Origin of the sequence: Amycolatopsis sp. NPDC059027 (assembly GCF_042739735.1) — a bacterium.
GTDB lineage: Bacteria > Actinomycetota > Actinomycetes > Mycobacteriales > Pseudonocardiaceae > Amycolatopsis.
On record NZ_JBHYIK010000050.1, the window covers coordinates 25,983 to 69,040 of the forward strand.

General features: G+C 68.5%; 41 protein-coding genes and 1 pseudogene. 24 read left to right on the plus strand and 18 right to left on the minus strand.

Annotated features, from left to right (window positions below):
* Positions 1 to 93 precede the first annotated feature (93 nt).
* Both ACFWY9_RS30080 and ACFWY9_RS30085 read right to left on the minus strand, forming a co-directional pair.
* On the minus strand, positions 94 to 825 hold the full coding sequence (locus ACFWY9_RS30080; RefSeq protein WP_378340458.1) for a chitinase: 732 nt from the start codon (positions 823 to 825) through the stop codon (positions 94 to 96).
* Positions 826 to 949: 124 nt separating this feature from the next.
* On the minus strand, positions 950 to 1,468 hold the full coding sequence (locus tag ACFWY9_RS30085; RefSeq protein WP_378328210.1) for a lytic polysaccharide monooxygenase auxiliary activity family 9 protein: 519 nt from the start codon (positions 1,466 to 1,468) through the stop codon (positions 950 to 952).
* A gap of 324 nt (positions 1,469 to 1,792) precedes the next feature.
* Here ACFWY9_RS30085 and ACFWY9_RS30090 point away from each other — a divergent pair, with 324 nt between their 5' ends.
* From ACFWY9_RS30090 to ACFWY9_RS30125, 8 genes are all read left to right on the plus strand, one after another.
* The gene (locus ACFWY9_RS30090; protein ID WP_378340459.1) at positions 1,793 to 2,218 is read left to right on the plus strand and encodes a hypothetical protein; all 426 of its coding nucleotides are present in this window, start codon (positions 1,793 to 1,795) and stop codon (positions 2,216 to 2,218) included.
* 202 nt (positions 2,219 to 2,420) lie between these two features.
* The gene (locus ACFWY9_RS30095) at positions 2,421 to 2,912 is read left to right on the plus strand and encodes a hypothetical protein (RefSeq protein WP_378328208.1); all 492 of its coding nucleotides are present in this window, start codon (positions 2,421 to 2,423) and stop codon (positions 2,910 to 2,912) included.
* Positions 2,913 to 2,915: 3 nt separating this feature from the next.
* The gene (locus tag ACFWY9_RS30100; RefSeq protein WP_378340460.1) at positions 2,916 to 4,046 is read left to right on the plus strand and encodes a PPE domain-containing protein; all 1,131 of its coding nucleotides are present in this window, start codon (positions 2,916 to 2,918) and stop codon (positions 4,044 to 4,046) included.
* 21 nt (positions 4,047 to 4,067) lie between these two features.
* Positions 4,068 to 4,922 carry an ESX secretion-associated protein EspG gene (locus tag ACFWY9_RS30105; RefSeq protein WP_378328206.1) on the plus strand — a complete coding sequence of 285 codons (855 nt, stop codon included), beginning with the start codon at positions 4,068 to 4,070 and terminating at the stop codon, positions 4,920 to 4,922.
* Positions 4,919 to 5,671, plus strand: coding sequence for a transglycosylase SLT domain-containing protein (locus ACFWY9_RS30110; RefSeq protein ID WP_378328205.1), 753 nt, complete (start codon positions 4,919 to 4,921; stop codon positions 5,669 to 5,671). Before ACFWY9_RS30105 ends, ACFWY9_RS30110 begins: the two co-directional genes overlap by 4 nt.
* A 13-nt stretch (positions 5,672 to 5,684) precedes the next feature.
* Positions 5,685 to 6,776, plus strand: coding sequence for a CHAP domain-containing protein (locus ACFWY9_RS30115; protein WP_378340461.1), 1,092 nt, complete (start codon positions 5,685 to 5,687; stop codon positions 6,774 to 6,776).
* Positions 6,773 to 7,066: a YbaB/EbfC family nucleoid-associated protein gene (locus tag ACFWY9_RS30120; protein ID WP_378328203.1), complete on the plus strand. Its 294-nt coding sequence runs from the start codon at positions 6,773 to 6,775 to the stop codon at positions 7,064 to 7,066. Before ACFWY9_RS30115 ends, ACFWY9_RS30120 begins: the two co-directional genes overlap by 4 nt.
* On the plus strand, positions 7,066 to 7,509 hold the full coding sequence (locus ACFWY9_RS30125; RefSeq protein ID WP_378340462.1) for a hypothetical protein: 444 nt from the start codon (positions 7,066 to 7,068) through the stop codon (positions 7,507 to 7,509). The genes ACFWY9_RS30120 and ACFWY9_RS30125 overlap by 1 nt, the downstream gene beginning before the upstream one ends.
* Before the next feature lie 82 nt (positions 7,510 to 7,591).
* On the opposite strand, the gene ACFWY9_RS30130 is transcribed toward ACFWY9_RS30125, so the two are convergent.
* The 3 genes from ACFWY9_RS30130 to ACFWY9_RS30140 form a co-directional block, all read right to left on the minus strand.
* Positions 7,592 to 8,200: a TetR/AcrR family transcriptional regulator gene (locus ACFWY9_RS30130; protein WP_378328201.1), complete on the minus strand. Its 609-nt coding sequence runs from the start codon at positions 8,198 to 8,200 to the stop codon at positions 7,592 to 7,594.
* Positions 8,201 to 8,223: 23 nt separating this feature from the next.
* Positions 8,224 to 9,165, minus strand: a complete 942-nt coding sequence (locus tag ACFWY9_RS30135; protein WP_378328200.1) for a zinc-binding alcohol dehydrogenase family protein — start codon at positions 9,163 to 9,165, stop codon at positions 8,224 to 8,226.
* Positions 9,166 to 9,370: 205 nt separating this feature from the next.
* Positions 9,371 to 10,978, minus strand: coding sequence for a carboxylesterase/lipase family protein (locus tag ACFWY9_RS30140; protein ID WP_378328199.1), 1,608 nt, complete (start codon positions 10,976 to 10,978; stop codon positions 9,371 to 9,373).
* Between the two features lie 324 nt (positions 10,979 to 11,302).
* On the opposite strand from ACFWY9_RS30140, the gene ACFWY9_RS30145 reads away from it, so the two are divergent.
* The 7 genes and pseudogenes from ACFWY9_RS30145 to ACFWY9_RS30175 form a co-directional block, all read left to right on the plus strand.
* Positions 11,303 to 11,980, plus strand: coding sequence for a TetR/AcrR family transcriptional regulator (locus ACFWY9_RS30145; protein WP_378328198.1), 678 nt, complete (start codon positions 11,303 to 11,305; stop codon positions 11,978 to 11,980).
* Between the two features lie 70 nt (positions 11,981 to 12,050).
* Positions 12,051 to 13,223 carry an FAD-dependent oxidoreductase gene (locus ACFWY9_RS30150; RefSeq protein WP_378340463.1) on the plus strand — a complete coding sequence of 391 codons (1,173 nt, stop codon included), beginning with the start codon at positions 12,051 to 12,053 and terminating at the stop codon, positions 13,221 to 13,223.
* 303 nt (positions 13,224 to 13,526) lie between these two features.
* Entirely contained in the window at positions 13,527 to 14,054 is a 528-nt protein-coding gene (locus ACFWY9_RS30155) for a DUF6069 family protein (RefSeq protein ID WP_378328196.1), read from the plus strand.
* Positions 14,055 to 14,174: 120 nt separating this feature from the next.
* A complete protein-coding gene (locus ACFWY9_RS30160) occupies positions 14,175 to 14,384 on the plus strand; it encodes a hypothetical protein (RefSeq protein ID WP_378328195.1) in 210 nt (69 codons plus the stop codon).
* Positions 14,385 to 14,403: 19 nt separating this feature from the next.
* The gene (locus ACFWY9_RS30165; protein WP_378328194.1) at positions 14,404 to 15,150 is read left to right on the plus strand and encodes an ANTAR domain-containing protein; all 747 of its coding nucleotides are present in this window, start codon (positions 14,404 to 14,406) and stop codon (positions 15,148 to 15,150) included.
* Positions 15,151 to 15,204: 54 nt separating this feature from the next.
* Complete coding sequence (locus ACFWY9_RS30170; RefSeq protein ID WP_378328193.1) at positions 15,205 to 15,876, plus strand: DNA alkylation repair protein; 672 nt, start codon at positions 15,205 to 15,207, stop codon at positions 15,874 to 15,876.
* Between the two features lie 160 nt (positions 15,877 to 16,036).
* Positions 16,037 to 16,231, plus strand: a pseudogene (locus ACFWY9_RS30175) (glutathione-dependent formaldehyde dehydrogenase); the annotation flags it as partial.
* 72 nt (positions 16,232 to 16,303) lie between these two features.
* On the opposite strand, the gene ACFWY9_RS30180 reads toward ACFWY9_RS30175, so the two are convergent.
* The 7 genes from ACFWY9_RS30180 to ACFWY9_RS30210 all read right to left on the minus strand — a co-directional run bounded on the left by ACFWY9_RS30180 (position 16,304) and on the right by ACFWY9_RS30210 (position 25,237).
* Entirely contained in the window at positions 16,304 to 17,023 is a 720-nt protein-coding gene (locus ACFWY9_RS30180) for a LuxR C-terminal-related transcriptional regulator (protein WP_378340464.1), read from the minus strand.
* 56 nt (positions 17,024 to 17,079) lie between these two features.
* Positions 17,080 to 18,876, minus strand: a complete 1,797-nt coding sequence (locus ACFWY9_RS30185; RefSeq protein ID WP_378328191.1) for an ABC transporter ATP-binding protein — start codon at positions 18,874 to 18,876, stop codon at positions 17,080 to 17,082.
* Positions 18,873 to 19,295: a lasso peptide biosynthesis B2 protein gene (locus tag ACFWY9_RS30190; protein WP_378340465.1), complete on the minus strand. Its 423-nt coding sequence runs from the start codon at positions 19,293 to 19,295 to the stop codon at positions 18,873 to 18,875. The genes ACFWY9_RS30185 and ACFWY9_RS30190 overlap by 4 nt, the downstream gene beginning before the upstream one ends.
* Positions 19,292 to 19,549, minus strand: coding sequence for a lasso peptide biosynthesis PqqD family chaperone (locus tag ACFWY9_RS30195; protein ID WP_378328189.1), 258 nt, complete (start codon positions 19,547 to 19,549; stop codon positions 19,292 to 19,294). Before ACFWY9_RS30195 ends, ACFWY9_RS30190 begins: the two co-directional genes overlap by 4 nt.
* 22 nt (positions 19,550 to 19,571) lie before the next feature.
* Positions 19,572 to 21,389, minus strand: a complete 1,818-nt coding sequence (locus ACFWY9_RS30200) for a lasso peptide isopeptide bond-forming cyclase (protein WP_378340466.1) — start codon at positions 21,387 to 21,389, stop codon at positions 19,572 to 19,574.
* A gap of 15 nt (positions 21,390 to 21,404) precedes the next feature.
* Positions 21,405 to 21,512, minus strand: a complete 108-nt coding sequence (locus tag ACFWY9_RS30205; RefSeq protein ID WP_378328187.1) for a keywimysin-related RiPP — start codon at positions 21,510 to 21,512, stop codon at positions 21,405 to 21,407.
* Positions 21,513 to 21,727: 215 nt separating this feature from the next.
* A complete protein-coding gene (locus tag ACFWY9_RS30210; RefSeq protein ID WP_378340467.1) occupies positions 21,728 to 25,237 on the minus strand; it encodes an NB-ARC domain-containing protein in 3,510 nt (1,169 codons plus the stop codon).
* 81 nt (positions 25,238 to 25,318) lie between these two features.
* Here ACFWY9_RS30210 and ACFWY9_RS30215 point away from each other — a divergent pair, with 81 nt between their 5' ends.
* The 8 genes from ACFWY9_RS30215 (at position 25,319) to thiL (ending at position 33,950) form a co-directional block, all read left to right on the plus strand.
* The gene (locus tag ACFWY9_RS30215) at positions 25,319 to 26,671 is read left to right on the plus strand and encodes a TrpB-like pyridoxal phosphate-dependent enzyme (RefSeq protein WP_378340468.1); all 1,353 of its coding nucleotides are present in this window, start codon (positions 25,319 to 25,321) and stop codon (positions 26,669 to 26,671) included.
* A gap of 39 nt (positions 26,672 to 26,710) precedes the next feature.
* Complete coding sequence (locus ACFWY9_RS30220; RefSeq protein WP_378340469.1) at positions 26,711 to 27,496, plus strand: helix-turn-helix domain-containing protein; 786 nt, start codon at positions 26,711 to 26,713, stop codon at positions 27,494 to 27,496.
* A 144-nt stretch (positions 27,497 to 27,640) separates the two neighbouring features.
* The gene (locus ACFWY9_RS30225; RefSeq protein ID WP_378340470.1) at positions 27,641 to 28,822 is read left to right on the plus strand and encodes a 4-hydroxybenzoate 3-monooxygenase; all 1,182 of its coding nucleotides are present in this window, start codon (positions 27,641 to 27,643) and stop codon (positions 28,820 to 28,822) included.
* A 173-nt stretch (positions 28,823 to 28,995) separates the two neighbouring features.
* Positions 28,996 to 30,198, plus strand: a complete 1,203-nt coding sequence (locus ACFWY9_RS30230) for a transporter (protein WP_378340471.1) — start codon at positions 28,996 to 28,998, stop codon at positions 30,196 to 30,198.
* A 374-nt stretch (positions 30,199 to 30,572) separates the two neighbouring features.
* Complete coding sequence (locus ACFWY9_RS30235) at positions 30,573 to 30,953, plus strand: phosphoribosyl-ATP pyrophosphohydrolase (protein ID WP_378340472.1); 381 nt, start codon at positions 30,573 to 30,575, stop codon at positions 30,951 to 30,953.
* A 1-nt stretch (position 30,954) separates the two neighbouring features.
* The gene (locus ACFWY9_RS30240; protein WP_378328180.1) at positions 30,955 to 32,148 is read left to right on the plus strand and encodes a hypothetical protein; all 1,194 of its coding nucleotides are present in this window, start codon (positions 30,955 to 30,957) and stop codon (positions 32,146 to 32,148) included.
* The gene (locus ACFWY9_RS30245) at positions 32,145 to 32,825 is read left to right on the plus strand and encodes an HIT domain-containing protein (RefSeq protein ID WP_378328179.1); all 681 of its coding nucleotides are present in this window, start codon (positions 32,145 to 32,147) and stop codon (positions 32,823 to 32,825) included. Before ACFWY9_RS30240 ends, ACFWY9_RS30245 begins: the two co-directional genes overlap by 4 nt.
* A gap of 12 nt (positions 32,826 to 32,837) precedes the next feature.
* Positions 32,838 to 33,950, plus strand: coding sequence for a thiamine-phosphate kinase (gene thiL, locus ACFWY9_RS30250; protein WP_378340478.1), 1,113 nt, complete (start codon positions 32,838 to 32,840; stop codon positions 33,948 to 33,950).
* A gap of 57 nt (positions 33,951 to 34,007) precedes the next feature.
* Here thiL and ACFWY9_RS30255 read toward each other — a convergent pair whose 3' ends face one another.
* Both ACFWY9_RS30255 and ACFWY9_RS30260 read right to left on the minus strand, forming a co-directional pair.
* A complete protein-coding gene (locus ACFWY9_RS30255) occupies positions 34,008 to 34,889 on the minus strand; it encodes an S-4TM family putative pore-forming effector (RefSeq protein ID WP_378328178.1) in 882 nt (293 codons plus the stop codon).
* A 709-nt stretch (positions 34,890 to 35,598) separates the two neighbouring features.
* The gene (locus ACFWY9_RS30260; RefSeq protein WP_378340473.1) at positions 35,599 to 36,639 is read right to left on the minus strand and encodes a DUF2891 domain-containing protein; all 1,041 of its coding nucleotides are present in this window, start codon (positions 36,637 to 36,639) and stop codon (positions 35,599 to 35,601) included.
* A gap of 528 nt (positions 36,640 to 37,167) precedes the next feature.
* Between ACFWY9_RS30260 and ACFWY9_RS30265 the strand changes: the two genes are divergently transcribed.
* Positions 37,168 to 37,596 (plus strand): TIGR03668 family PPOX class F420-dependent oxidoreductase, encoded by a 429-nt coding sequence (locus ACFWY9_RS30265; RefSeq protein ID WP_378340474.1) that lies wholly within the window; start codon positions 37,168 to 37,170, stop codon positions 37,594 to 37,596.
* Between the two features lie 234 nt (positions 37,597 to 37,830).
* On the opposite strand, the gene mptB is transcribed toward ACFWY9_RS30265, so the two are convergent.
* The 4 genes from mptB to ACFWY9_RS30285 form a co-directional block, all read right to left on the minus strand.
* Positions 37,831 to 39,420 carry a polyprenol phosphomannose-dependent alpha 1,6 mannosyltransferase MptB gene (mptB, locus tag ACFWY9_RS30270; protein ID WP_378340475.1) on the minus strand — a complete coding sequence of 530 codons (1,590 nt, stop codon included), beginning with the start codon at positions 39,418 to 39,420 and terminating at the stop codon, positions 37,831 to 37,833.
* Positions 39,421 to 39,502: 82 nt separating this feature from the next.
* The gene (gene nikE, locus ACFWY9_RS30275; protein ID WP_378340476.1) at positions 39,503 to 41,155 is read right to left on the minus strand and encodes a nickel ABC transporter ATP-binding protein NikE; all 1,653 of its coding nucleotides are present in this window, start codon (positions 41,153 to 41,155) and stop codon (positions 39,503 to 39,505) included.
* Positions 41,152 to 42,066, minus strand: a complete 915-nt coding sequence (locus tag ACFWY9_RS30280) for an ABC transporter permease (RefSeq protein WP_378323341.1) — start codon at positions 42,064 to 42,066, stop codon at positions 41,152 to 41,154. The genes nikE and ACFWY9_RS30280 overlap by 4 nt, the downstream gene beginning before the upstream one ends.
* On the minus strand, positions 42,063 to 43,058 hold a 996-nt coding region (locus ACFWY9_RS30285; RefSeq protein ID WP_378340477.1), incomplete at its 5' end, for an ABC transporter permease. The genes ACFWY9_RS30280 and ACFWY9_RS30285, both read right to left, overlap by 4 nt.

Here is a 43,058-nt window from a genome sequence, read left to right on the forward strand (position 1 = left end):
CTACACACCGTCCCCGCAAGGCGGTCGGGGGGCCGGGCGCGCCGGCGGCCCCGGCCCCCCCCGCCCCCCCCCTCCACTGTGGACAACGAGCGGTCAGCAGCTCAGGTTGCCGCCGGGACTGACGCCGAGGATCCCGGTGAACCGCTGGTAGTTGTCGATCCGGCTCTGCACCTGGGCGGGATTCTTCCCGTCGCATTCCAGGGAACCGTTGATACTGCGGATGGTCTCACCGAAGCCGCGGCCGTTGACCATCGCGTCGTGCGGGGTCATCGTGCCGGGGCCCCGCTGAGTGTTCCAGTACCACAGGCCGGTCTTCCAGGAGACGGCCGCGTCCTTTTCCACTTTGTACGGATCGTGCAGCAGGTCGATGTTCAGCGCGTCGCCCGCGGCCTTGTAGTTGAAGTTCCAGCTGAGCTGGATCGGCCCGCGACCGTAGTAGGCCGCTTGCCCGGCCGGGCAGCCGTAGGGCTGGGTCGCGTCGCAGTAATGCGGGTAGTTGTCCCTGTTCTGCTCGACGAGGTAGACGAGGCCACCGGTCTCGTGACTCACGTTGGCCAGGAAGGCGGCGGCTTCCTGTTTCTTGACCGTGTCGCTGCCGGTGTTGGCGAAGGCGGGGTACGCGCTCAGCGCCGCGGTGAGCCCTTGGTAGGTGTAAAAGGCGTTCCGGCTCGGGAACATCTGGCTGAACTGTGTTTCGCTGACCGGGAACGCGGCCGCGGTGGAATCGTCGGAAGTGGTGGCGGCGGAGGTCGCGGGAATGGCCACGGCCAGTCCGAGGACGGCCGCCGCGGCGGCCAGAAAAGAAAGTGTACGCCTTTTCGGCATGGGTTCACTCCTCGTTGAGTGAAAGGGATGAAGGCGGGGCTGAAGCACGCTTTCAGTGTTGGGGGAGTTGAAGGACGCCTTCGGTGCGGCGAGCGCACCGAAGGCGCCCTTCAGCACATCCGATTCAGCCGACCTGGAGGTCGATGCACGCGTAGAAAGCGTTTCCCGTATCGGCGATGTTCCAGATGGCCAGCACGGTCTGGCGCCCGGTGTGGTTGCCCAGGTTGACCGAGTGCGTGACGGTGGCGGGCGGCTGCTGGTTGTTGCCGCTGACGTCGGCGACCTTGTCGCCGCCGATGTAGTACTCGTAGTTGGTGGTGCGGTGCCGGGCGGTGAAGGTCCAGGTGAAGTTCACCGTGCGGCCCACCGAGGTCGCGCGCCAGCCCTTGTTGTTGTCGTTGAGCTCGGCGAACGCCGCGTTGCCGCCGTTGCAGCTGCGCAGCCCCTTGGGGCCTTCGACGCTCTGCGGCTCGTACTTGATGGAACCACAGGGAACCACGTTCTGCGCGCACTGCGCCTGCCTGCTGGCGGGCGCGTTCACATAACCGTGCGCGCTCGCGACACCGGCTGGTCCGGCGACGACGAGCACAGGGGCGACCGCCGCACCGGCGAGTGCGGCGACCAGTTTCCGATTCGTTTTCATGCCGGCTCCTTCGGGGAAGATTCGTTCCCCTGTGGGTATGCCGAAATGGCGGCATGGGCCGCCGGGCGGTGGGGACGGGGAACGAGGTGAGCGGGACTGTGGTCTAGACCATATTCCGGACCTCTTGCGCAGTCAAGAGATTTCCGTCGTGCTGTCCTGTTGGTGACCTGCTTACCGGGACAACAAGCGGCTCGTCGCGCCGTCCGGTCTCGTTCCGGAGGAGATCGACTACTCCATTGGTGGTATCTGACGTTGCTCCTCATGCTCTTCTAGGACGGGAGTGTGTCCGGCCGCGTGGGAGCCGGACGGGGGAGGGTGATGGGAATGCGGGTGTCCGAGGATCCGTTCGTGGACGGTCAGGCGAGGGAGCTGATCCGCGCGGTGCGGTCCGCCGCGGCCGGCGGTGAGGTGCGGCGCAGCCTCCGGCTGGCCGAGCATCTCGCGGCCGAAGGCCTGTTCCATCGGGAGGACGTGGTGACCGCGACGTGGTTCCTCTTGGCGTGGCGTGCCAGGGAGACGGGCAACCGTGAGCTGGCGGGGCAGTGCGTCGCGCGGCTGGCGGTGTGTGCTCCCGACTCGGTCGAACTGGTCCTGCACCTCGCCGACCTCGAACGTGCCCGCCGCCGGGGCAAGCTCAGCAAGGGCAAGGGAACCGAGATTCTCGACTTCGCCCACCGGACGGGGAACCCGGAACTCGCCGCGCGCGTACGGCGGCTGTGGGCGGTATCGACGCGAAGACCGCCGCGCTGAAAGCGTCCGTCCGGAGCAAAAAATCAGTCACTGGCCACAAAAACCGGCAAACCGGATGACCGTCGCCGGACTGGGAACCGAGTGCGGAAGCGGGACGTCGTAGTGCGGCGCGAGTGTGATTTCGGCGATATATGCTGTCGCGCGACCCGGCGGCGCCGTGCCCGCCGGGCGACCCGGATTGGGGAACGGGGAGGTGGGCGGTGTGGATCCGCACCGGTTGCAGGACAAGGACGATGCCCGTCGGCTCTTGAAGCAGCTGGGCAGGCAACCACGGACGCCGCACCACGTCGCGTCCGCCGAGGGCGTCCACGACCCGAGCGGCGCCGGGAACGCGGCGCTGGTCGCCGACGACGCCGGCCGGATCGAGCTGGACCCCGCGCAGATCGCGGCGGCGGAAGCCGCTCTGGCCAGGCACTACGACGAGCTGTCCGAGCTGCTGAGCCAGGCGAAGGAGCTCGAAGCCCCGTTGCGGGACGGCGGCAGTCCGGTCGCGACGCACCTGCGCAGGGCGTTCGGCCTGCGCGGTGGGGCGGACACCGGCGTGCAGGCCACCCTGCGCGACTACCTCGACGAACTCGACACGCTGCGCGACGCGATCCGGCAGGCGGGCGCCAGTCACGCGCGCGCCGACGAGCAGGCGGGGGAAAGCCTTGCCAAGCTCCACCCGGGTTCCGACGCCGCTTCGGGGGTCTGAGCGATGACCGACAACCCGCGCTACAACCCGCATCGCAAACACCGCTACTGGTCACAGGACCACAAGCCGACCGCGTCGCAGCGCCGCCTCGTCCGCCGTCTCGACCGCGCCAGGAGGGCGAACCAGCAGGACAGGAGCTTCGGCAAGATCAACTGGGCGGCCTACGACCACCAGCAGCTGTGGGACATGGTGCAGTCCTCCGACCCGGCCACGATGGGAACGGCCGCGTACCGCTGGGCGCAGCTCGCGGTCGGCGTCGACACGGTGACCACGAACGTGCACCAGACGGTGCAGAAGCTCTTGATGTCGTGGCGGGGCGGCTCCGCCGTGACGGCAGCCGAGTCGGCGTCGAAGCTGACGAAGTGGGGAGCGGGCGCGTGCGACACGATGCGGCACGTCGGCGACGGCCTCGACCAGTACACCTCGGCCCTGCTCGACGCGCGCAACCACATGCCCGAGCCGGTGTACTACTCGGAGGTCCGCCACTTCCGTGAGGGCTACGACATCAAGGCGGGCAACGGGCCGAGCGCGGCGATCCTCGCGGACCAGCTGCTCGACGATCACCTCCCGACCCAGCGCCAGGCGTCGAACGCCAAGGCCGAGGCCGTGCGGGTGATGGAACGGTACGAGGCAGGCAGCAAGCACGTGCACGACAAGCTGCCGCACTTCACCGACGCGCCGGAGCCGGTGGCCGGGCGGCCCGGCGGGCCCGCCCAGGGCGCGGAGCAGGGCACGGACCGCGGCAGTGGCACCGCACCCGACGGCACGGTGGCCGCCTCGGCGGTCTCGGTGCCCGGCGGCGAGGTCGGGATGACGGGGTCCGGGAGCACCATCGGTTCGGTTCCCGGCGGCGGCATCGGTACCGGGAGTGGCGTCGGCAGTGGCTCGGCCCTCGGCGCGGGGAGCACCTCCGGAAGCGGGTTCGGGACGGCCGCGGCGAGCGCCGCGCAAGGGGGCGCGGCGGCCGCGCGCGGTGCGGGTCCCGGCGGGATGGGCATGTATCCGGGCGGGATGGGTGCCGGACGGCCCGGCGGCTCGGACGACGATGAGCACACCAACCGTTACGCCGAACAACGGGGCCTTGACCTGCTCGACGATCTGCCGCCCGCGTACCCACCGGTGCTCGGCGAGTGAACCGGCACTGGGGGAACTGACGTGGCGAGAACCTTGCCGTCGGTGAACGGCATCGTGCTGTCCCACCTCGAATACGACCTGTTGTGGGCCGATCTCGGGCTGGGACCGCAGCCTTACCCGCTCGAGGTGCGGTCGCACGGCTACACCATGGACGAACGCGACGCGCTGGGCGGGCAGGTGTTCGACGGCCTGGCCGAAGCCGGGCTGGTCGACGAGGACGACCGGGTGGATCCCCGCGTCGACGAGTTGCTCGACTCGCTCGCCCGGCCGGTCGTCTCGGTGGACGCGCTCGTCGTCGGGGAAATACCGCTGCGGATGTTGGCGGCGGCAGGGAAGCGCCGGGGTGTGCTCGCGACGCTCGACGACGACGAGCTGGCGTTGCGGCCGATGTGGCCGGACGAGCTCGTCGACGTCGTCGCCGGGGTGGTCGGCGACTGCGATCCCGGGCCGGGCGAGCCCGTCCGGTTGCCCCGGGAGACGTACTCGGAAGCCATGCGAGCCTTCGCCGACAAGGGATATCCGGCCTTCGAGCGGACGCTGGCGCGAGCCGGGATCACCGGCCGCGCGACGCGGGCACTGTCCACAATGGTCGATTCGCCGCGGTACGTCTCCGGGCAGCTGGCCGCGAACGGCCCCGCGGGCCGTTCGCCGGTCGTGAGCTGGTTCGACACCGGCGCGGGCCGCTACGGCGCGACGGTCCAGGACGTCGCCGGGACCCGCTGGGTGACGGTGACTCCCGCGAACGGGCACTGGCTGGTGAACCGCGTCGAAGAACTGCTCCACCGGGTAGGGGAAACCGGAACGCCAGGCACCTCGGGCGCGTCGGAGGACTACGAGTCTTCGACCTGGTCCGTTTTCGAGAAAGGGGAGAGATGAGCACGCTGACAGCGACGCAGATCGCGGAACACGCCTACAAGGCGGGCTTCCGCGGTCACGCGCTGGAGACGGCGGTCGCGGTGGCGATGGCGGAGTCCGGGGGGAACCCGCACGCGCACAACGGCACACCGCCGGACAACTCCTACGGCCTGTGGCAGATCAACATGCTCGGCTCGATGGGCCCGGCCCGCCGCCACCAGTTCCATCTGCACTCCAACTCCGAGCTGTTCGACCCGGACGAGAACGCGAAGGCCGCGTACGCGATCGCGGGGCACGGCAAGAACTTCGGGCCGTGGTCGACCTACACCAACGGCGCGTACAAGAAACACCTCGCCGCCGCCCGCAAGGCCGCCGCAGAGGTCTCGAAGCACCACGGAAAACCACCGCACCACCCCAAGAAGCCGGTCCATCATCCTCCGAAGGGGAAGGGCCACGGCGGTTTCAAGACGGATCCGGAGCAGCTCATCGCCTACTCGAAGAAGGCGGATCACATCGCGGCGGAGCTGAAGTCGGTGGGCTCGCGCACGGTGCACGCGGTGACGTCCATCGCGAAGGACAGCTTCGGCCACGTCGGCGTCGAGACCGGGTTCTCCGGCGCGCTGGGACAGTTCAGCAAGTCGCTGGAAAAGCAGGTCGCCGCGACCGGGCGGAACGCGCAGGTGCTGGGCTCGGAAACGTCCCACGCCGCGAAGAGCTACCGCGCCAACGACAACGAGCTGGCGGCCGACATCACGGGCGTGCTGGGCTAGGGGGAAGTCACACATGGACACGGGACAGATCGCCACGCTTCTCGCGGGCGAAATGAAGACACACCAGGGAAAGCTGTCCGGCAAGGCGGGTGAGGCGCAGGCCGCGCAGCACGCGCTGGAGAAGGCGGCGCGCGACATCATGGCGCAGCACGACGCCCAGCGGAAGGACGCCCAGGCGCTGCTGACCCACTGGGACGGCAGGGCGGCGGCCGCGTTCGAGGGCAAGTCGGCGAAGTTCGGCGACGACCTCACCACCACCGCGGAAGCCAGCGTGCGCGGCGCCCGGATCGTCGCCGAGGTCACCGAGGCGCTCGCCGGACGGCACGGGGCGACCAGCGCCCTGATCGACGAGTTCGTCCGGAAGGCCGAGGCGTTCCTCAAGGCGGGGGCGGCACTCGCGGGCTTCGGGGCGTCCGGCGCGATGCTCCGGGCGCTGGCCGAGGTCACCGACCTCGCGGGCAAGTACCTCAAGGAGTCCGCGGGACACCTCAAGGGCGCGCGCGCCGAGATGGAGGAGGCGGCGCGCAAGCTCAAGGCGCTGGAACGGGACCTGAACTCCGACGGGGTCGCCGACCCTGGCAAGGAGCACCACAAACCGGTGCCGGGCAAGGGAAAGGAGCACCATCCCCACAAGCCGGGGCACGGGCACCACAAGGGCGGCACCAAGCCGAGCGAGTCCGGGAAGGCACACGAGATCCTGGAGCACGCCAGGAAGAACCTCGGCTACCACGAGGGCCCGAACAACCGGAACAAATGGGGACCGACCGGCCAGCCGTGGTGCGCCTACTTCGCCACCTCGATGTGGCGCGAGGCCGGGGTGAACATCCCGAAGTACGGCTTCACCGGCGACGTCTACAAGTGGGGCGAGCGGCACCACCTCGCGTACAACCGGCACGACCTGGCGAAGCAGGCGCGGCCGGGTGACGCGATCCTGTTCGGCACCGGGCCCAGCTGGGGCGGCAGCAGGCACATCGGCCTCATCGAAAAGGTCGACGGCAACAAGATCACCACGATCGAGGGCAACTCGAGCGACCAGGTGATGCGCCACACCTACACGCTGCCGCGCGACGCGCACCTCTTCTACGGTGGGGTGCACCCGAAGTGAACGTCACCGGAAGCGCCCGGCGGGACGGGGTCTCGGTGGAGGTCCTGCCCGGCGGCGCGTTGAAATCGCTGGATCTGACGCCGGAAGCGTTGCGCGCCAGGGGAACCGGCCTCGCCGAGACGATCCTCGCGCTCGTGCGCGAGGCCGCGGCCCAGGCCGACCGGCGGGCCGTCCAGTCCGGCGAGTTCGCGGGCCTGGACGACGACGAGCTCGCGCGGCTCGGGCTGACCCGCGACGAATCGCTGTCCGAGGCCGCGGAAGGCACCACGCCCGACAGCTGGAGGCTCTGATGGAGCACGACGAGCGGACCGTCGACGAGCTGATCGAACTCGCCGAGGAGATCCCCGAACGGCTCGGGCTGGCCGAGGGCATGGCCGGACTGCGCGGCCGGGCCTCGGGCGACGGCGTCTCGGTGACGGTGGACGTCCAGGGCAAGCTGGTCGGGCTGGAGATCGACGACCAGGGCATCGCCCTCGGCCCGGATCGGCTGGCCGCGCGGATCGCCGAGCTGAGCGCCGAAGCGGGCAACGACGTCCTGCAGGCAGGAATGCGGGCGGTCCAGGCGGGCAGTACCCCGGCGATCGCCGGGGCGATCGCGGATTTCCTCGGCGTCACCGACCGGCCGCGTCCACCGGTGGCTGAGGAAACCGAGCGTCCCGCCCGTCCCTCGCCGCGCCCGGCTCGCCGGGACGACGACGAAGAGGAGGGCTTCGTCCTCAAACCGGTCGGCTGAACACCGTGATCCGGCATGGCTTCTCGCGAGCCGTGCCGGTTTCGGTGCTCGCGGTGAGTCCGGGATTTCGCGCGTCGCGGGGTCAGCGGGATGGGTGTCCGGCGGCACGTGCGCAGCGGGGCGTCTTGGCGGTGCCCACCCCCGCGAGCACCGCGCGGGTGACGAGTTCGGCGAAGTCGGGCCCCATCCCGGCGTGGTGGAACAGCGCCCGGAAGACGATGGGCGCGGCGAACAGGTCCGTCAGGAGGTCGGCGTCGCCGAGTTGTTCCAGCTCGCCGCGTTCCCGCGCGCCGCGCAGGGAAGCCAGGCAGGCCTGCCTGCGGGGTTCCCAGAAAACGGTGAGGAACTCCTCGCGCAGCTCGGGATCGTCGGCCAGATCGGCCAGCAGGGCGGGGAGCACGCGGCTGAGCGCGGGGTCGGCCAGGCCGGTGCGCAGAGCCTCCAGATGCCCGACGATGTCGCAGTGCACGCAGCCGGTGTCGATCTCCACGACGCCGACGCGGTCGCGCGCCATGGCCGCGACGACCAGCTGCTGCTGGCTCTTCCAGCGCCGCCGGATGGCGGGCTTGGTGGTGCCCGCGCGGGCGGCGATGGCCTCCATGGTCAGCGCCGGGTAGCCGACCTCCCGGAGCAGCTCGGACACCGCCGCCAGCACGGCGTGGTCGATGCGCTCGTCACGTCGGCGTGCCATTCCACCTCCCTGCCGCGCTCACCCTACCGAGGCAGCATGACCACCTTGCCGAACGGTGCGCCGCTTTCGAGTAGTTTCAAGGTTTGTTCGGCGTCACTCAGTTCGAGGCGCTGGTGGACCACGGGCGAGAGCTGTCCCTGCTTCCACAACGCCATGACCTCCTGCCACGACTCGCGCAGTTCCTCGGGTTTCACCGAGTTCAGGCTGAGCCCCAGCAACGTCGGCGACTTGTGGAAATCGCGCACCAGCGTGGCGATGACGTCTTCCGCCGGAGGGCCACCGGCGGCGCCGCACAGCACGTGGCGTCCGTTGTCGCGCAGTAGTTCGAGGTGTTTGGCCGTATCCGGGCCCGCGACCGTGTCGACGACCACGTCGTACGTCTGATCCGGGGCAGCGCTGCTGGTCCGGTCCACGATCCGCGCGGCACCCAGCTCCCGAAGCCGCTTACCGCGCGCAGGGGAGGAGGTGACCGCGGTGACCTCGGCACCGCGAGCGTGGGCGATCTGCGTGGCCAGTACACCGATTCCGCCGCTCGCGCCGCGAACGAGCACGTGTTCTCCCGCTGTCATCCCCGCGCGGCGGAGCGCGATCCCGGCGACGAGCGCGTTCACACCCAGTGCAACCGTCTCGACGGCGTCGGCGTCTTGCGGCACCGGCAGGACGCGGCCGACATCGGCGACGACCCAATCCGCGTAGCCGCCGACGCCGAGGATGGCCAGCACTCGCTGCCCCACCAGGTCACCCGGTGCACCGGGTCCCGCGTCCTGGACACGGCCGACGACTTCGGCCCCGGGCACGGAACCCGGGCCGGTACTGCCCGGGTACTCACCCCGGCGGACCATGACGTCGACGTAGCCCGCGCCGATCGCTTCGACCTCGATGAGCACCTGTCCGGGGCCGGGCGTGGGCTCCGGCACGTCGACGAGACGGACCTCTCCGGACGTCTGCACAACCGCTGCTCGCACAGCGACTCCCTTCACAATAACGTTCCGATTCGGATCGGAACGTTATTGTGAAGGAGGTGTGCTCGTCAAGGGCTTCCAGGCTTGTGCGGCGTGACTTACGCCGGAACCGAGGGACGCCCTGGGTGCGTCCACCGCACCGAGGGACGCCCCCGGTGCGTTCAACGCACCCAGGGACGCCCTTGTCGCGATCGGGCCGGGCCGAACCTCAGCGGGGTGACGGGCTGACGGAATCCCAGAACCCGCACTGATGCTGGTCGCCGATTTCGCGGGTCAGCACGCTGTCCCCGGCGGGCTGAAGCGACATGACCGCTGGATCCGTTGGGGTGTAAGGAATCCAGCGTGGGGTCCCGGTGACGGTGGGGTTGCCGGTGCGGGCGAATCCGGTCCATTGGGCGACGATCTGCCTGCCGTAGGCCGCCTGGTTGGGTGTGAGGGTGACGTTGGCGGGCAGGTAGAGGAACGTGTTCTCCGAAACGTGGAAGGCGCCGTTGGGTTTGCTCTGGTCGAGGAACCACGCCGGTGGCGAGTCCGTGTCGTCCACCTGGTAGGCGTAGACCGTCAGCCGCCGTGCCAGGTGCCGGGCGGTACGCAGGGCGGGACAGACGGAGTTCGAGTCGGCCACGATCGTGCGGTAGGCGAGAAACGCCGACGGCTCGGGGAATCGTTCGAGCGGGTAGCGGGCGAACACGGCCGGAGCCAGCTCACCGTACTGCTGCCGGACCAGTTCTTCGTACTGCTGGGGCGTGTCGGGCAGCGGGAGCTGCACGTCGTCGCGGTCGACGCCGATCATCAGGCGCACTGGGTTGACCTCGCCCTCCTCGAAGGCTTCGGCGGGGGAGAGCGGGATCGTGACGCCGTCGACGACGGGGGCGATCGTGCCGCTGTCGGCTTTCATCCCGTCGCCGGCCTGCGCCAGCAACCGCTCGACGGGGACGGCTCGCAGACAGCGGGCGACGTCGGCGGCCTGTGCGCAGCCGACCGCGGCGGTGAACCGGGCGCCGGCCCGCTGGGCCTCGGATTCGGTGGGCCACCGTGCCTTGCAGTCCTGTGCCTGCCAGGTGGTGTCGTGGCCGAACAGGGAGTTGTACTGCCCGCTCTGGCTGATTCCCCGGTGGAACAGGCCGCGGGCGCCGGGGGAGACCGTCTGCGCGCAGACGCTCGATCCGCCCGCGGACCCGCCGTAGATGGTCACGTTGTGCGGGTCCCCGCCGAACCGGGCGATGTTGCGCTGTACCCAGCGCAACGCGGCCTGCTGGTCCTGGAAGGCATAGTTGCCGGAATGCGGGCCGAGGGCTTCCTCGGCGAAGAAGCCCATGATGCCCAGCCGGTAGTGGATCTCGACGCTGATCACCCGGCCGGTCGCGGCGAGATGGCCGGCGTCGTGCGGGCCGAAGAGCAGGAAACCGCCGCCGTGGATCTGCACCATGACCGGGAGCGGGCCCGGCCCGGCGTCGCGGGGGACGCGGACGTCGAGGTTCAGGCAGTCCTCGTTGGTCTGCCGCGGTCCTTGCCGGGCGGGTTGCGGACAGAGGTTGCCCGGTGTGGTGGCCGGGAAGGGTTCCGTCCACGGGGCGACCGGACGCGGGGCGCGCCAGCGCAGTTCGCCGGTCGGCGGCGCGGCGTAGCGGATGCCGAGCCACGAGGTCACGCCGTTGCCGCTCACCCCGCACACCGGGCCGTCGGCGGTGACCACGTCGGTCCCCACCGCGCAGGGCGGCGGCGTGCCGGGTGCCGTCGCGGTCGCGCCGGTGGGCAGGAACACGGTCGCCGCGCACACCGCCGCCGCGGCCGCCAACCGTGCCGTCGCTGTCACGGTGATCACCTCTTTCGCGCATCGGGAAACGACGAGAACACCGCTGTGGGTCGAACGGGCCGATTCTTCGGCGAGCGCCCGTGCCGAGGCGACAGTTCTTCCGCCCCAAGGGATTTCCGGCGCTTCATCCCAGTTTCCCGGTACGGGTTCGGCACCCGCAACCCGCCGGTCGCAGTATCCGCTACCGCCGCGCCGCCGAACGCTGTCCTCTGTGGACGGTGCGACGGGCGGCGACGGCGGTGTGGACAGCGACCGGCGGGCGGGGTAGTCTCGAGTTGAACGAACATGTTCGTGACGAACGTGTTCGCAAGGAAGGAGGCGGGGATGGAACCTCGAAGCAGGCGGGAGCGCCCCGCCAAACCGCCGCTGTCCCGGCAGTGGATCATCGACGTGACGATCGGCATCATGCGCCGCGAGGGGCTGCGGAAGGCGACGATGCGCCGTGTCGCGAAGGAACTCGACACGGGCCCGGCCTCGCTCTACGTCTACGTCCGGAACACGGCGGAGCTGCACGCCGCGGTCATCGACGAGCTACTGGGCGGCGTGCGGATGCCGGCCGGGGGGACCTGGCAGGAGCGGCTGGAACGCCTCGTCACGGACTATCGCGACATCCTGGCCGCGCAACCGGGGCTCGCCCGGTCGGCGTTGGTGATCCGGCCGTCCGGCCCCCATCTGCTGACGCTGTACGACCGCATGATGGGCCTGCTCGTCGAGGGCGGGGCCGAACCGGGCCAGGCCGGTATCGGGGTCGACCTGCTGCTGTTGACCGCGACCGCGAGCGCGGCCGAACACGCCGTCCCCGAGGACGGGGACGCCGACGCGGACACGGACGGTCCGGCCAAGCAACGTGCTCTCGCCGACGCGGTCCGTGCCGCGAGCGCGGACCGCGCGCCACTGCTCGCGCGGCATGCCGAAGCGGTACTCGGCGGCACGCCCGGCGAGCGGTGGAGCTGGTACCTCAAAGCGCAGATCGCCGGAATCGTCGCGCTCGCCACCGAATGAGGCGGCCTGTCCTTTGTGGACTCCGATGCCGTCCCGCCCAGCCGACACCGAAGAGAAAGCAGACGAACTCATGCACACCACATCCCACTATCCGATCGCAATCGTCGGAGGCGGCCTCGGCGGGCTGACCGCCGCGCGCGTGCTCCACGTCAACGGCGTCGAGCCGGTCGTCTTCGAACTCGAGGCCGGGCGGCACGGCCGTACCCAGGGCGGCATGCTCGACATCCACGAGGACAGTGGGCAGAAAGCCCTGCACGCGGCCGGGTTGTTCGACGAGTTCCTGCGGAAGTACCACCAGGGCGGCGAGGCCATGCGCGTGCTCGACAAGCAGGGCACCGTGTTGCGGAACGAAGCCGACGACGGCGAGCTCACACGGCCCGAAATCGACCGCGGCACCCTGCGGGACATGCTGCTGGACGCGCTGCCCGAAGGCACCGTGCGGTGGGGGAGCAAGGTCACCGGCGTCCATGCCGTCGACGGTCACCCCGGGCGGCACGAAGTCACGCTCGCCGACGGCGGCTCCTTCACGACCGATCTCATGATCGGTGCCGACGGCGCTTGGTCCCGCGTGCGCCCCCTCGTCTCCGAAGCGAGGCCGGCCTACACCGGCATCTCCTTCATCGAGACCGACCTCTTCGACGCCGTCGACAAGCACCCGGCCGAGGCTGCGGCGATGGGTGACGGCGCGCTCTTCGCGCTCGGCGGCGACGTCGGCGTCCTCGGCCACAAGGCGACCGACGGCAGCCTGCACGTCTACTTCGGCTACCGCTGCGACGAGTCGTGGATCGACACCATCGACTTCACCGACACGCCGGCCGCGAAAGCAGCCGTCCTGAATCTTCTCGACGGATGGGATGACGCGCTGCGCGGCCTCGTCGCGAACGCCGACACCGCCCTCATCCCCCGCCGTATCAACGCCTTGCCCGTCGGGCACTCCTGGGGCCGCGTCCCCGGCGTGACCCTGCTCGGCGACGCCGCACATCTCATGTCCCCGTTCGCGGGCGAGGGAGCGAACCTGGCCATGCTCGACGGGGCGGAACTCGCGCTCGCGATCGTCGCCCATCGCGACGACGTCGAAGCCGCCCTCACTGCTTACGAAGCCGAGCTGTTCCCTCGCTCCGCGGCTTCCGCGCGGGAGTCCGCCGAGGGACTTGAAATGATCTTCGCCCCGGACGCGCCCAAGGGGCTCGTGGAGCGATTCGCCGCCTTTGACGCGCGGAAAACCGGGGAACCGGCCTCATGAGTGTCGGAGGCATCGATACGGGTTCCGGAACCGGCGTGGGTGTGCCCGGCCAGGTGGAGCACGCCCACGCCGGTGGGCGACGGCACACCCGGCGCGCGCTCACGGGTGTGCCCCCTGGATCGCCACGGGATGCCGGGGGAGGGTGGCAGACATCAGCGTCCCGCTGTGTCCCGCTGACCTGATAGAGCCCTGAGTCCCACGGACGTGGTGCATTTGCGTCACCGCCGTCGCGGTATCGGGCGCGATACGGCCGATCGCGCGACAATCGGGACCGGAGACCCGCGAGCGACGGAAGGACCGCAGATGTCCGACTACCCGCGTAACACCCGCCAGGACCGGCCCGGCGTGGACGCGGCCCGGCTGTGGGCGGGAGGTGTCGCCACCGCTGTGGTGGCGGCGTTGATCGCCATCGTCGGGCTGCTGATCGCCAGGGGGATCTTCGCGGTGGAGGTGCTCGCGCCGAAGGGCGACGGCATCTGGGGCAACGCGAGCACGACCACCTACGCCGTGGTGGCCGCGATCGTCGCCCTGCTCGCCACCGGGCTGATGCACCTGCTGAGCGTGGCGACGCCGTCGCCGGGGCAGTTCTTCGGGTGGATCATGGTGCTGGTGACCGCGATCGCGGTGGTGCTGCCGCTGACGCTGACCGTGAACATCAGCGCGAAGGTGGCGACGGCGCTGATCAACCTGGTGCTCGGGCTGGCGATCGCGGTGATCGTGAGCAGCATGGCGGCGAGCGCGCGGACGCGCTACCGCGGCCCCGCGGCGGACCAGGCACCGACCCGCCGCTGGGACCAGCCGGGACCGCCTTCGTCGTACTACGACAGCTGAGCGGGCCCCGGCGTCCGCTGTGAGACACACCACGAACGTTTCCTTCGGCGCCGAAAAGGGAAACCCCTCTCTGTACGCCGTCGTGGTTCGGCACGTGCGAGTCAGAAGGGGTGAACGACGATGACCGCGACATACGGCCAGACGTGGCATCCCGACCGACCTGAAGACGCCGGGAGCGCCGAAGAGGACGACGACCGGCCGTTGGCCGCCCTCTTCGCGCACTTCGACGACCTGAAGCGGCGGGTCAACAGGCACCTGTATTCGAGCGGCGAGGAACCCGAGGACCCCGAGGTCCCGCCGGCGGAGGCCCGGCCGCGGAACGTCGGCTGAGGACAGCGGAGGTCGCGTCATGGACGCCGGGACGGACGCGCTGAACCATCTCGACGTCGCCAACGAGGCGCTCGCGGATCTGCGTGTCGTGCTGGCCGAGGAACGCCATCTGGAGGCGCTGCTGGAGCACAATGTCTCCTTCGCCGCGCAGCTGATCGTCGAGGCCGACGCCGTGTCCATCACCTCGCTCACCTCGGCGGGGCCCCGGACCTTGGCAGCCACCGATCCGTCCATCGCCGAGCTGGACGGCAAGCAGTACGCCGCCGATCGGGGACCCTGTCTGGACGCGGCCCGTGATCGCCAGCCGGTGCGCGCGGTGATCGCCGAACGGCGCCGCGAGTGGCCGGAATTCTCCGAAGCTGCCGATGCGGTGGGGATGTCCACGTCCGTGTCGATCCCGCTGTTGCTGGACGACTCCGGCAATCCTGGTGAGGGGCGGCTGGTGGGGGCGTTGAACGTCTACAGCCGCTCGACGAAGGCGTTCGACCCCCTGGACGAGACGCTGCTGCGGCTGTTCACCACCGCCGCCACCGCGGTCATCGACTGCGCCGGTCGCTGGTACGAGGCACGCCGGACCATCACGCAGCTCGAACAGGCCATGACCACCCGCGCCGGGATCGAGCAGGCCAAGGGCGCGCTCATGGCCATCCACGGCTGCACCGGCGACGAGGCCTTCGCGCGGCTGGTCGAGCAGTCGCAGCACCACAACGTCAAGCTCCACCAGCTCGCCCACGACTTCCTGACGACGCTGCGCACCTCCGGCTGATCACCGTGCCCGGCTCGTAGGCTGGGGCCCGCACGGGGATGGACAGGAGGCCGAGTGACCGACACGACGGTGGCCGAGGTGCTGGCCGAGCTGGCCGCGCTCGAGGACCCGAAGATCCGCGAGGTGAACGAGAAACACGGTGACGAGCACGGGGTGAACCTCGGCAAGCTGCGCGCCCTCGCGAAGCGGCTGAAAACGCGGCAGGAACTCGCCCGCGAGTTGTGGGGGACCGGTGACGCCGCGGCGCGCCTGCTGGCGACGCTGATCTGCCGCCCGAAGGCGTTCGAGCGTGCCGAGTTGGACGGCATGGTGCGCGAGGCATGCGTCCCCAAGGTGCACGACTGGCTCGTGAACTACGTGGTGAAGAAGAGCCCGCACGCCGAAGAGCTGCGCCTGGCCTGGTCCGCCGATCCGGATCCGGTCGTCGCGAGCGCGGGATGGGCGCTGACCACCGAACGCGTGGTGAAACAGCCCGAGGGGCTCGACCTCGCGGGACTGCTCGACGTCATCGAGGCGGAGCTGAAGGACGCCCCGGGTCGTCTGCAGTGGGCGATGAACAGCTGCCTGGCCCAGATCGGGATCGGGCACGCCGGGCACCGCGCCAGGGCGATCGACATCGGCGAGCGCCTGGAGGTGCTCAAGGACTATCCGACGCCGCCGAACTGCACGTCGCCGTTCGCGCCCGTCTGGATCGCCGAGATGGTGCGGCGGCAGCACGGCGTGTAGCCCGTCCCGGAAGCGTCAGCCCTCGACAGGCGGGCGCGCGACGACGAGTTCCCGTGCCGCCTCGGTGTGCGCGAAGGTCAGCTCCCTGGCCTGCACACCGTCCCGCGTTTCGATGACCGTGGTGATGTGGTCGAGTTCGTCGGCGCGGTGGGCGAGCGACCTGCGTAGGGGACAGGCGAACGTCCGACACTGGGCCGGCGAACTCCTGCCGCTGCTCACCGGTGACGACGATCCGCTGGGCGTGGAAGGGTTCGCGACGCACAAGCTCCCCCTCGAGGACGCGCCGAAGGCGTACGAAATCTTCCAGAAGAAGCAGGACGGTGCCCAGAAGATCCTGCTCGAAACCGCCGACTGAGCGTCGGCAGGTCCATAACGGACGTCCGAAAAGGACACTGAGTGGGAGGGGTTCCGGCGGCGCCGGCCCGGATCACCCCGGCGACCCGGGAAGCGATCGAGGCCCGCAACCGGCGGCGGCCCCCGACGCGGTGCCGCGCACGCCCTGTGCGCCGAGCCGGAACCCGAGCGCCATCCGTGACGTCGTGCCGAAGCGGTGCTGCAGCTCCGCGACCACGGTGCGTACCGTGCGGCTGCTCAGCCCGAGCCGGTTCGCCACCTGGTGATCCGTCGCGCCCTCGACCAGGAGCTCCGCGACGCCGAGCTGGCGCACGGACAGTCCGGCGCGTGCGGGCAAGCCGCTGTCGAGTGGCCGGGAATTCGCCCACAGCAGGTCGAACAGCTGGTTGCACAGGACGGCGATCGGGGTGTGGAGCACGAGGGCGCCGGCGTCCAGATCGCCTTCGTCGAGCGGCAGCACCGCGAACCGGGTGCCGAAGATCAGCATGTGCCGCAGCGTGCCGTCGTGGACCCTGACCTCCGTGCTCCGGCCGGACGCCTGGCCGCGCAGCCGGTCCAGGCCGACGAGTCTCGGGTCGACCAGCAGCCGGCGTCGCCCGCTGCCCGCCGCGGGGCATTCGAGGAGCGCGGGATCGCACTTGTCCGCCCACGCCCCGCACAAAACCCCGTGCACGAATTTCGCCATTTCGGCCAGTTGACAGATTCTTCTCAGCACCGCGGTCCGGTCGTGCAGGATCTCGACGAATTCCATTCGGCGGACCCATTGGCCATCGGTCAGCTGGTTGAACGACATTCGACTACCACCGGGCCCATCAGAACAGCGCAGCGAACGAGGAACGGAATCAATTCTTAGCAGTGCGCGGACGGTTCGCCAGGGCCATCCAGGGGATGGGATACCGACGATCGGGCCATCGTGGCGAAGCGATCTTCGACGAATTGACTGGTGATGAGCCGACGGTAAAGTTCGCTGGTTTCGACGAGTTCCGCATGGCTGCCGTGGCTGTCCACCCTGCCCTCGTCGAGCACGATGACGTGGTCGGCGCCGCGCACGGTGGACAGCCGGTGCGCGATGACGACCAGCGCGCATTCACCGGCGACCCGTGCGAGAGCCTCGGTCAGCGCCAGCTCGTTGATCGCGTCGAGGTGTGCCGTCGGCTCGTCGAGTAAGAGCAGGTCGGGCTGGGTGAGGAGGGCGCGTGCGATGGCGACGCGCTGTCGCTCGCCCCCCGAGAGCATGGTGCCGCGTTCACCCACCTGGCTGACAAGCCCGTCCGGCAACCGGTCGACCAGCTCCGTGAGGCAGACCAGTTCGAGAACCCGGGCGAGCGCCGCGTCGCCGGCCTCCGGTGCCGCGTAGGTCAGATTCTCACGCAACGTTCCGTGCAGGATCGGCGCGTTCTGATCCACCAGCGCGATACGCGAACGGCAGTGGTCGCGGTGCAGGCGTGTGACATCGACACCATTCAACAGGACGCTTCCGGAAAGTGGTTCGTGAAAACGCTCGACCAGTGAGAAAATTGTCGACTTGCCCGCGCCGGACTTACCCACCAGTGCGATATTCGCTCGTGCGCCGACGGTGAACGACACTCCGTTCAGCACCGGCCGCGTGGCGTAGGAGAACCGGACATCGCGGAATTCCAGGACGGGGGTGTGTGGTGCGCGAGGCGCGGGAGCACGGACTCCGGCGTCGTTTTCGACGGGAATCGCCGCCACCTCGTGCACGCGCTGCATCGCGCCCATTCCCCGCTGGATCAGCCCGATGCCCTGCAACAGCGAGACGAGGGGGACCACCAGATAAGTGGCGTACAGCAGGAACGCCACCAGGTTCCCGAGCGAGGTGGCGTCCGCCGCCACCCTCGTCCCGCCGATCAGCAGCACGAGCAGCAGCGAACCACGGATGGCCAGTTCGACGGCCGGGGTCATCACCGAGGTCAGCCTGGCCGCGCGCACGCCCGCGGCGTAAGCCGACTCGGCCCGCCCGGCGATCCGCCGTTCCTCCCGGGTTTCGGCCCTGCTCGCCCGGACCGTCCGGATCGCGCCCAGCGCGCGCTCGAGATCGGCGGTCATCTCGCCGACACCGCGCTGCGTCTGCTCGCCCGCGGTGCGGAGCCTGCTGAGCAACGACACCACGATGACGGCCGCCACCGCCACCGTCGCGGCGACGATCAGGAACAACACGGGGTCGAGCAGCAGCATGAGCACCACCGTGCCGATTCCCGTCAGCCCGCCGGAGACGAGGTGCACGGACGCCGTGGAAACGACGTCGCGCAGTACGGTGGTATCGACGCTGAGCCTCGCGATGAGGTCACCGAGGCGGTGGTCCTCGTATTCCCGCATCCGCAGCCGCAACAGCCGTGCGATCAGCCGGCGCCGGACCCCGAGCACGACTCCCTCGCCCGAGCGTTCCAGCAGGAACAAGCCGAGACCGTCCACTGTGGCCTGAGTCAGGAAGAGCGCGGTGATCCCGGCGATCAGCCACCACGGCAGCGGCCGCGTGCCGACCGTGTCGACGGCGTTCCTGACGAGCAACGGCTGCACCATGCCGAGACCGGAGGCGGCGACGGTGAGCGCGATGGCGAAGGCCAGTACCCGCCGGTGCCCCGCCGTCAGCCGCAGCAGATCGCGGAAACCGGCGCGAGCGGTCATTCGGGCGGCCCGACGGCGAGGAGCCGCCCGAAATACCCGGACGGCGCGCCTTCGTCGACGAGCCTGTCTTCGGCCTCGATCCAGGCGTGGGCGCCGAACGGCGGCTTCACCCGGACGCCGGCGCACCACGTCGGCCAGGTACCGCCGAACCGGCACAGGACGGCGGCGGCGAGCGACCTCGGCAGGCAGCCCTGCGGGCCCCGGCAGGTCAGGCTGACCGCGAGGACGGCGTCCCGCGCGGACTTCGCCTGCTCGTACGAGGCCGGGCGGGCGCCACGACGGAGCACGCGCAACAGGGCCTTGATCCGCCGGGGTGGCAGCTTCGCGATCAGCTTGGCCAGCACGACCGCGAGGCGGGCGGAAGACCGGCGCCCGAGCGGGACGGGCAGCGGGCGGCCGAGCGCGCTCGGCGTGGTCACGGTGTCACCAGCCCTGCCGAACGCAGGCCCGCCACCAGCGCCGTCACGTCCCGCTCCGCCTGCTCCTTCGACACGCGGTACTCGCCGGCGAGCGCCTCGGCGGCCTGCTCGGCGCTCCGGCCTTCGAGCAACGCGCCGACCACGAGCTTTCCGGTCGGGTTGAGCTGGAAATACCGGCCCGCGCGCTCGTCGAGCAGCACACTTCCGTAGTCGGTGTCCACAACGGACACTTCGGCGCGTAACGTGAGGCCCATCTCTCCTCCTGGAAAATCGGGACTACTTCGAAAGGGTGCGCAGCCAGACCTCGCAGCCGATGGTCGAGTAGAGGACGGCCTCGCGCAGTCCCGGCGTGTCCGGGCGGGAAGCCAAGGCGCGCAAGCGATCCCGGTCGACGAGACCGAGCCGCGCCAGCAGCGGGTCGTCCCAGAGCCGGGCCAGATCGCCCCGGTTCTCCCGGAGCCCGGCCGCCGCGTCCATCGAGGCCTGCGCCTTGCTGGTCCTGGTGAGACATTCGGCGGGCACCACGCCCCGCATCGCCTCGGTCAGCACCGGTTTGTAGGCCCACGGCGTCACCCGGTCCGCCGGCCTGATCGCCAGGCACGCCTCGATCACCCGGTCGTCGAGATACGGCGACTGGATCGGCAGCCCGGCCCGCGCGCTCATCTGCTCCCACTGCCGGATGATCCGCGAGCAGGCCCGGATCTGGTCGAGGTCGGTGTGTTCCCCTCGGGTGGCGCCGAGCGGTTCCGCCGACCTCGCCGCCTCGCGGATGGCCGCCGCGGCGAGCTGTCTCGCCTCCGGGGTCACCCAGTCGAACAGCCGCGGCGGGCAGCCCCAGCCCAGCGCCGCGGTCACCGGCGCGGTCTTCGGCGCGGACAGGTCGTCCGCGGTGTCGGCGAGCCACCTGCGGTACGACCGCGAATCGGCGAGCGCCCGCACCATGTCCCCGAACGGCCAGGTGAACAGGGCACGGAAACCCCGCAGCTGCCGGAGCGCGAACAGCGGCCGCCGCCGGAGCACCGTGTGGTAGTGCGCCTCGGAACACCAGGCGACGTGGTCCCCGCCGATGCCGGTGAGCCGGACCCGGCTTCCCTTGGCCGCCAGCGGTTCCAGATCGCTGAGCAGCCGCGCCCTGTCCATCATGCCGATGCTGGGCTCGTCGAGCGGGTCGTCGATTTCCAGCAGCTTCTCGTAGACCAGCGGCGATTTCCCCGCGTCCCACACCAGGTGCTCGACCTCGGGCAGATGAGCGGCCGCCCGCTTCGCCCAGCCGAGGTCGTCGTCCGCGGGGTCGATGCCCGGCCAGGTACTCGCGATCACGCGAGCGTCGCCGCGCGCGGCGAGGAAGGTCACCGACGTCGAATCCAGGCCACCGGACAGATCACACGCGACAGTCCCGCCGCCCCGGGTACGGGCGTCCACCGCGGCGGTGAGTGCTTCCCTGACCAGCGGTGCGCCCTCGGCGAGGCCGCGGACCGGGCGCGGTGGCCGCCACCAGGTCGCCGTCCTCGTGTGGCCGTCGGGTTCGAGCACCAGTGCGTCCCCGGGGCGCACGCCGTCGATGCCGTGCCACAAAGGCTTGTGCAGCAAGGGATGCGGCACGGGGAAGAGCAGCCGCACCGACACGGTCTGCTCGTCGAGGTCCGCCCCGGTGACCTCGGCGAGAATGTCGGCGCGGTCCGCGGCGACCGCGATTCCGCCGATTTTCGCGTGATGGACCAGCCGCAGACCGGACGCGGTGCCCTGGACCCGGCACCGGCCGCGCACGGCGGCGACCAGGTGGAAGCTGCCCGGGAGCTTACGGGCCAGGGCATCGAGCTGGGCGGGATCACGGACGCGCCCGGCCTCGGCTGTCAGTTCGTCTGCCGTGACCGGGCAGCAGCCGATCACCGCCAGCAGCGTTTCCCCTGCTCGGACGGCGACGATCCCGCCGTCGCGCCACCGGCCGGTCAGCCACGGCCGTCCCGAGACGTGGGGCAGCGTCCGGGACCCCTGCGCGCGAAACCGCGGGGCCACGGCAAGGCCCGCCTCGTGGTCGGGAAAGACCGCGAAGTACTCCTCGCCGTGACCCAGCATGCCCAATGCCTCAGGCATCGACGTTCGGCGTACTCAGTTCTTGCTGAGGATCAGCCGGTCGTTGCCGTGGAACTGCAGCAGTCCGGTGACCTCTTCGAACTCGCCGGCCTCCGTCAGCGTCGGGGTCTCGTACTCCTTCATTCCGCTCACCTCTCCCTGGGTCGCATGGGTTGGACAGCGCGCGCTGTGACCGAACGTAACAAGCCGTGGCGGGTGGCCAAACCCCAGCGGGCTTCCGGAAGCGGCAATTGCCACAAGCGGAAGTCCCTTCGCGTCCCGATGGCTCCGGCCCGGTACGCGGCCGAGTCGAGGCGCTATCGGAGTCCACAATGGACTCTTCGGGGCTGGTCGCCGGGCTACCCGGCAGGGCGGGATTCCGGTCGCACGTTCGCCAGGCGGAGTCGCGCGATGCCGCGTGCGGTGCCGACCACGAGGGTGCCGTCGTGATCGACGGCCAGTGCCGTCACCTCGGTGTCGAGATCGACGTCGCACAGGATTTCCCACTCGCAGGGGTGGGCGAGCCGCTCCGATCGTTTCGGTTCCGGGGTGGGAACGAGGCGGGCGAGCCGCAGGACGCGGCCGCCGAGGGCGGCGGCGGCCACGCCGCCGGAGAGCCGCAGAAGCGCGGTGTCGTTGGCGATGATGGCGCCGCCGTGGTTCGGCCGCCGCCGGAAGGTGGTGTCGTACACCTTGTCATGCAACGACTTCGCCGCCAGGTGCTTCTTCGCCCCCGGCGCCCAGGCGTGCAGGAAGGCGTCGTGGAACACCACGAGCGGCTCGTCCCCGGTCACGTCCGTGCCCGGCAGCACGCCGACCATGATCGACCTTCCCGGCCAGAAGGTGATCGACGGGCCCGGCTGCCCGGTCCTCGGGTCGTGGATGCTCAGGCGGCCGGTGGCGCCGTCGTTGACGACGAAGTGCCCGTCGGAAGTGCTCATGGCCGTCGGTTCCCGCGACGGCAGCTGCCAGAGCTGGGCGCCGTCGGCCAGGTCCCAGGCGCGGACGGTGCCCTCGTCGTCGGTGAGCAGCACCCGTTGCCCGTCCGTGCTGGTGCAGGCGAGTGCCCGGCCCGTGACGGCCGCCGGGCAGGCGGTGCGCTCCCCGGTGGCCGGATCGACCAGCGTTGGTGGTCCCTGGGCGGTGTCGCACACCACCCGCGGGCCGTCCCGGTCGTCCGGCGCCGCGATCAGTGCCGTCGGCCGCGCGTCCAGCACCACTTCGCGAACCGGCCGTCCCTCCGACCACACCCGCAGGACCGGGCCCGCGTGCCCGGTCACCAGGAGCCCGCCGGCGACCGCCAGGTGCCCGACGCCGGTAGGTGTGGCCGGCTCTCCGCCGACCAGCTCGCGCACGTCCCACAGCCGCACCGTGCGGTCGTCGAACCCGCCGGTCACGACCACGACGCGGCCGTCGGGCAGCGTGGTCGTCGCCACGGCCTGGATCGGGCCCGAATGCGCGTGCACGAGGGTGCCCACGCGGTCGTCCGGGGTGGCGGTGATCCACATGCTGCCACCGCCGTAGCAGCTGACCTCGCTCCCGTCCGGAAGCCAGGTGGCGACCGAGGATCGCGCGGAGCACCCGCGGTCGTCCTCCAGCACTTTCCCGCTGATCACGTCCCAGGAATGTGTCCAGCCCGCTCCCGACACCGTCGCCCGATGGTCTCCTCTGTCCGAAGTGGACTGTAGGTCGAGCGCGAACCGGTCCGCCGTTCCGGGCCACGGCGTGCGGATCCTGCGGCCCGTCGCGGTGTCGATCGCCCACACCGAGACGTCCTGATAGGACACCGTCGACGCGACCAGATGGACCAGCCGGTGCGCACGCACGATCGCGACCACCGGCCCGCCGGGCGCCGGGGTCCACAGGATCCGGTGCACCCCGGGCAGGATGTCCTCGCGGTAGTCGTTCCAGCAGGCGTACCAATCGATGTCCGGTCCGGCCGGTTCGAGCGCGAGCAGGTCTTCGACGTAGTCCTCCGTCCCCGGCTCGGGATCGTCGGGCTCGGACGGCTCCGGCGCCGCCGGGAGATCCTCGGAGCGTTCGTGTGCCGCCGACGCGTCCCATGGATCGACGGTTTCGACAGGATCGACGGGGAGCGGCGGCAGCTCCCAGCTCACGGGTTCTCCGCTGTCGACGTCCCAGGCCCGGATCTCCCCGGTCATGGTGCCGGCCAGGAAGACGTGACCGCCGCCGGTGAGCGGGACGCATGCCAGCGCCTCCACCAGTTCCGGCAGTGGCCACGGCGAGTCGGCACGCTGGTTGCTGTGCGCCTCGACGATCCGGACGTGGTGGCCGACGTCGAGGCTGAACACCAGCACCCGGCCGTCGGCGAACGGGACCGGCGCGACGTCGATGACCTTGGCGTTGTGCCGGGTCAGGATGTGGTGCGGCGGCTCGGTGTGCCAGTCGGTCCAGGTGCATCGCCACGGCGAGTTCACGGCGAGCCTGCCCGCCGCTTCGGTGAGGGTGGCCGCACCGGTCTGACGTGCCGTGAGTTCCAGGTAGGCGGGCCGTTCTCCCGGGGGCTGGTCGCGCAGGTGGTGCGCGGCCCGCTGATAGGCGAGGGCAGCCGTCCGGGCCTGCTCGCTCTTCGCCTGAGACAGGCAGGGCAGGAGCCCGGACTGCTCTGCGGCGAGCAGGAACCCCGCGTCGGTCAGCAGTGGGTCGAGCCTGCCCGCGTCGGCCGCGTGCCCCGCCAGGTGCCTGAGGGTGTACGGCCTGGCCGTGGCCCAGTCGGCCGGCGCCTCCGCGCGCAGTGCGTCGGCCAGTCTGCCGCTGACGTCGGCCAGCTCGTCCTGACCGAGCGTCTGGCGCAGGTAGGTGCGCAGCACGTCGTGCAGCCGCATCGTTTCGTCGCGGACCTCGGCCAGCGACAGGTCGACGAGCTGCCGGGTCAGCCGACGGCACGCCGCTGGTGCCAGCCCGGCCGCGCGCCACAGGAGATGCACCACCGCCACGGGAACGTCGACGTCCTCGGGGAACACTCCCAGCTCCAGGAACCGGGTGCGCCCCACCGGATCCAGGCGCCGGATACTCGCCTCGACGGTCGCGCGGACGGCGTGGTCCCTGCGGTCGGCGCTGTCGAGGTCGAGGCTGCCGGGACCGTCGAGCGAGAGCTGTCCGGCCACCAGGTCCGCTGCCGCGTCCGGGGCCGTGCCCTCGGCGACGGCCTGCCGGAGGGCGGCGTTGACCAGCGCGAGCAAAAGTGCCCACCGGCCGGTGAGCCGGAGCAGCCGCTCGGTCCTGGTCAGCCCGGGCAGGCCGAGGGCCAGCAGCGACCGGCTTTCGCCCGGGCTCAACGGTTCCACGGTCACGGCCCGCACGGTCGCGGGCAGGGTGCCACGGGATCGGGTCGTCGCCACGATCTGGACACCGGCCAGGAGGAACGGGGACAGCCCGCCGGCCGTCCACACGTCGTCGACCACCAGCAGCGTCCGCTCGCGGTCACCGAGCAGTCCGGCCAGCCGGTGTGCGGCGGCCGCCGGGTCGACGAGCGTGGGGCGGCTCCCGCTCAGCAGCTCGCTGAGGTCGTTGATCTTGTCCGCCAGCACGGGATCCGGCACCTGCTCGCCCAGCGTCACCCACAACACGCCGCCGGGGAACGCGTCCCGCACCCGGCGACAGACCTGCGCGACCAGGGTCGTCTTGCCGAAACCGCCTCCGGCGACGACGCCGATGGTGGCGTCACCGGCCAGTATGGACGCGGTCAGCCGCTCGGCGGCCTCGGCCCGCTCGACGAGTTCCCTGGCAGGCTCCGGCACCATCCACACCGGCCCCGCCGGATGCGCCTGACCGGCGAACGTGACGGTCCTGGCCTGCACGACGGTGCCGACCACCACCCCGCTCACCTCGTTGCGCGTGTCCGCCACCGGACAAGTATGCCCATGCGGCCACGGCTGGCATCGGTGGCGAGGCCGTCCTATGGTCGGTTCGCCGACCTAGGAGGCGTGATGTCCGGACGCACGAAGTACACCCTGGACGAGGCCGATCTCCCCACCCGGTGGTACAACGTCGTCCCCGATCTGCCCGAGCCGCCACCGCCGCCGCTGCATCCGGGCACCCGCGAGCCGATCGGGCCGGAGGATCTGGCGCCGCTGTTCCCGCAGGCGCTCATCGCCCAGGAGGTGTCCGGCGAGTCGTATGTCGAGATCCCGGAAGAAGTCCTGGACGTCTACCGGCTGTGGCGGCCTTCGCCGTTGTTCCGCGCGCGGCGGCTGGAGAAGGCGCTGGGCACTCCCGCGCGCATCTACTACAAGTACGAGGGTGTCAGCCCGGTCGGTTCGCACAAGCCGAACACCGCCGTGCCGCAGGCGTTCTACAACGCGGCCGAGGGGGTCACGCGGCTGACCACCGAGACCGGGGCCGGCCAGTGGGGCAGCGCGCTGGCGTTCGCGTGCGCGCAGTTCGGGCTGGACTGCGAGGTCTGGCAGGTGCGCGCGTCCTACGACCAGAAGCCGTATCGCAAGCTGATGATGGAGACGTTCGGCGCGACGGTGCACCCGAGCCCGTCGGAGCTGACCGCGTCCGGAAAGGCGATCCTGGCGGCCGATCCGCACTCGACCGGCAGCCTGGGGATCGCGATCAGCGAAGCGGTGGAGCAGGCGGCGGCGGATCCCGCGGCACGGTACGCGCTGGGCAGCGTGCTCAACCACGTCCTGCTGCACCAGACGGTCATTGGCGAGGAGGCGCTGCGGCAGTTCGAGCTGGCAGGGGACACGCCGGACCTGATCGTCGGCTGCACCGGCGGCGGCTCGAACTTCGGCGGGCTCGCTTTCCCGTTCCTGCGGGAGAAACTGGCCGGGCGGATGGACCCGGTGATCCGCGCGGTCGAACCGGCGGCGTGCCCGTCGCTGACGCGCGGGACCTACGCGTACGACTTCGGTGACACCGCGGGGCTGACGCCGTTGCTGAAGATGCACACGCTGGGCCACGAGTTCATCCCGGACCCGATCCACGCCGGTGGGCTGCGCTACCACGGGATGGCGCCGCTGCTGTCCCACATCTACGAGCTGGGCCTGTTCGAGGCGGTCGCGATCGGGCAGCGGGAGTGTTTCGCCGCGGGGGTGCGGTTCGCGCGCGCCGAGGGCATCATCCCGGCGCCGGAGCCGACGCACGCCCTGGCGGCCTGCGTGCGGGAAGCGTTGCGGTGCAAGGAAACCGGGGAGGAGAAGGTGATACTGACCGCGCTGTGCGGGCACGCGCACCTGGACCTCCCGGCGTATGGCGCGTATCTGGCGGGGGAGATGACCGACAACGACCTCTCGGAGGAGGCGCTGAGCGCGGCGCTGGCGACGCTGCCCTGAGCCCGTGGCGTGGCCGTCTCGGCGGTAATGTGGCTGCCGATGCCGGAACCTCGCCAAGCCGCGAAGCCGCCTTCGACGTTCCCGGCGAAGGTGTCGCACGGCAGCGGCTGGCTCGACCACGGCTTCCACATGGACCCCCACTCCCACACCGACGGGCAGCTGGTGTACGCGGCATCCGGGGTCGTGGCCACCACGACGGAGCGGGGGAGCTGGGTCGCGCCGGCCAGCCGGGTGACGTGGACGCCGCCGGGCTTCGTGCACTCCCACCGCTTCTACGGCAGGACCGACGCTCGTCTCGTCGTCATCCCCGCCGACGTTTGCGGGGATCTCGTGGCGCATCCCAGCGTGTTCGCGGTGAGTCCGTTGCTGCGCGAGGTCCTGCTGGCGCTGACCGATCGGCGGGAGACCCGTCCCGGCGCCCGTGAACGGCTGCGCGCGGTGGTGCTCGACGAACTCGTCGAGGCCCCCGACCAGTCCGTGCACCTGCCGGAGCCGCGCGACGACCGGCTGCGTGCCGTCACCGATCTGCTGCGCGCCGATCCCGCCACGGCCGCGACACTGGCCGAGCTTGGCCGGACCGCGGGCGCGAGCGCGCGCACGCTGAGCAGGCTGTTCCACACCGAGCTCGGGATGAGTTTCCACCACTGGCGCACCATCCTGCGCATCCACCACGCCCTGGTCCAGCTCACCGACGGCCGGTCCGTCACCGACACCGCGATCGCGTGCGGCTGGTCCAACCCCACGAGCTTCATCGAGGCGTTCACCGCCATCGTCGGCCAGACTCCCGGGCGCTACCAGGCCGATCTGCGCGCCGGCGGCAGGTAGCCGCTCAGGTTGGCGACTTTCCGGTATCGGCTGTCCGGTTACCGGTGGTCGGCAACCCGTCATGGGGCGATTGTGGTGATCGACAGCGGTTGCGGAACCCGGCGCTGTCGATCATCGGGCTTATTCGAGGAAATAGGGAAACACATGAGTGAAACAGCTGAGAAAACTGCCGTGGTCATCGTCGGCGGCGGTGTCGCCGGACTCGCGCTCGGCAATTTCCTGCTGCGCAGTGGTATCGAATGCGTCATTGTGGAGAAGCACAGCCGGGACTATGTCGAGCGCCGGCAACGGGCCGGGGCGCTCGACGGCCGCGGGGTGCGGATGTTCCGTGAGTGGGGCCTCGAAGAGGTCATGGGCGGCTCCTCCGCCGCGCCCCTCGAATCGGAGGGAATGCCGCTGCGGATCGAGGGAGAACTGCGGCATTGGACGGCCGGGTGGGACGATGGCGAGGAGCGGGACGGCGCGGGTGTCTTCTGCCCCCAGCAGGTTCTCGTCCGGAACCTCATCGAGGTCTTCCTCCGCGACGGGGGCGATCTGCGCTTCGAAGCGGGCGACATCTCCCTGGAGGACCTCGACGGCGAGCGCCCGCTGGTCCGCTACCGGGACGCCGCGGGCGCGGCGAAGGTGATCAGCTGCGACTTCGTCGCGGGCTGCGACGGCTACCAGGGCGTCAGCAGGGCGTCCATTCCCGCCGACGTTCTCACCTGCTACTCCCATGAGTTCGGGTACGCGTGGCTGGCCGTCCTGGCCGAGGTGCCCGCGGATCCGCCCGCCGTGACGGCGGTGCACTCGCGCGGCTTCGCCGCACAGATCACGCGCGGTCCGGACGCGAGCCGGCTCTACCTGCAGTGCCCGCTCACCGACACCCTCGAGGACTGGCCGGACGAGCGGATCTGGAGCGAGCTGGCGGCCCGGTTCGGCGAACCCGTGGCGGTCACCGGCCGGATCGCCGACAGGCAGCTCGTGCCGCTCCGGTGTGTGGTGTTCAGCCCCATGAGCCATGGCAGGCTCTTCCTGCTCGGGGACGCGGCACATCTCGTTTCCCCGATGAGCGCGAAAGGGATGAGCCTCGCCCTTCGCGACGTCGAAGTTTTCGCGCGTGCAGTCGTGCACCAGATCGAGAAGGACGATCCGAGTCTGCTCGGAGAATACTCCGAGACCTGCCTGAAGCACATCTGGGACGTGCAGACATTCGCCGTCGGGGTCACCGAAACAATACACAACGCCGGTGACGCCTCCTACGAAGGTGAGTTCCGCAAGCAAATCGCCCGCACCGAACTGGAACGCATGGTCGCGCCCGCCGCGGTGGACCGCGTTTCCGGGTAACCGGCCGCTTGACGGACGCGGGTGCGCCGGGAAAAGGATCTTGGGCCGCCCGGCAGCACCCGTGTCCGGCCACCAGGGCAATTTTGTCCACCTGATTGCCGGAATGACCCGGACGAACCGGACCGATAGCGTGAGCTGGCTCTGGCGGTTCCACCGCTGTCCTGGGAGGAAGAATGCACTCACGAAGACCGATGAACGCCGCCCGGAAACTGGCGCTGGCGGCGCTGGCTCTCGTTTCGATCTCGCTGTCCGTCGCCACTCCGGCCGCGCAGGCGGCCACGCCCACCGTCGGCGAGCGCAACACGCCGGCACCGATCACGTTCGACACCTGCTACGCCCCGAACGCGACCGGTCCCTGGACCAAGAACCGCTTCGGCAGTTGCACGAAGACGCGGCTGAGCTACAAGCGTTACGCCTGTCCCGACGCGGGCTGCGCCGTCGACGGCACCGCGAGTGCCTTCGTCACCACGATCAGCAATCTCGTCCCCGGGACCCGCCAGGTCCTGGTCGGGCATCAGATGGGTGGCTTCTACACCGATCTCCCGGAGACCACCCGCATCGGCCTGGCGATCGAGTGCGTCCCGAAGAACACGTCCGGCACCGCGCGGTGCGACCAGCCATCGGCGACCATCGTCAAGAGCATCGCCGAGTGGCGGACCCAGATGAACGAGTTCACCACGCTCGCCTTCGACGGCGAGGACCTGCCCGATCCCGCTCAGCCGCCCGAAATCCAGGCGGAGAAGCGCACCGGATACACGCTCTCGTACCGGATGTTCGTCGAAGAGCCGCCGGGCACTCGTTCGGAGCTGACCACCGGCGCTTCCTCCTTCGGCGTGCGGTGCGACGTCGTCCGGCAGCTCAACCCCTCTTATGGACGCGGCGCCGACTGCGCCTTCCCGCACGAGACGTACTTCTACGTCGACCGGGCGGACGCACTCAACGCCGAGTCGGCACGTCTGATCTCCGACGGGATCGTGGGTTCCTCGGCCGCGTACCCGCCGCTCGGCGGCGGCTGGTTTATCCCGGGCTACCCCGGTGTCGGCGGCCGCGAAGTCTGGCGCCGTCCGCTCACGCGGCAGTACTACGACACGGCTTCCCAGCAGGCGCACCGCGCCGTCGCAGAGAACAGCTGTGTCACCCGCTGGGGACCGGACTACCAGCAGCGGCCCGGCGGAGGGACCAACGTGTGCGCCGCGTTCCCGTTCGACGCCACGCGCCAGGGCGCAACGCCCAGGGGCGGCACGCCAGGGCCGACCTACGTCGTGCGGCCGGTGGCCACCGCGGACTACCAGGAACTGCTGACGCGGCTGCAGACTTTCCTCGCGGACAACCACATTCTCGACGGCGACAATTACTGGGTGTACCCCGTGAACTGAGTCCGCACATCCTGAATGGGACGTGTCCTTTAAGGCTGACATCACACGGACGGGTGATCCTTCTCTGGTGAAGGCAAGCCGCCTGCTACGGGGCCGCCGGGCCGAGTCGAACTGGCGGTGGTCTGAATCTGCCGCAAGGTTCCTGATCCGTGTTCAGCCGAGATCGTCCGGAGGGACGGGCGCCTGCGAGGCACATCGGTTCGTGTTATTGGCCTGTGGCCTGGTAGCCGACTGGCCGCTCACGGTGCCGATAGAGCTGTGCGGGCGTGGCCCGCTCCTGGCGCTCGGCGTGCCGCAGGAACCGTGAGGCTCCTCTACCGTTACGGTAGAGGAGCCTCAGCGGACCGGCCTCCACCCACCGAAGGGACGTCCCGATGGTCGCAAGCCAAGTCGACTCCTACCGCAAGCTTGTCCGCGATAGGATTCCGGAGATCATCCGCGGAGCGGGGGATCTGCCGGTGTGCGACAGGATAGCCGACGACGCGGACTACATCGCTGGTCTGATTGATAAGGCGTACGAAGAACTGGCGGAATTACGAGAAGCGCGTGGTGCGGAGCGTGTCAATGAATTGGCGGATGTCTTTGAGGTCCTGAGCGCGCTGATCGACACAATGGGCTCTTCTTTGGTCGATGTCGCCGAGGCCGCAGCGCGGAAGCGAGCGGAGCGGGGCGGCTTCAACGATCGCGTGTGGCTGGAGAAAGTAGTACGAAACACGCAGCAAGGAGATTGGCGGCACTTGGAAGAGCGGTTGTGACGTGGACGAGGGATTGGAGTCGAACGGCGCATGTGAGCAAGACGGGCCGGACGCCTCGCCCACGCTGGTGAACCGTATGATTTCTGTGGCTGACGAGCAACTCTTGAGAGGCTTTGTCGGCAGACTGAAGTGGACAGCCGCTGAGGTTGATTCTCTTCGACGTTTCGGGTTCTCGGATTCATACATGTACGTTCTCCGTCCCGCTGACGGATCAGGCCAGCCGCATGTGGCTAAAATCGGGCCGGCCTCAAAAATTCGGCGGGAGCGTCGTGCGTGGCATTCGGTGCGTGGATATCTTGAGACGGACGATGTGATTCACTGCTCGGATTCGGAGGCGCGCCGCGCAGGTCTTTGTTTTAGGTTGAGATCACGGACTGGGCGCGATACCGATGTGGTCGAGCTCGACGACTATTATCGAAAGGCGTTAGTGGGTGACGGTCGCGCAAAAGATGAGTTGATGGAACACCTGACCGAGGTGTATGACACCATGTCGGGTGCTCATCACGTAGCTCCAATTATCGAGAAACGAACTTACCGTGCACTGTTTACTCGGTACCTGAGGACTGGCGCTAGCACTAACCGCGCGCAGCTCTTGTTTCGAGGTGATGGAACTCCTCTGGAGATCTGCGGCCATGTAGTTTCGGAAGATCCGTTACATTCTCTGCCGAAGCTCCTGGATCGGACTGTTGACACATTCTATGTGTGCGCTGTTCACGGTGACTTGCATCTGAGCAATGTCGTCATCAGTCGAGGTAGACCGCATCTGGTGGATTACGAATGGGCCGGGCTGCGAGATCACCTGGCGAAGGACTTTGTCCTGATGGAGTCGTCACTACGTTTCATGCGGTTTCCACGGCATGTGCACCCCCGAGTGCTGCTTCAGGTCGACAGACTGCTCAACAGTGAATGGGATGTTGAGGTTGCTCGCGAGGGGCTCAGCGCAAAACTCAACCGCTCATCTGCCGTGGCGGTGAATTGCATGCTCGATGTGGTCGGGACTATTCGTAGGCAGTTCGAGTCGATCGTGATGCAGTTCATGCCGATCAAGCGCAGGTGGATGCGTGAGTACTTCACGTGCCTGTATCTGATTCTGGCAGGGCAGCAACGGTTCGACACTTTCCCGCTGACCCGAACGGTGATCAATTTGCAGCAACTTGAGCAGTGGACGCAGGAACTGGGAGGTGAAAAATCATGAGTCGGTTGGAAATCCCTCGAGGTTCCGATATGTCAACGCGATGCGATGAATCGGGGATGTGTGAGATAGCGGACGGAATTGGGGCTAACTGCGGAACGGAACTGAAGCGCTTGATCGAGGCTCGTGCCGATTGGGCTACTATTGTCGATATTGCACCTATTGCACTCGGTCATCTCCTGGTATTCCCATTCGAGCACCTGACGCGGGCCGCGCAGCTGGGCATGGATGGCTTTGCCAAGTACTGGGACTACCTGGCCGAAGCGGCGACGTTCTTGTCCTCCTTCAAGCTAGGGCCTGTGGCCGCGGTCGAGCACGGTTCTCCCGGAATGCGCAGTTCTATGTCCTGTGTGCGCCACTGTCACACGCATGTCTGCCCTATCGAAAATCGGTTTCATTCATTTGACAGGTTTATTTCTGCCGTGGAATCGTTTGTCGATATTGATGATGTTCATTTTGGATGGCAACAGGCATACCGTGCGCTGTCGAGAATGGATGAGTATGTGCTGGTATTTTCGGTGGATTCTATTATTGTCGGCCGACCTCGACCTGGGATACGTCAGATCAGCAGGGCGTTGCTGGCCGCACTGAACGATAACTCCGGGATTTGTGACATAGACTGGGTCTTGGAAGCTGAGAATAAGACATACTTCGATACGTTAAAACTACTCAAGGGATAGCGGGTGCTGAAGATGTCCGGAGAAAAGGATCGCGTTCGATGGATCGCGGACCACCTCATGAGTGTCAACCGAACGCGCAGCGACGGTGAGCTGGCCGAACTAGGCATAGGCTACGTCGCAGGTGTATCGGAACTAGACGACTGTTCTGTGGTGTCGACGCGAGAAGCGGTCGACCTGGTGTTCGGCGCAGACTACGTACGTGGTCCGAAGTTTCACCTCTACGAAGCAGGTTATCTGACCAATTCCGATATTGGACGCTTCTGTGTAACCGCCAACGCAAGTGATATCGCGGCAATGGGTGCGCTGGGGGTAGGATTTTTCTCGATTGTACGCTATCCTCCCGAATTTAGTGACCGCGACTTCTGTGAAGTTATGACGGGAATGGATGAGGCGTGCCAGCAATACGGATTGCGACTTCTTGGTGGAGATACCGGATCGGCAGAGCGACTTATTTTGAGTGGCTTCGCCGTAGGTGTCAATCGGCCGGGTAAGAACTTACTCCGAAGTCGGGCGCGGCCGGGTGACGTCGTCGCGGTCACCGGTCGTGTAGGTGGTGCCGGAGCGGCGGTCATGGCATCTTCCTCGGAATTGGTAGCGCAACTCGAAGCTCGCGTCTGGGAAGAGTTGTTAACGTCATGGACCGGGTTCAATGCCCAAATGGAGGTCGGCCGTGCGTTGGCTGAATTAGATATCCGGATGTCTTGCCAGGACGTATCCGATGGTTTGCGGGCGACAGCTGCGGAGTTGGCTCGCTCTAGTGGGGTCGGGATCGTGTTGGATCTGGAGCGGATCCCGCTGGGGGTAGGTGTTGCCGAGGTCGCCAACCTGGTCGGTCGACGTCCGGAAGAGCTGGCGATTAGCGCTTCAACGGATTTTTGCTTGTGTTTCTCGTGTCCTGAAGAGGCGTTCGGAAGTGTGGCGAAGGCGATCGAAAAGATTGGCGCGAAATGCTATCCTGTTGGTGAATGCGTCGAAGGTGAAGGAGTGCGAACTGTAAACGAAGAAGGCGCCTTGGTGCAAGCTCCTGGTGTTGAGTGGAATCACCAGTCGGAGGACATCAATGTTGTTAAATCAATGATCTTGAAGGGTATTTCTTTAAGTGCGAAACCGTCGGAGAACGAGTGATGCCGGCGATTGGGCTTCAAGTAGTTAAACTTGTTGCAGTGGGTCGATAGTGAGCATCTACGTATCGCTGTTGTATGCATCTACGGCGGCGATGCGCATTATTTGCTCGTTTCTTTCTCTTAATATCCTGTAGAACCAGGAGGGCACTCGGCTGGCGCGCTTACGTGCGTCGAATAGTGCGTCCTGAAAAGTGCGGCAAAGAAATTCGTAGGAACCTAGGGTGTTTTCCCGGTTCTCTTCTCGTAGCGTCTCGATGGCTCGGTCGATTCCAGGCAAGATCAACCGACGGTCATAAAGCGCCCTTGCTTGTGAGAGCACAATTTCGTAGCCAAATATGATCGCCGCGCAACTAGGGGCGAACCAGGTCGATAGTATGGACCAGACGGTCATCGATGTGATTGCACCGACTGCGATACCGGTACTCAGCCAAACGGTGAGAAACCCTACGACGATCCGGCGCCATCGTTCACGAAGCCGGATATCGTAGCTTATATTCGCTCGTTGGCATATCAGTGCGTTCAGTGGCCAGGGAGCGTCGGTGTGTGGATACCAGTCTACGATGGTTTCCACCTTTCCCTTGAAGCGGTAGCTTAGCTCGTGTATTCGTTCCATGTTGATCTTCGAACCCTGGCTCCGATTCCAGGGTATGTCGAAGACATACGTGTCGAACTGCTCTTGTAGCAGGCAGGCTTCGTTTCTCAGCTGACGTGAAGACGGGACAAGAATAAGCGTCGAAATAATTGCCCAGGAAGATCCGATTATGGCTAGCAAATGGTTGGATTGACTGCCATGTATCATTGAGGCTACCGTGGCGAGCATTAGTAGGATGGAGAGAATCATTCTCGCCGACTCTATTCGGGCGACGCGCAGGTTCGCGACCTGCGCGGCTCTGAGGAGGTCTAGCCCAATTTTTGAGTTCTGGCGCTCGTTGATGCTCATCTGATTTCCCGTAGTTTACGCCACTTGGTCGAGGGAGGTCGGCATATGTCGTTGACACTATATTGCTTATTTGATTGACTCGTGATATCGAGTTCGTATCGTGATGAAGTAGAAACCTGGGGTGTCGCTCATTACTCAGGTCGAGTGAAGATCTTCTTGTCCCTTCGGGCAGGCTGAGATTGGAGTGAAGGGCGTCTCAAGTGCGGCAATCGCACGGTGGCGGCCTGGCTGCAGGTGGGTTTTAAACGACCTTGACGCACGGTTCTCAGGGCCGGGTCTGCTCCGGATGCTACGGCCGTGACCCGCTACCAGCGTTTGCGCAACAGGGCGGTGTAAGGGATTGATGTGGTGTCGGGAAAGGCGTCGGCAGGAGACAGTATTCGGAGTAGGACTCCGGGGTCGAGAGTGCGCGAGCATCTCGATCAGAGTTGGCAGGGTCTTTCGGTTTCGATGGTTAGGGTCGTCAGTTGGCGCTGGCGACGGTGTTCTGAAAGGGATGATGACGAGCTTCTCGCGCTGCGTCAGCGACTCGGTCAGTATTACTCGTGTTTGCGCGGTATGATTTTTGGCGCGCCGTGCGTTCGGGAGACCAATGGTGACGTCACTGATCTCAGTTTCTCGCCACGGCGATAGTGCCGGCGTGCCTGCGCTCAATAGCCACGACAGGAACGTTGGCGGGGCCGGCAGCAGGACAGCGTAGGTGCGGTGCTCAGCCGAGCAGAAGAAGCGCGTAGTAGGCCAGGAAATGCTCGACCTCGTAGGCGCCGCCGGTGAGCTGGGGCAGTGAGGCATGGGTGTGGGTGTACGCGGTGTCGAGCATGGCCGGGACCCGGGCGTCCTCGGCGGGCAGGGCGTGGGCGAGGCGGTGCCAGCACCAGGCGCGGTGCAGGTTGAGCCCGTGCAGATGGGCGATCAGCCCGTCGGCGGGATCGGTCACGGTCACCGGAGTGAACAGGGCGGCGGGTTCGCGCCCGGCGATGCCGGGCAGGAACCCGCTCAGCCAGCGGGCGAACTCGGCCGAGGGGAGAAGCCGCGTCATGAGTTCGGCTTCGGCCAGTGCCGGGGACAGGAAGTCGGTCCCGGAAGGCTCCCAGGCGCCCGGGTAGTCACGATCGGAGCCGAACCAGCGCCAGGCCGTCTCGGTGACGGCCCGGCGCAGCCGCGGATCGCCTTGCTGGGCGAGGTATTCCGCGTAGGGCAGGGCACGGGAAAGCCCGAAGGCGCCGTTGGTGTGTACGCCGTGCCGGACCGGGTAGGTGGCCTTCGCCAGCCAGGCGAGATAGCGGGTCACGAAAAGCGCGCTCAGCTCGTGCAGGCCGGTCGACCAGCGCGCGGCGTCTGGATCGTCCCAGGTGGCGACCTCGACGGTCAGGTCCAGCAATGCCGACCAGCCGTAGGGGCGTTGGGTGGCGCGGTGTTCCTCCGGCGCGAAGGAGGCGAGTTCGGCCTTCAGCGCCTGAGGGGTCAGATGCTCGTTGAGCGTGCTGCGGATCTTCGTGGCGGGCACGAGTTCGGGGTGACGACGCAGCAGGCGCACCAGCACCCAGAACATCTCCACGCAGGAATGCCAGTCGCAACTTCCGTAGAAGCAGGGGTGCAGTTCCCGTGGGGCGGGGATGGGTTTGCCCTCGATGTGCCAGTGGAACTCGCAGTGCGGATACTCGCGCACCACGTTCGCCAGCGCGGTTTCGGCCAGATCACCGGCGTGGGCCGTCAGCAACCGGACTCGTTCGCTCTCCCACGCGGTCATCGACGTACTCCTTCGGAATCGTCCGGCCCGGAGTCGCAGGGTACCCAGCGAGACGAACCGGGCATTGGCGCCCCCGGGGGGGGGGGGGCGGCCGCGCCCGGGGGGGGGTGTCGCCGCCCCCCCCCCCGACGCCGGCCTCGGCACCCAGTCGCTGGTCTCCCCCGCGCTGTCCTGAGCGCTTCGGGCTACTTCCCCTTGTCCTCGGCGCGGTGCTTCCCGCCGCCGCCCGAGTTGTTGATTTCCTGCGTCCGATCCGGATTGCCGTTGGAGCTGCTGGTATCGCTCTTGCTCTCGTGCTTGCCCATCTCGTCCCCCGTCCAGTGTGGTCCTCACTCGAGTTATTCACCGTGGCTAATATCTGCTGAGACCACAAGTCCTGGTGCGGCGCCTCAAACTGGTGGGTGACGCAGCTTCCTCCCCAAGGCGCAATGTGCCTCCGGGTGATGACAAGCGTCAACGGTCGTGGTGCCTGTGTGGGTGGGTTTCGTCCACAGGAGCCGTGACCTTTCCGGCAGTAATGTGGACGGTATGCGAATGTCACCCGGCCAGGCCAGGGAGCGATTCACCGCGGCGCGGGTGGCGCGGCTCGCGACGGCGTCGGCCGACGGCGTGCCGCATCTGGTGCCGGTGACGTTCGCGGTGTCGGGGGACGTCGTGGTGTTCGCCGTGGACCACAAACCGAAGAGCACGACGGCGTTGCGCCGGCTGCGGAACATCGTGGCGAACCCGGCGGTGTGTTTTCTCGCCGACGGCTACGACGAGGACTGGTCGCGGCTGTGGTGGGCACGGGCGGACGGCGTGGCCAGGGTGCTCACCGACGACGCCGACCGGGCGGAGCCGCTGCGGTGGTTGCGGGCGAGGTATCCGCAGTACGCCGAGCGCCCGCCGGAGCACGCGGTGGTGAGCACGCTGGTCCACACCTGGAGTGGCTGGCAGTCCGCGGTCGCGACGCCGTGAAGGCCTCCTTACCGGCGGTGAGCGTTGTGAAGGAGGCCTTTACGGACGTCTACAGGCTAATGGCTGCCGCTGACGGCGGGCCCGGCTGCCTCACTCCGACCCACTGCGCTGTCCTGAACGCTCCGTTGGCGACGGTGAACGTCTCGAACGCGTCGTTCACGACACTGGCATGGCAGCGCGGGCGGCACGCCTCCTGTCTCGAACGTGAGGGGGCCTTCACGGACGTCGGCGGGGTTAGCGGGTGCCGCTGGCGGCAGGTTCGCCGGGCTTCTCCGCCGGTGGTGTGGGCGGCAGGAAGGTGTCCACGGGTTTGCGGCGCCACGCGGCGACCAGGCCGAGCGGGTCGGGCCGCAAGAGGGACGCGGCGGCGTAGAGGCTCGCGGCGATGACGATGGCGATGAACCACCAGTCGTAGAGTGCCTGTTCCCCGGTCGGGTAGTAGACCAGGGTGACGAACACCGACACCGCGACGACGGCCGAAAGGTTGCGCCGCTGCCACTTGTACGTCGAGAGCAGTACGAAGCCCCAGGTCAGGTACCAGGGCAGGGTCGGCGGGAAGAGGATCGCGACGGCGAGCAGGACGACCGCGGCGCGGAAGATGGCCTCCTTGCCACCGCCGCGGGCCAGCCACCACTGCCAGACGCCGAAGACGGCGAGGCCGATCATCGCGATGGCGCGGGCGACGGTGACGAACGGGGACGGCTGGACGTCGACGATCAGGTGCACGAGCGAGTAGAAGATCTCGCCGATCCCGGTCGGGAAGTTCAGCCAGTTCGCGATGAGCTGCGGCGCCTTGAGCCCGGCGAACCAGCCGAGGTTCAGCGAGCCGAGCGAGACCCAGGTGCCGAGCACGAACACCGGGAGGAAGAGGGCGACCGACGCGGCGCCCGCGCGCAGGAAGTTGCGGACCTTCGACTCGCCGGGCAGGTGGTTGGCCCACACCCACACCAGGAACGGCAGCGCGATGGCGGCGGTCGGCTTGATCAGCATGCCGAGCGTGACCAGCACGATCGCGACGACGTGTTTGCGTTCCAGTGCGGCGAGGACGCCGATGGTGAGGAACGCGAGCATCATCAGGTCGTTGTGCGGGCCGCCGAAGAGGTGGATGACCATCATCGGGCTGGCGACGGCGAGCCACAGCGTCACCGGCAGCTTGCCGCCGAGGTGACGGACCAGCCGGGGCAGCGCCCACAGGGTCCCGGCGAGGCCGGCGAGCAGCACGACGCGGGTGAGGATGACGCCGGGGATCATGTTGTCGCCGGTGAGGGCGACGATTCCCTTGGACAGCAGCAGGAACAGCGGCCCGTACGGGGCGGGCGTGGTCTGCCACAGCGGGTGCACGTTCTGCACGACGTTGGGCAGGACGTTGAGTTCGGCGGGCCCGTTGGCGTACGGATCGAGGCCGTGCAGCAGCTGGGCGCCCTGGCCGAGGTAGGAGAAGACGTCGCGGGTGAACAGCGGCGGCGAGATCAGCAGCGGCGCCATCCAGCAGAACGCGGCGATCAGGACCGGCTTGCTGCCGACGCGCCCGGCGAGCACGTACCGGCCGAGCCGGACCCAGGCCCAGACGACGAGCGCGAAGCCGACGTACAGCACGGCGTTGGCCAGCATCCGGCCGTGGCCGTAGCGGATCCACGACATCGGGCCCTGGCCGAGTACCGGGTCGTGGATCAGGATGCCCCCGGCGCCGAACGCCCCTAGCATGAGCAACGTGCTGCCCACGGTGCCCATGGCGATGGTCCGGTAGGGGAATCGCGAGGGCACGCGAAGGTCGCCCACGGACGGTGCCGGGGACAGCGGTGCCGGTTCTGTCGTAGTCGCCATTTCGTTGCAGAAGATTACACACCGCACCTGTGTGACTGTGCGGCAGCAGCCGATTCCGGCGCCCGGCGGTAAGATCGTGCGATCACCGGTCGGCCGCCGTCCGTGCGGCGGTGCCGCCGGGCAGCGCGGCCAGCAGGGACTTCGTGTAGTCGTGGTGCGGGTCGAGCAGGACCTGTTCGACGGTGCCGGTTTCGACCAGTTCGCCCCGGTACATCACGGCCACCCGGTCGGCGATGTTCCAGGCCAGCCCGAGGTCGTGGGTGATCACGAGCGCGGCGAGGCCGAGCTGCCGTCGCAGGCGCAGCAGCAGTCCGAGGATCTCACCGCGCACGGACGCGTCGAGGGAGGCCACCGGCTCGTCGGCGACGAGCACGGAGGGTTCCAGCGCGAGTGCTCCCGCGATCACGACGCGCTGGCGTTGCCCGCCGGACAGTTCGTGCGGGAGCCTGCCGAGGAACTTCTCCGGCGGCCGCAGTTCCGCGGCCTCCAGCGCCTTGAGGACGGTCGCGCGTTCGTCGGCGAGGCCGTGGATGCGGGGGCCTTCGGCGACGGCCTCGTACACGGTGTGGGCGGGGTTGAGCGCGCTCGCCGGGTCCTGCAGGACCAGCTGCACCTGCCGCCGGTAGGCCCGCAGGCCCGCGCCGCCGGACGGCACCGGGTCGCCGTCGTAGGTGACTTCGCCGGAGTCGGGTTTCTGCAGGCCGAGCAGGGTACGGGCGAGTGTGGTCTTGCCGGAGCCGGACTGGCCGACCAGCGCGACGATCTCGTCGCGGTGCACGGCGAGGTCGACGCCGGCGACGGCCTGGATGCGTTTCCCGGTCCGGTCGCGGAAGCCGACCCGCAGGTCCTTCGCGGCGAGCAGCGGTGTCCCGCCGGGTGCGCCGCGGTTCTCCGGTTCGGGTGGCAGCGGGGTGCTGGTGGCGGGCGCGAACCGGGAGACGGGGTCGCCGACGGTCGGGAAGGCGGCGGCCAGCGCGCGGCTGTGCTCGTGCCGGGGCGCGCTCATCAGCTCCGCGCTGGGCCCTTCCTCGACGATCTCGCCGTCGTACATGACCGCGATGCGTTCGCAGGTGGCGGCGAGCACGGACAGGTCGTGGCTGATCATGATCAGGCCGATGTCCTGTTCGTGGACGAGCTTGCCGAGCAGCGCGAGCACCTGGGCCTGGACGATGACGTCGAGGGCGGTGGTCGGCTCGTCGGCGATGATGAGCCGGGGCGAGCAGGCCAGCGCCATGGCGATCATGACGCGTTGTTTCTGCCCGCCGGACAGCTCGTGCGGATACGCACCGGCCCGGCCCGGCGGCAGGTCGACCTGCTGAAGCAGCTCGGCGACACGCGCGTCGACTTCGGCGTCGGTGGGCGCTTTGTCGCCGGGTGGGTGGAGCCGGATGGGCTCGGCGATCTGCTCGCCGATGCGGCGGACCGGGTTGAGCGCGTGCATGGCGCCCTGGAACACGACCGACGCCTCGGCCCAGCGGACGGCGCGCAGCCGTCCCCAGCGCATCGCGGTGACGTCCTCGCCGTCGAGCAGGATCTCGCCGGTGACCTTCGCGCTGCGCGGCAGCAGCCGCAGGACGCTCATCGCGACCGTCGACTTCCCGGAGCCGGACTCCCCCGCGACCCCGAGCGTGCCGCCGGGCTCGAGCCGCAGGCCGACGCCCCGGACGGCGGTGACCTCTCCCCCGCCGGTGCGGTAGCTGACGCCGAGGTTTTTCAGTTCCAGCAACGGATTCACGATCGTTGTCCCTTGAGCCGCGGGTTCAGCACGGTCTCCAAACCGCGTCCGACGAGGGTGAAGAACAGCACGACCAGGACGATGGCGATACCCGGCGGCAGCAGGTTCCACCAGGCGCCCTTGCTGACGGCGCCGTTGTTGAGCGCGGTTTCGAGCATGGCTCCCCAGGACACGGCGTTCGGATCGCCGACGCCGAGGAAGGACAGGGTCGCGTCGGCGATGATCGAGTTGCCGACGACCAGGGTGGTGTTGGCCAGTACCAGCGGCATGACGCCGGGCAGCACGTGTTTGCCGACGATGTGCAGGTGCCCGCCGCCGAGCGCCTTGGCGCGTTCGATGTAGGGCCTGCTCTCGATCGTCAGCGTCTGGGCCCGCACGAGCCGGGCGGTGCTGGGCCAGGCGGTGACGCCGATGGCGATGATGATGGTGCCGATGCCCTGCGGCATGACCGCGGACAGCGCGATGGCGAGCACGAGCGAGGGCAGTACGAGGAAGAAGTCGGTGAACCGCAGCAGGACCGCCGACACCCAGCCGCCGAAGTGCGCGGCGGTGATGCCGATGAGGGTACCGATCAGGACCGACAGGACGGTCGCGGAGAACCCGACGAGCAGCGAGACCCGGGTGCCCCACAACGTCATCAGCAGCACCGAGCGGCCGTCGATGTCGGTGCCGAGCCAGTACTGCGCGCTGGGCGGGTTGAGCGGCCCGCCGGTCGCCTTCGTGACATCCAGACCGGAGCTGTCGGAGATGACCGGCATCAGCAGGGCCGCGAGCACGGTGACGCCGAGGCAGACGAGCCCGATCAGGCCGGGCTTCTGGCTCGCGAACTCGTGCCAGGTCTTGGCGATCGACGCGCGGCGCCGTCGCCAGGCGATGGTGCGCGGGCTCTCGGCTTTTTCGGTGGTGGTCACGTGGTCCGCACCCTCGGGTCGAGCACGCGGTAGAGCAGTTCCGCGAGCAGGTTCATCAGGACCACCGAACCGGCGAGCACGACGAAGACGCCTTGCAGCACCGGCAGATCGGGTCCGTGCAGGGAGGTGTAGACCAGCTGGCCGAGACCCGGCCAGCTGAACACGGCCTCGACGGTGACCGCGCCGGAGACGACCATGCCGAACTGCATGAACACCAGCGTGACCGTGGGCAGGAGCGCGTTGGGCACGGCGTGGCGCCGCCGGACGAGGTCGTCGCGCAGGCCCTTGGCGCGGGCGGTGGTGAGGTAGTCCGCGTTCATCTCGCCCAGCAGCGACGAGCGCATGATGAGCATGTACTGGGCGTAGAACACCGCGAGCAGGGTCAGGCACGGCAGGATCAGGTGGTGCAGGACGTCGAGGGTCTGCGGCAGAAGCCCGGGCGCGGCATCGGGTGAGTGCATGCCGCGGCTGGGGAACACGCCGTTGGTGACGACCAGCAGGATCAGCCCGAGCCAGAACTGCGGGACCGACCACAGGGTCAGCGCGATCCCGGTCTGGGCGCGGTCGAAGAAGCTGTCGCGCTTCCACGCCGCGCGGATGCCCAGCCACAGCCCGAGCGCGACGGCGAGCACGGTGGCGCTGCCGACGAGCAGGACGGTGGGCCAGAGCCGTTCGCCGATCATGTCGATGACCGGGCGCCGCTCGAGGTAGGACGTGCCGAAGTCGCCTTGCAGCAACCCGCCGAGGTAGCTGAAGAACTGACTCAGCACGGGCTTGTCGACGCCGAGCTGTTCGCGCAGTTCGGCCAGCTGCTGGGGGCTGGTGGGCCGGTCGCGGATCATGAACGCGACCGGGTCGCCGGGCAGCATCCGGAACAGGAAGAAGCCGAGCACGACTACCAGCACGACGCTGGCGAGTGCGCCGCCGATCTTGGTCAGGACGAACCGGAGGGTTCCGGTCCCGGCGGGGCGGGCGTGGGGGGGGGCCCCCCG

Bases quoted from the DNA above. Each gene is read 5' to 3' on its own strand.
- ACFWY9_RS30080 (WP_378340458.1), bottom strand. From the start codon at position 825: ATGCCGAAAAGGCGTACACTTTCTTTTCTGGCCGCCGCGGCGGCCGTC.
- ACFWY9_RS30085 (WP_378328210.1), bottom strand. From the start codon at position 1,468: ATGAAAACGAATCGGAAACTGGTCGCCGCACTCGCCGGTGCGGCGGTC.
- ACFWY9_RS30090 (WP_378340459.1), top strand. From the start codon at position 1,793: ATGCGGGTGTCCGAGGATCCGTTCGTGGACGGTCAGGCGAGGGAGCTG.
- ACFWY9_RS30100 (WP_378340460.1), top strand. From the start codon at position 2,916: ATGACCGACAACCCGCGCTACAACCCGCATCGCAAACACCGCTACTGG.
- ACFWY9_RS30110 (WP_378328205.1), top strand. From the start codon at position 4,919: ATGAGCACGCTGACAGCGACGCAGATCGCGGAACACGCCTACAAGGCG.
- ACFWY9_RS30115 (WP_378340461.1), top strand. From the start codon at position 5,685: ATGGACACGGGACAGATCGCCACGCTTCTCGCGGGCGAAATGAAGACA.
- ACFWY9_RS30125 (WP_378340462.1), top strand. From the start codon at position 7,066: ATGGAGCACGACGAGCGGACCGTCGACGAGCTGATCGAACTCGCCGAG.
- ACFWY9_RS30130 (WP_378328201.1), bottom strand. From the start codon at position 8,200: ATGGCACGCCGACGTGACGAGCGCATCGACCACGCCGTGCTGGCGGCG.
- ACFWY9_RS30145 (WP_378328198.1), top strand. From the start codon at position 11,303: ATGGAACCTCGAAGCAGGCGGGAGCGCCCCGCCAAACCGCCGCTGTCC.
- ACFWY9_RS30150 (WP_378340463.1), top strand. From the start codon at position 12,051: ATGCACACCACATCCCACTATCCGATCGCAATCGTCGGAGGCGGCCTC.
- ACFWY9_RS30155 (WP_378328196.1), top strand. From the start codon at position 13,527: ATGTCCGACTACCCGCGTAACACCCGCCAGGACCGGCCCGGCGTGGAC.
- ACFWY9_RS30160 (WP_378328195.1), top strand. From the start codon at position 14,175: ATGACCGCGACATACGGCCAGACGTGGCATCCCGACCGACCTGAAGAC.
- ACFWY9_RS30165 (WP_378328194.1), top strand. From the start codon at position 14,404: ATGGACGCCGGGACGGACGCGCTGAACCATCTCGACGTCGCCAACGAG.
- ACFWY9_RS30180 (WP_378340464.1), bottom strand. From the start codon at position 17,023: ATGTCGTTCAACCAGCTGACCGATGGCCAATGGGTCCGCCGAATGGAA.
- ACFWY9_RS30185 (WP_378328191.1), bottom strand. From the start codon at position 18,876: ATGACCGCTCGCGCCGGTTTCCGCGATCTGCTGCGGCTGACGGCGGGG.
- ACFWY9_RS30195 (WP_378328189.1), bottom strand. From the start codon at position 19,549: ATGGGCCTCACGTTACGCGCCGAAGTGTCCGTTGTGGACACCGACTAC.
- ACFWY9_RS30200 (WP_378340466.1), bottom strand. From the start codon at position 21,389: ATGCCTGAGGCATTGGGCATGCTGGGTCACGGCGAGGAGTACTTCGCG.
- ACFWY9_RS30205 (WP_378328187.1), bottom strand. From the start codon at position 21,512: ATGAAGGAGTACGAGACCCCGACGCTGACGGAGGCCGGCGAGTTCGAA.
- ACFWY9_RS30215 (WP_378340468.1), top strand. From the start codon at position 25,319: ATGTCCGGACGCACGAAGTACACCCTGGACGAGGCCGATCTCCCCACC.
- ACFWY9_RS30220 (WP_378340469.1), top strand. From the start codon at position 26,711: ATGCCGGAACCTCGCCAAGCCGCGAAGCCGCCTTCGACGTTCCCGGCG.
- ACFWY9_RS30225 (WP_378340470.1), top strand. From the start codon at position 27,641: ATGAGTGAAACAGCTGAGAAAACTGCCGTGGTCATCGTCGGCGGCGGT.
- ACFWY9_RS30230 (WP_378340471.1), top strand. From the start codon at position 28,996: ATGCACTCACGAAGACCGATGAACGCCGCCCGGAAACTGGCGCTGGCG.
- ACFWY9_RS30235 (WP_378340472.1), top strand. From the start codon at position 30,573: ATGGTCGCAAGCCAAGTCGACTCCTACCGCAAGCTTGTCCGCGATAGG.
- ACFWY9_RS30245 (WP_378328179.1), top strand. From the start codon at position 32,145: ATGAGTCGGTTGGAAATCCCTCGAGGTTCCGATATGTCAACGCGATGC.
- thiL (WP_378340478.1), top strand. From the start codon at position 32,838: ATGTCCGGAGAAAAGGATCGCGTTCGATGGATCGCGGACCACCTCATG.
- ACFWY9_RS30255 (WP_378328178.1), bottom strand. From the start codon at position 34,889: ATGAGCATCAACGAGCGCCAGAACTCAAAAATTGGGCTAGACCTCCTC.
- ACFWY9_RS30260 (WP_378340473.1), bottom strand. From the start codon at position 36,639: ATGACCGCGTGGGAGAGCGAACGAGTCCGGTTGCTGACGGCCCACGCC.
- ACFWY9_RS30265 (WP_378340474.1), top strand. From the start codon at position 37,168: ATGCGAATGTCACCCGGCCAGGCCAGGGAGCGATTCACCGCGGCGCGG.
- mptB (WP_378340475.1), bottom strand. From the start codon at position 39,420: ATGGCGACTACGACAGAACCGGCACCGCTGTCCCCGGCACCGTCCGTG.